Below are 54,067 nucleotides of genomic sequence, written 5' to 3' on the forward strand. Positions count from 1 at the left end.
TCGAGGCGCTGTCCGGCTAACCCCCAGGGGGCGTTTGCGGCTATCCTTGGCGCCTTTTACGCCAATCCGCGGGGCCCCCCCAATGAAAGACCAGTTGCTCGAATTCATCAGCCTCATCGGCGCAGGTTGCATGCCCGATGACGTCATCGAGCGCATCGCCGACGAGGCCGCCCAGGCCTACGCCGACCCCGCCGCCTTCCTCGCCGCCAACCCGGACATCAACTACGACGACAGCTTCCCGATCCCGCTGGGCGAGTGGGTGGTGCTCGGCAGCCTGCCCGACACCGTGGTGTTCCAGGCCGACACCTACCAGGACCTGTTCCAGCAGATCAGCGACTCGTTCGACAAAAGCGTGCCGTTCACCCTCAAGCCCAAGCAGCTGGCACGCACCGAGCCGCTGACCGCGCTCAACCGCATCCAGGTGCAGATGGGCGCGCTGAACAAGGAAGCTGGCGGCTATGTGCTGCTGAACTTCAGCCAGTTGCTCGATGACGAGTTGCAGATGGTGATGGTGGGTCAGAACGACCTGGCGCGGGTGCTGGAACTGGGCGCGGCGCTGGGGATCAAGGTGGAGCCGGCGCTGGAGGCGTTGCGCGTGGCTGTGCACGTGTAGGAGTGGCTTTAGCCGCGATGCAGGCATCGCGGTGTCTGTGCCTGGCACCCGCGGCGCGGGTGATCGCGGCTGAAGCCGCTCCTACAGAGGTCGTGCCAGGGGCGTCCTACCCCAACGCGGTATCGAGGAACATCATTACCGCGAACCCGCCCATCAAGCCCAGGGTCGCCGCTGTCTGGTGCCCGTTGCGGTGGGTTTCCGGGATTACCTCGTGGGACACCACGAAGATCATCGCCCCTGCCGCCAGCCCCATGCTGATTGGGTAGGCCAAGGCGAAGCCGGTGGAAATCCCCAGGCCGATGACCGCCCCCAGGGGTTCCATCAGCCCGGAGCCGATCGCCACCAGCGCCGCCTTGAAGTTCGACAGCCCCGTGGCGCGCAGGGCCAGGGCCACGGCCAGCCCTTCGGGAATGTCCTGGATGGCAATGGCGCTGGTCAACGGCAGGCCGATGTTCAGGTCGCCGTTGGCGAAACTCACGCCGATGGCCATGCCTTCAGGCAGGTTGTGCAGGGTGATGGCCAGCACGAACAACCAGACCCGGCTGATCCGTTCGGCTTCCGGTCCGCAGGGCCCGGTGCTCTCGTGCTCGTGCGGGGTGAAACGGTCGAGCCCGAGCATCAACAGCACGCCCAGCCCCATCCCCAGCACTACGGTAAAGGCCGCGGCCGGGCCATTGCCGGTGATTTCCCGGGCGGCATCCAGGCCCGGCAGGATCAGCGAGAACGAGCTGGCCGCGAGCATCATCCCGGCGGCGAAGCCCAGCATCACATCCTGGCTGCGCGCGCTGACATCACGCAGGACCACTGCCAGCACCGCGCCGAGGGCCGTGGCGCCGAAGCCGGACAGGCCACCGAGCAAAGCCAGGTGCAGGTTGGCGGCGTGATCGCCGTTGATGGCGTTCCAGACGCTCGCCATCAGCAAGGCGAGCATGGCGAGCAGGCTCAGCACCAGGCCGGCGCTGAGCCAGGGGGTGTCGATCACCTGTTGCCGCCAGGCGCCGATCATCGAGAGTTGGGTATTGGCTGGGGGCATGCGGACCTCGGGACGGTGAATGATGGCAGTTTATCCAGCGACCGGCGTGGTCGGCCAAGGATTCCCTTCTATCGGCGTCATAGCCAGCTATGCTCTGCAACACAGTCATCTCGGGGGAGCGACGGCATGGGTTCGACCTTCAATGGCCTGGTTGGCCTGATCATCCTGGCTCTGGACATCTGGGCGATTCTCAATGTCATCAAGAGCAGCGCCGAAGTGGGGATAAAGGTGCTGTGGATCCTTTTGATCGTGCTGCTGCCGGTGGTGGGGCTGATCATCTGGGCGATCGCCGGGCCGCGGGGCAACATTCGGATATAGATGCGCTGGCGGCCATGGCCGGCGCTTCGACAAAATTTTCACACTCGATTTTTGAGAATTCGCGCCGCACAATGCGGCCTTGGTCCGTGGCCACGGTAATGGTCGGACCGCCTGGCTGTCGGCGATTGTCGCCTTCCCGCAAACCGCAATCCTAGGACCTCTCCATTCATGGCTAACACGGACGCCTTGAAGCAACAGGGCGTGCGAGGCTCGTTCTCGCCAACCCTGAAATCCCACCTGGCCTACACGCTGCTCAGCGGTCTGGTGATCATGCTGATGCTCAGCCTGGTGCGCCTGGCGCTGCTGGTCTACAACAGCGACATGATCGGCGACACCCCTTACTCGACCGTCGCTGAAGGCTTCTTCAACGGCCTGCGGTTCGACCTGCGGGTGGTGGTGTACATCAGCATCCCGCTGCTGCTGGCCTTGCTCAGCCCCTGGCTGATGGCCCGGCGTGGGCTGTTCCGCTTCTGGCTGACCATCGCCTCGAGCGTGGTGATGTTCCTCGGCCTGATGGAGATGGACTTCTACCGCGAATTCCACCAGCGCCTCAACGGTCTGGTGTTCCAGTACATCCAGGAAGACCCCAAGACCGTCATGAGCATGCTCTGGTACGGCTTCCCGGTGGTCCGCTACCTGCTAGCGTGGCTGTTCGGCACTTGGCTGCTGAGCTTGCTGTTCAAGGGCATCGACCGGCTGACCCGTGGCGCCGGTGACAGCGCCCAGGTTGTTGGCCGCCGTTCGGTCGCACCGTGGTATGGCCGCCTGGCGGTGTTCATGGTAATCCTCCTGGTGGCCGTGATCGCCGCCCGCGGCACCCTGCGCCAGGGCCCGCCGATGCGCTGGGGCGATGCCTTCACCACTGACTCGAACTTCGTCAACCAGCTGGGCCTGAACGGCACGCTGACGCTGATCGACGCCGCCAAGAGCCGCTATGGCGAGGACCGCGCCAATATCTGGAAGCCGGTGCTCAAGCAGGACGAGGCCACCCAGAGCGTGCGTGAGCAACTGCTGACCGCCCACGACACCCTGGTCGATGCCGACGAGGCCGCCATCCGCCGCGACTTCGTGCCGCCGCAGGACCGCACCCTGCCGATCAAGAACGTCGTGGTGATCCTCATGGAGAGCTTTGCCGGCCACTCGGTGGGCGCCCTGGGCAGCCCGAACAACATCACCCCGTACTTCGACAAGCTGGCCAAGGAGGGGCTGCTGTTCGACCGCTTCTTCTCCAACGGCACCCACACCCACCAGGGCATGTTCGCCACCATGGCCTGCTTCCCCAACCTGCCGGGCTTCGAGTATCTGATGCAGACCCCGGAAGGCGGCCACAAGCTGTCCGGCCTGCCGGCCCTGCTCAGCGCCCGCGACTACGACGATGTCTACGTCTACAACGGCGACTTCGCCTGGGACAACCAGTCCGGGTTCTTCGGCAACCAGGGCATGACCACCTTCATCGGCCGCAACGACTTCGTCAACCCGGTGTTCTCCGACCCGACCTGGGGCGTGTCCGACCAGGACATGTTCGACCGCGGCAACGAAGAGCTGGCCAAGCATGACGGCAAGAAACCGATCTACGCCTTGCTGCAGACACTGTCCAACCACACGCCGTACGCGCTGCCGAGCAACCTGCCGGTCGAGAAGGTCACCGGCCAAGGGCGCCTGGACGAGCACCTGACTGCCATGCGTTACTCCGACTGGGCCCTGGGCCAGTTCTTCGAGAAGGCGCGTAAGGAGCCTTACTTCAAGGAAACCCTGTTCGTCATCGTCGGCGACCATGGCTTCGGCAACCATCAGCAAGTCACCGAGCTGGACCTGGGCCGCTTCAACGTACCGCTGCTGCTGATCGCCCCGGGCATCCAGGAGAAGTTCGGCGCGGTGAACCACACCGTGGGCACCCAGGTCGACATCGTGCCGACCATCATGGGCCGCCTGGGTGGCCAGGCCCGTCACCAGTGCTGGGGCCGCGACCTGCTCAACCTGCCTGAGGGCGACGAGGGCGTGGGCATGATCAAGCCGTCGGGCAGCGAGCAGATCGTCGGCCTGGTGCAGGGTGACCGCATCCTGATCGAGTCCAAGGACATGTCCCCGCGCATGTACCGTTACCAGTTGGGCCGCGAGTTCAAGGCCGAGCTGATCGAAAGCCCCGACCAGCCGCAGATGCTCAAGCGTCTGGAGGCGTATATCCAGACGGCAACCAAGAGCCTGCTGGACAACACCGCCGGCGTGGTGCACGGCACGCCGAAGTAAGTGATACGCACCAGGGAAGCCCGCCGTCATCGGCGGGCTTTTTTTGCGTTGCCGGTCAGAACCCCTGAACGACAAGCGTGCATGGCGGTCAGCTATTACGGGTATCACTCACCGTTGCGCGTTCTAGCGAGGGCCGATCGATGAAAGAGTGGGAAGTCATCTTTGCCGACCAGAAAGGCGAGCCGACGTCGCTGCTGCTCAGTGCCGAGCAGTGCCCCAGCGAGGAAGACGCCGCGCGCGCGATACGTTCGCATCTGTTTCCGGTCATGGACGAGCTGGACCTCAACGACTTCCAGGGCCGCACCCATTCACCCACGGCGCGTTGGCTCAAGGAGCAGAACGGCGTCGTCATCACCGATATCCGCGAAGTCCCCTGAAAGCAGGCTTCTGGCGTGGTGCCTGCACAGGCACTACGCTGGAGTGAGGCACCGGCCTAATCTGCGGGCCTGTGTCGATTCGATTCGCGTCTTGCATCAGCTCTAATTGCCAGGCATGGCACCGTTGCCAGGCAGGTGCGTCGTGCACTGAAAGTCTATCCATTGCTTTGCAGGAGGACGTTTCATGAGCAGCCAGAACGAAGACATCAGCAGCAGTGTGCTGCGCCAGATGAAAGCAGGCGGTTTCGATTTCACCCGCATCCACCCCATCGAGTTCTATGCCGTCTTCCCTGACGAGGCGGGCGCGCGCCGCGCCGCTGGGGCGTTTCGCGGCGAATCCCTGAATGCGCAGGTCAGCGAGCGGGACGACGGTGCCTGGCACTTGGAACTGAGCAAGGTCATGTACGCCACCCATGGCGGCATCGGGGCGTTCGAGCAGTCCTTCGAGCGGGCCATCTCGCCGTTCGGCGGCGAGGTTGAAGGCTGGGGTGTCAAGCAGGAGCGGCCGATCGCCTGACCTGCTTGCATACGTACCTGTAGGAGCCGGCCTTGCCGGCGAACAAGGCCGTGCGCTAGCCGCCGGCCTTGCGCCCGGCCATATGCTTCAGATAAGCCAGCACCGCATCAAGCTCCTGCTCGCTGAGCACCTGGGGCGAGAAGCCTGGCATCTTCGCCTGTGGCCAGCGCCGAAGGCTCTGGGGATCACGAATGTACTGGCGCAGGAACGCCGGCTGGAAATACTCGGTGGGATTGTGCGGCAGATTCAGGTCCGGCCCCAGTTGCGCGTCGCCCGCGCCATTGAAGCGATGACAGGCCAGGCAGTTCTGCTGGAACAAGGCAAAGCCCTGGCGCACGGGGTCGTCCAGTGCCAGGGCCGGATCGGGCAGCAAGGCGGGAAAACGTGCCTCGACCGCTGCCAGGCGGCGAATCGTGGAGATCTGGAACGGCCACTGCTCCGGGCGTATGCCGCTGGCCTGGGGTTGGGTCCAGACCAGATAGAAAGGCCCCGCGCTCGGTTTCCCCGTGCCGATCGCAGGCCAGGGGTGGTCCGGATCCTCGATGGCCAGCCAGGCCTGCGCCGGGCCTGGCTGCAGCAGTGTGGCGGCCGGCATCTCGGCGGCGAAACCGTCCAGCGCGATGGCCTGGAGGTGATCACCCGGTTCTACCCCCTCAAGCAGCACGGCCAGCGGCACGGCGCGGTACCGCTGGGTGCGCTTGTAGGTGACGTCCTGCTCGATGGTGATATCGCGGGCCTGGGGGTGGCCGAGCAACTGTTCGCTTTGCCAGTGGCGGCTGGCGCTTCCCAGTTCCAGGGTCAGCTGCGCCGCCCATGAAGGCAGGGCAAGCAGCAGGCAGATCAGGGTGAGGCACGCGCGCATGGGCAATCTCCAACCATCAAGGTCGGCAGGTTACCTGCGCATTGCCATTAATGGCCACAGCGCTGTTCAACCGAACAGCCGGGTGAGGTTCGGCAGTATCAGCAGCAGCGTGGTGGCGAAGAGAATGAGCCCTGCTTGGCGTACTTTCGATTGTCTGAACATGGCGGACCGCCTTCTTGTTGTTATTCCTGAATAACCCTTGGCTTCCCTGTCGCGCGTCGGGTCGATCGCAGTGGCACGATGTAGCGCCGTCTCTGCTTGCCTCTTGTGTCTGGGTATACAACCAACAGTAGGGCCCGCGTCATCCCTGTTTCAGAACCCTTTGTTCTAACCGGTATTTCAGTGAGTTCAACTGGTTTTAAGGCCACTGGCCACATCGCTGCCACGCTGGGGCTAGACGAGTGCGCGGGCAGGGTTACCAAGGGTGACAGGGCCTACCGTTCGTCTGGACATCCTACTTGCTTGTGCGGGCCTTTCGCGTCAGTCTTTACAGCACTTCCCACACACATGTCGTTCAGGACTATCCCTATGTCGTTACGCATCTGCATCCTTGAAACCGATGTCCTGCGACCGGAGCTGGTTGCGCAGTACCAGGGCTATGGAAGGATGTTCGAGCAGCTGTTCTCGCGTCAGCCGGTCGCCGCCGAGTTCGACGTGTACAACGTAATGAACGGCGACTACCCCGCGGACGACGCAGTTTTCGACGCCTACCTGGTGACTGGCAGCAAGGCTGATTCGTTCGGCAGCGACCCGTGGATCCAGACCCTCAAGGCCTACCTGCTCAAGCTCTACGAGCGTGGTGAGAAACTGCTGGGCGTGTGTTTTGGTCACCAACTGCTGGCGCTGACCCTCGGTGGCAAGGCCGAGCGTGCCGACAAGGGCTGGGGGGTGGGGATCCATCGCTACAGCCTGGCGGCCCATGCGCCGTGGATGGACCCTGAAGTGACCGAGCTGACGCTGCTGATCAGCCACCAGGACCAGGTCACCGAAGTGCCTGAGGGCGCCACGGTGATTGCTTCCAGTGACTTCTGCCCGAACGCCGCCTATCACATCCGTGATCAGGTGCTGTGCTTCCAGGGGCATCCAGAGTTCGTCCACGACTATTCGCGCGCGCTGCTTGATGCGCGCCAGGACTTCCTGGGCGAGGAGGTTTACCAGAAAGCAGTGGCCAGCCTGGCGAGCGAGCACCAGGGCGATCTCGTGGGTGAATGGATGTTGCGCTTCATTCAGCAGCCGGCCAAGACGGGCGATAGCGCGGTGTGATCGTCGGGCCAGCGGTGTGTCCTGGCCCGGCTATGCCGGGCATCGCCAGCAAGGCTGGCTCCTACGGGTTGCGCAAGATCGCCGCGGTACCTGTAGGAGCCAGCCTTGCTGGCGAATGGGCTAAAGCCAACCAGATCGTTTGAAGCTGTAGTACAACCCCGAACACCCAAACCCGATGACCCCAAGCACGGCGAAATAGCCGTAATGCCAGCCCAGCTCCGGCATGTTCTGGAAGTTCATCCCGTAAATCCCGGCAATCGCCGTGGGGAACGCCAGGATCGCCGCCCAGGCCGCGAACTTGCGCTGGGTGATGCTCTGGCGCGACGACTCCAGCAGCATGCCGATCTCGATGGTCTGGCTGGCGATGTCGCGGATGCCGGCCAAGTCTTCCATCTGCCGTGTGACGTGGATCTGCACGTCGCGAAAATACGGGCGCATGTTCTTGTCGATGAACGGGAAGCTCAGGCGCTGCAACTCCTCGCTGACCTCCACCATCGGCGCCACGTACCGGCGCAGGCGCAGGATATCCCTGCGCAGGCTGTGCAAGCGCTGGATGTCCTCTTCCTTCAACGAATTGCTGAGCACGCTCTGCTCCAGCTCCTCGATCTCGCCATGGATCGCCTCGCTGACCGGTTGGTAGTTCTCGGTGACGAAGTCGAGCAGGGCATAGAGCACGAAGTCTTCACCATGTTCGAGCAGTAATGGGCGCGCCTCGCAGCGCTGGCGCACCAGGGCGTAGGACTTCGAGTGGCCGTTGCGGCAGGTGATGATGTAGCCGTTGCCGGCGAAGATGTGGGTTTCGATGAACTCGAGCTTGCCTTCGTGGCGTACCGGCGAGTAGGTGACGATGAACAGCGCGTCGCCGAAGGTCTCGAGCTTGGGCCGGCTGTGTTTTTCCAGGGCATCCTCGATGGCCAGCTCGTGCAGGCCGAACTGGCGTTGCAGGTTGGCCAGCTCCTCGGCGTTGGGCTCTTCCAGGCCGATCCAGACGAAGTGCCCGGGCTTGCGGGCCCACTCGGCGCCTTCGTCGAGGCTGATGTTGGTGACCTTCCTGCCGGCGCTGTACACCGCCGACGCGACGACTCGACCCATGGTTGTCCGCTTATTCGGTTGAACACCGTGACAGCTTGGGCTGTAAGGCGGCCCGGGGCAACCTGTGGGGTGTGAAGAATTGCCCGTCTACACGGCGAGTTCGTTTTCCATGTGGTCGATGCAGTGCTGCATTTGCGTGCGGCACTGCTCGATCAGCGCGGGGATGTCCTGCGTGCTGAGGCCAGTGGTGGCGATGGGGGCCAGGGAGCGGATGATCACCGTGCGCCGGCGCCAGCTGTTCAGGCCCAGGCGCCCGGTGTAGCGGCTGACGCACACCGGCACGATCGGCACGCCGGCCTCGATTGCCATGTGGAAGGCGCCTTTCTTGAAGGGCAGCAATTGCTCGCCCGGGTTGCGGGTACCTTCCGGGAAAATCCAGATCGAGGTGTCGTCGCGCAGGGTACGGGTGGTCGCTTGCATCGCCTTGCGTGCCTGGTAGGCGTTCTTGCGATCGACCAGTACATTGCCACCCAGCCAGAACAACTGGCCGAACAACGGGATCCAGCCCAGGCTCTTCTTGCCAATGGCGACGGTACGCCGAGGCACCACCTGGCCGAGGATGAACAGGTCGTAGTTGGATTGGTGGTTGGCGATGATCACGCAACCGGGTGGCTGGTCCCACAACGGACCGACTTCGGCCTTTACCCGAATACGCATGAACCAGGCGGCCGGCACACTGTAAAGGCGGGCGAACACGCGGCTGTTATCGGGGTTGAAGGGGCGTAGCAGGCCGATCAGCAGGCCCAGCACGCCAACCAGCAGGAAATGCAGCGCCAGCAGGAGCATGCGCAAGATATAAAGCATGGAACGGCTCACACCAGACAGTCGCGGCGCAGTGTACGGGTGTGCACTGTCCGGGGCAAATACTCGGTGAGCGTCAGGCGGGTCTTTGTAGGAGCGGCTTCAGCCGCGATGCGGTCATCGCGGTGCCTGGCACCCGCGGCGCGGGCGATCGCGGCTGAAGCCGCTCCTACAGAGGAGGAGGCTGGCGATCAGCCCATGTGGTTCTGGTCCTGCAGGATCGCCTCGTCCAGCGCTTCCAGCAGGGCTTTGCGCACCTTCAGCTTGGTGTTCTTGTGCGCCAGCATGTTCAGCTTCTTCAGCTCGCGGGCCGCCGCCAGGGCGGCTTCATGCAACTGTTCGGCCGGCACTACCTTGTCAAGGAAGCCGGCTTCGCGCGCGCCCTGCGGGTCGAAGATCTCGGCATTGTTCACCGCGCGCTGGAAGGCGGCGCGGGTGAGGCGGTCGCGGGCCAGCTCAATGCCGGCGTGGTGCATGGTCATGCCGATCTGCACTTCGTTCAGGCAGATCTTGTAGGGGCCTTCGACACCGATGCGGTAATCGCCCGACAGCAGCAGGAAGGCGCCTTTGGCCACGGCATTGCCGGGGCTTGCGACAATCACCGGGAACGGGTGCGACAGCAGGCGGCGGGCCAGGGTGGACCCAGCAGTGACCAGGCCGACGGCCTCCTTGGGGCCGGCGGTCATCACCTTGAGGTCGTAGCCGCCGGAGAGAATGCCCGGCTGGCCGGTGATGATCACAATGGCACGCTCTTCCACGGCGCGGTCGAGTGCGGCATTGAAGGCGACGATGAGATCCGGCGAGATGGCGTTGACCTTGCCGTTGTTCAGGGTCAGGGTGGCGATGCCGTCTTCGGCGTGGTAGGTAATCAGCTCGCTCATGGCAGAGTCCTTTGGATGGCGTGGCGACGACGTTACCCAGCGGCGCCTGCCAGGTAAAGCGTCAAGACTGACCGGCCAGTCAGCGCCAGGCCGGCATCCCTTGGCTAGCCGGGGTGGGGCTTTGGCGGTGGGGAAAAGCGCTGGGCACAATGGCAGCATTGCCTTGATAAGCCAGCGTTTTCGGGGAATTGGCTTAAGCGCATGAAAATTCTGAAAAAAATGCTTGCCAAAGAAAAGCTCTTCTACTAAATTAGCGCGCCTCGACAGGCTGAATAGCTTGAAGAGAAACGGTGAAGTGTCCGAGTGGTCGAAGGAGCACGCCTGGAAAGTGTGTATACGAGAAATCGTATCAAGGGTTCAAATCCCTTCTTCACCGCCACATTCTACGAGAAGCCCCCGAGTCGAAAGGTTCGGGGGCTTTTTGTTTTCTGGCCCTTTCGCCGGCAAGCCGGCTCCTACAGGTTTGGCGTCGCTCTTGAGGCCGGCGCCGTACTTGTAGGAGCCGGCTTGCCGGCGAAAGGGCCAGTGCAGTCAGTACATTACTGTCAGAAACTGACGGAAGCCGATAGCCGAGCGGTACGCGGCGCGCCCTGGAACAGGTAGTTGTCACCCAGGTAATCCCCCACGTCGCGCCAGTAGCGCTTGTCGAAGACGTTGTCCACGGTCAGCCGCAACACCGTGTCGTAACCGCCGATGCGGGTACGGTAGCGGCTGCCGATATCGAACACGGTGTAGCCGCCGACTTCGACATTACCTGCCTGGCTGGCGTACTTGCTGGCGCTGTAGCGCGCACCACCGAGCAGGGCCAGGCCGGGCACGGGCAGGGCATAGTCGGCGTGCACGGCGGCGCGCAGGCGAGGAACGTTGATCGCCTGGTGGCCTTCGTAGGCGTCGGTACCGCTGTTCTGCACGCGCGCGCGGATCGCCGCGGCGCTGGCCTGGATCTGCAGGTTGGAGGTCACCTGGCCGCTGGCGCCCAGTTCCAGGCCGGTATTCTTCTGTTGGCCCTGTTGCACGAATGTTGGGTCGGCGTTTTCTTCCAGGCGGGAATATTGGTAGGCCTGGCGAATCTGGAACAGCGCCGCACTGAAGCTCATGCCCTGCCAGTCACGCTTGATGCCGACTTCCAGTTGCCGAGACAGCGTGGGTGCCAGGATCTCGAACTTGTTGCTGGCGAACCAGGGCGCGGTGCCGCCTGCGGACAGACCTTTCGAATAGCTGGCATAGAGGGTGGTGTCCGGTTGTGGCTTGTAGATCAACGCGGCATTGGGCAGCAGTTGGTACTGCTGGGTGTGGCGGGTGACAGCGCCGGTCTGGTCCCAGGTCTTTTCGTCCAGGCGCACTTCGCGGGCGCCGAGCACGGCTTGCCAGTTTTCGTTGAAGGTGATGCGGTCACTGAGGAACAGGCCATACTGGCGGCTGTCCAGGCGCCGTTCGCTATGGCCCAGCGGCTTGTCGGACGGTGCCAGCGCAGGCGCACCGGTGTAGATGTTGCCGGGATGGTCGGCGTCGAGCAGCTCGTTGAAGGTCGGGCGCTGATCGAGCGTGCGCCGCTGGGCGCTGGTGCCCACGGTCAATTCGTGACCGACGCCGAGCGCGTCGAAGCGTCCATCGAGCATGGCCTGGGCCTCGTCGATGCGGCGGGTGTCATCAGGGCTGCGGAAATCGTAGATATCGTAATCGCCGTTCGGGCTGAAGTGCGAGGCCCATCCGCCGTTGCTGCCCCAGGCAAACGCACTGTAATCATCGATCACCACCTTGCTGCGCGAAGCGCTGAGGGTGCCGTTCCAGGTGTCGTTGAACCGGTACTTGAAGCGACCACCCAGATTCAGCGAATCGTTCTGCACCGGCTTTGCCCATGATTGCCAGGCCAGGTGGTCCTTGGGGTCGACGCCATGGGGCAGCTGGGTGCCGCCGAGCAACTGGTAGCCTGGCACCGAATACTGCTCGCGGTGCTGGTACTCGGCGTCCAGCTCAAGCACGGCATCCGGATTGATCTGCCAGTCGAAAGCCAAAGAGGCGAAGTCGCGCTTGCCGTCGGCGTGGTCGACGTACGAACGGATATCTTCATGGGCCAGGTTGGCGCGCAAGCCGAACTGGCGCTCGGCGCCGAACCAGCCGCCCAGGTCGGTGGCCAGGTAGCGTTCGCCTTGCTCGTTGCTCGAGACGCTGACGCTGCGCACGTCTTCCGGGCGCTTGGTCACGTAGTTGACCAGGCCGCCGGGCTCCGACATGCCGCTCTGCAGCCCGGAGAGCCCCTTGAGCAGCTCGACCTGCTGCTTGTTCTCCAGCGCCACATTCTGTTCGCCGGCGATGGTCTGGCCGTTGATCCTGTAGCTACTGGCGGCGTTGAGCTCGAAGCCGCGCACGTTGAAGTTCTCGTAATAGCCGACCGGGGCGTAGCTTTCGCCCACCGAGGCGTCGCTTTGCAGCACTTCGCTCAACTTGCGCACCTGGCGGTCGTCGAGCAGTTGGCGGTTGAACACGCTGACCGCGGCGGGGGTGTCCAGCAGCGGCGCGCTGTGCAGGCCGCCGACCTGGGCTTCGCGCGCCTGGTAGCCCTCATTGCCGTAGACCTCCGAGACACGCACGGGGGCCAGGGTCACGCTGTCGGCGGACAGGCCCTGGCCACTGTGCAGGGCAAGGCCGAGGCTGAGCAGCCCGAGGGGCAGGCGAGGGCGAAGCGGGGTCATGCAAGGCTCCTTGGAAGGCGGGCGCGCCGTTAGCGGGCGGCGGCTGTCAGGCAGGCAAAAGGGCGCCATGGTAGCAGGCTGCCAAGCATGGGATTCGATGTTTCAGGGGAATGACCATACGACTGAGACGAATTCTGTAGGAGCGGCTTTAGCCGCGATGCAGGCAACGCGGTGCCCAGCACCCGCTTTGCGGGTGATCGCGGCTGAAGCCGCTCCTACAGATGTGTCTGCCGTACCTGTGGGCGTTACGTTCAGAACGAACGAAGCGGGGGCTGATTCAGGCCGCAGCCGGACGCTGATGCTTGCGCCAGTTGTCGTCGATCTTCGACCAGGTCTTGCCATCGGTGATGGCCATCAGCTTGCGCCCATCCTTGAACGTGGCGACGAAGGTGACTTCGTCTTCCTTGCCGCCGAGCAGGAGCCCGGCGAGCAGGCCGACCGGGCCGGCCACCAGCGCCCCGGCCACGCCCCAACCCAGGGCGCTGCCCAGGCTGCGGGTCGATTCGAGGTTGGCCAACCTCAGGTCCTTGATGCGGGTGAGTGAAATGCGCTCGCCCGGCGAGGGGCTGCGTGGGGTCTTGAGTGTGAGCGCTCCATTGCGATACTCGCCTTCACCTTGCAAGAAATCGCCGGATTGCACCGTGAGTCTTGTCATTGTGTCGTCCTGTCAGGGAGGGGCTGTGACCAACGCCTACTGAGCGCCAGGGTCACTGACAAGTCAACGGTCAGGCGACGGAGGGTCATGTGGCGAGTTGTCTCGTAGTCAAGCGCCTAGAACGAAGCGACGTGGGCAATGTTCACCCGAAAGTCGCGTTTTCGAAAGTAAACTTCGATTCGGTGACTAAATAGTCACCCATTCATTAACAGGACTAATGGTTGTATCAGTGCGGCCCCGTAGAGCGCAGGTCTGGAAAAAAAGTGCGGATCAGTGACCGTGTTCGAAAACGAAAAAATGACGCCAAAAAGGGCTGGACAGGAAGTTTCCATATGTGTCAGTTTTTTTGCGCCGCATAAAGGCGAGTGACAGGACGCTCTCGCCAAGTTGAGAAACTCCTGTCTGACATCAACTGCTTTTTTGTAAACAAGGAAGTAATCTGCATGTCGAAAGTCAAAGAAAGCGCTATTGTTTCGGCTACGTCCGCACTGCAACCGCAGGGGCCGAGCTCTTCCTATGGTCTGATCAATAGCTTTGCCCACCAGTACGATCGCGGTGGCGCGAACGTCAATGGCAAACCTTCGTACACGGTCGACCAGGCTGCCAACTATCTGCTGCGTGACGGCGCCGCCTGGAAAGACCTGAACAAGGACGGCACCATCAGCCTCTCCTACACCTTCCTGACCAAGGCACCTTCTGACTTCTACAGCCGTGGACTGGGCACGTTCAGCCAGTTCAGCGACCTGCAGAAAGGCCAGGCCAAACTCGCCATGCAGTCCTGGGCGGACGTGGCCAAGGTGACCTTTACGGAAGCTGCGTCGGGCGGCGACGGTCACATGACCTTCGGCAACTTCAGCGCCAGCAACGGTGGGGCGGCGTTCGCCTACCTGCCGTTCGACATGCCGGGTTCGCACAAGGGTGAATCCTGGTACCTGATCAACAGCAGCTACCAGGTCAACACCACCCCAGGCACCGGCAACTACGGGCGCCAGACCCTGACCCACGAGATCGGCCATGTACTCGGTCTGTCCCACCCCGGCGACTACAACGCCGGCGAGGGCAACCCGACCTACAGGGACGCCACGTACGCTCAGGACACCCGTGGCTACAGCGTGATGAGCTACTGGAGCGAGAGCAATACCGGCCAGAACTTCGTCAAGGCCGGTGGCCAGTACTACGCTTCGGCGCCGCTCATGGACGATATCGCGGCCATCCAGAAGCTGTACGGTGCCAACTACGCGACGCGCTCCGGCGACACCGTGTATGGCTTCAACTCCAACGCGGATCGTGACTTCTACTCGGCCACTTCGTCTTCGTCGAAGCTGGTCTTCTCGGTGTGGGATGGTGGCGGCAACGACACCTTCGACTTCTCTGGGTTCACCCAGAACCAGAAGATCAACCTCAATGAGACCTCGTTCTCCGATGTTGGTGGCATGATCGGTAACGTGTCCATCGCCAAGGGCGTGACCATCGAAAACGCCTTTGGTGGTTCGGGCAACGACCTGCTGATCGGCAACGCGCTGGCTAACGTGCTCAAGGGTGGTGCCGGCAACGACATCATCTACGGCGGTGGCGGTGCCGACCAACTGTGGGGCGGCACTGGCGCGGACACCTTCGTGTTTGGCGCTATCAGCGATTCCACCAAGGCCGCGCCGGACCGGATCATGGACTTCACCTCGGGTCAGGACAAGATCGACCTGTCGGCGATTTCCGCGTTCGCCGTGAACAAGCTGCCGCTGCAGTTCGTCAACGCCTTCACCGGCCATGCCGGCGAGGCGGTGCTGAGCTACGACCAGGGTACCAACCTGGGCAGCCTGTCCATCGACTTCACCGGAAACAGCTCGGCTGACTTCCTGGTGACCACCGTTGGCCAGGCCGCTGTCACCGACATCGTGGTCTGATGTACGTGGGGCGGCGCGCAAGCGTCGCCCCTTCTGCCGACGAGGTCGACGGATGCGAACGTTGCAACGAATCATCGCGCTGGCCGCGATCCCATTGATGTTGATGACCGAGGTAGGTATGGCGAGCAGCCTGCTACTCCCCAACGCCGCGCAACTGGCCGGGCGTTGGCAGCTTTACCCCGAACAACAAAAAGCACAGGCCTGCGACCTGCGCCTGGGCGCCAGCGAAGGCAAGCTGGACGGCGACCTGGAATGTGCCGAGCGCCTGCTGGGCCTGCGCCCCGGCAGCTGGCTGGTGACCCCCGACACCCTGGCCCTGGTGGGCGGTGACGGCAGCACCGTGGTGCACTTCAGCCGCGAAGGCGCCCAGCGTTATGGCTGGACCACGCCAAGCGGTACCCAACTGGTGCTCGAGCGCCTGGACAATTAAACCCGGCCCGGCACTTTCAGGTGGCCGGGTCAAAAGGGCGAAACATGAAACTACCGAGCAGGAAGCCCGGGGCGCCTTTGTGGGCAGCGCTCGGCGAACATAAGTCGACGTTGATCAGCGTTGGCTGTTTCACGGCCTTGATCAATATCCTGATGCTGGTGCCGTCCATTTATATGCTTCAAGTGTACGACCGTGTACTGAGTTCGCAGAACACCACAACTTTGTGGGTACTCACTTTGATGGTCGTCGGCTTCTTTGTATATATCGGCGCACTCGAAGCCGTGCGCAGTTTCATTGTTATCCGGGTGGGCAACCAGCTGGAAAAAAGTTTCAACCTGAATGTCTACCGCGCCGCCTTCGAGCGCAACTTGCGCCATCGCGATGGCGCGGCCGGGCAGGCCTTGGGCGACCTCACGCAACTGCGCCAGTTCGTCACCGGCCCTGCGTTGTTCGCCTTCTTCGATGCCCCGTGGTTCCCCATCTACCTGGCCGTTATCTTCGCTTTCAACGTCTGGCTTGGGGTCATGGCCACGGTCGGCGCGCTGCTGCTGATCGCCCTGGCAGTGCTCAACGAGCGCCTCACCCACAAGACCCTGGTCGAAGCCAGTGGCATCCAGCAGCAATCGACGCTGTTGGCCGGCAGCCAGTTGCAGAGCGCCGAGAGCATCCAGGCCATGGGCATGCTCGCTGCCTTGCGCCGGCGTTGGTTCGACCTGCACGGGCGCTTCCTCGACCTGCAGAACAAGGCCAGCGACACCTCGGCGGTGATCACCGCCACCAGCAAGGGCCTGCGCCTGTGCCTGCAATCGCTGGTGCTGGGCCTGGGTGCCCTGCTGGTGATCGAGGGGCAGATGACCCCGGGCATGATGATCGCTGGTTCCATCTTGATGGGCAGGGTGCTTGCTCCGATTGACCAACTGATCGCCGTATGGAAGCAGTGGAGTGGCGCCCAGCTGGCCTACCAGCGCCTGGACAGCCTGCTGCGCGAGCACCCCGAAGCGCCTGTGCCGATGCCGCTGCCGACGCCGACCGGGCAGTTGACCGTGGAGCAGATGAGCGCCGCGCCCCCCGGACGAACCCAGGCCACCTTGCAGCAAGTGCATTTCCAGCTTGAGCCCGGCGAATTGCTGGGTGTGCTCGGTGCCTCGGGCTCCGGCAAGTCGACCTTGGCCAAAGTTCTGGTGGGCGTCTGGCCTACCTTGGGTGGGCATGTGCGCCTGGATGGCGCCGAGCTTGATCAATGGGACCGTGAGGCCCTGGGCCCGCACATCGGCTACCTGCCGCAGAACATCGAACTGCTGCGGGGCAGCATCGCCGAGAACATCGCCCGCTTTGGCGAGCTGGACGGTCACAAGGTGGTCGAGGCGGCGCGTCTGGCGGGGGTGCATGAGTTGATCCTGCGCCTGCCCAAGGGCTACGACACGCGCCTGGGCGAAGACGGCGGCGACCTCTCCGGTGGCCAGAAGCAGCGTATCGCCCTGGCCCGGGCGTTGTACGGCAACCCGTGCCTGATCGTGCTCGACGAACCCAACTCCAACCTCGACAGCCCCGGTGAGGCGGCCCTGGCCAACGCCATCCTCCAGCTCAAGGCCCTGGGCCGCACCGTGGTGCTGGTGACCCACCGTAGCTCGGCGCTGAGCCAGGCCGACAAGCTGCTGGTGATGAACGAAGGGCGCATGCAGGGCTTCGGCCCGGCGCGCGACATTCTCCACGCGCTCGGCCAGGCGCCGGCGCAACGACCGCTGCAGGCCGGAGGTGGCGCATGAGCCGGCATGAACGTGATGCGCGCTTCCATGTGCGCCTGGGCTGGGTGCTGACACTGGTCGGTTTCGGTGGCTTCATGGCCTGGGCCAGCCTGGCCCCGCTCGACCAGGGGGTGCCGGTACAGGGCACCGTGGTGGTCTCGGGCAAGCGCAAGGCGGTGCAGTCCATGGCCGGTGGCGTGGTCAGCCGGATCCTGGTGAGCGAAGGGCAGCAGGTGCGCCAGGGCGAGCCGCTGTTCCGCCTCGACCGTACCCAGGTGCAGGCCGATGTCGACGCGTTGCAGGCCCAGTACCGCATGACCCGCGCCAGCCTGGCGCGCTGGCAGAGCGAGCGCGACAACCTCGCGCAGGTGCAGTTTCCCACCGACCTGGTCGAGGATGCCGATGCCAAGCTCGGCCTGATCCTCGAAGGCCAGCGCCAGCTGTTCGACAGCCGCCGCCAGGCCCAGGCCCGGGAGCAGGGCGCCTTGTCTGCCAGCATCGACGGCTCCCAGGCCCAGCTGGCCGGCATGCGCCGTGCCCGCAGCGACCTGCAGGCCCAGGCCGACTCGTTGCGCGAACAGCTGGACAACCTGCGCCCGCTGGCCGGCGACGGCTACATCCCGCGCAACCGCGTGCTGGAGTACCAGCGCCAGCTGTCCCAGGTGCAGCGCGACCTGGCGCAGAACGCCGGCGAGAGCGCGCGGCTGGAACAGGTGATCGTCGAGTCGCGGCTGAACCTTCAGCAGCGCCGTGAGGAATACCAGAAAGAAGTGCGCACGCAGCTGGCCGAGGCCCAGGTCAAGGCCGCCACCCTGGAGCAGCAGCTCAACTCGGCGCGCTTCGAGTTGCAGCACAGCGAGATCCAGGCGCCGGCCGATGGCATCGCGGTCAACCTTGGCGTGCACACCGAAGGCGCCGTCGTGCGTCCCGGCGACACGTTGCTGGAGATCGTGCCCCAGGGTACCGCGCTGGAGGTGGAAGGGCGCCTGCCGGTCAACCTGGTGGACAAGGTCGCACCGCAACTGCCGGTGGACATCCTGTTCACCGCTTTCAACCAGAACCGCACACCGCGGGTCACGGGGGAGGTGGCGCTGGTATCTGCCGACCAGTTGATCGACGAGCGCAGTGGCCAGCCGTACTACGTGTTGCGCAGCACCGTCAGCGAAGAAGCGCTGGCGCGCCTGCAAGGGCTGGCGATCCGCCCTGGCATGCCGGCGGAGCTGTTCGTGCGCACCGGCGAGCGTTCGCTGCTCAACTACCTGTTCAAACCCCTGCTCGACCGTGCAGGCACTGCTTTGACCGAACAATAAGGACCGCCCAGTGAAGAAGTTCCCACTGATCGGGCTGCTGGCCGCCTGTGCCTGGCTGCCGGTGGCTGCCCAGGCGGCCATGGGGCCGTTCCAGATCTACGAGCAGGCGCTGCGCCGCGACCCGACCTACCTGGCCGCGTTCAAGGCCCAGCAGGCCGGCCAGGAATACCGCGCCATCGGCCGCGCCGGCCTGTTGCCGACCCTGAACTACAACTACAACAAGGGCCGCAACGACTCCAAGGTGAAGTACCTGGGGGATTCGCGTCGCCAGGAAGAGGACCGCAACTACAACAGCATGGGCTCCAGTTTCATCCTCCAGCAGCCGCTGTTCGACTACGAAGCCTATTCGGCCTACCGCAAGGGCGTGGCCCAGGCGCTGTTCGCCGACGAAACCTTCCGCGACCAGAGCCAGCAGTTGTTGGTGCGGGTGATGACCAGCTACACCCAGGCATTGTTCGCCGAGGACCAGATCGGCATCAGCGTGGCCAGCAAGCAGGCCTACCGCCAGCAGTTCCAGCAGAACCAGCGGCTGTTCGACGCAGGCGAGGGGACCCGCACCGACATCCTCGAAGCCCAGGCTCGCTACGAGCTGGCCGATGCCGAGGAGATCCAGGCGCGCAACAACCAGGATGCCGCCCTGCGCGAACTGGGCGCGCTGATCGGCGAACCGGCCGTGCGGGTCGAGGACCTGGCGCCGCTGCGTGTCGGTTTTGCCCTGCCGATGGTCGATCCGACCGGTTACGGTGCCTGGCAGGAACGTGCCCTGGCCAACAACCCGCAACTGGCCTCGTCACGCCAGGCCCTGGATGTGGCGCGCTACGAAGTGGAGCGCAACCGTGCCGGGCACTTGCCCAGGGTCACGGCCTTCGCCACCTCGCGGCGCCAGGAGTCGGACAGTGGCAACACCTACAACCAGCGCTACGACACCAACACCGTGGGGATCGAGGTCAGCGTGCCGATCTTCGCTGGCGGCGGGGTGTCGGCCTCGACGCGCCAGGCCAGCCGGCATCTGGAACAGGCCGAGTACGAGCTGGACGGGCAGACCCGCAGCACCCTGATCGAGCTGCGCAAGCAGTACAACGCCTGCGAGTCCGGCGCCAGCCGCCTGCGCGCCTATGAGCGGGCGCTGGTAGCGGCCGAGGCGCTGGTGGTGTCGACCCGCAAGAGCGTGCAGGGCGGCGAGCGGGTCAACCTGGACGTGCTCAATGCCGAGCAGCAGCTGGCCACCACCCGGCGCGACCTGGCCCAGGCGCGGTATGACTACCTGCTGGCGTGGATCAAGCTGCACTACGAGGCGGGGGTGTTGAGCGAGACGCAGTTGGCGCGGGTGGATGAGGCGTTTCTAGGCGGCAAGTCCTGAAAGGGAGCCTGTGGGAGCGGTTTTACCCGCGAATGCAAAGGTGAGTTTGCTGCCGCTTTCGCCGGCAAGCCGGCTCCTACAGGTTATGCGGCGGCCTGTAGGAGCCGGCTTGCCGGCGAACCTGTCATCAGGCCGCCGCCAGGCTGACCCGCCTGCGCTCCGCCAGCCCCCACACCACCAGCGCCAGGGCACCGATCACCAGCCCGGCGACGACGATCCCCATCCAGCCATGCACTTCGAACAGCTGCGTCCCCAGCAACGAACCCAGCGCGCCGCCGATGAAGTAGCAGGTGATGTACCCGGCATTGAGCCGCGTCCGTGCCTCCGGCCGCAGCGCGATCACCGCATTCTGGTTGCTCACGTGGATCAACTGCACCGCCAGGTCCAGCACCAGCACGCCCAGCAGCAGCGCCACCAGCGAGCTTTGCGCAAAGCCCAGCGGCACCCACGCCAGCAACAACGCAACCAGGCCCACCGTGGTCCCCATCGCGCCCTGGCCACGGTCGGCCAGGCGCCCGGCCCAGTTGGCCGCCAGCGCGCCCACCGCGCCGGCCAGGCCGAACAGGCCGATCACAGCGTCCGAGTAATGATAGGGCGCGCTGCTCAGCAGGAACGCCAGCGGCGTCCAGAACAGGGCGAACAGGCTGAACGCCAGCAGCCCCAGCAGTGAGCGCAGGCGCAGCACCGGCTCTTCGACGAACAGCCGAAACACCGAACCGATCAGCGCCGGGTACTTCAGGCCGGCATGGCTGTGGTGCTGTGGCAGGCTGCGGTACAGCGCCAGTGCGGTGATTGCCATCAACACCGCGGCCAACACGTAGATGCTGCGCCAGCCGCCTAGTTCGGCCATGAACCCGGCGGCGGTGCGCGCCAGCAGGATGCCCAGCAGCAGGCCGCTCATCAGCGTACCCACCGCGCGACCGCGTTGTTCCGGGGCGCTCAGGGCTGCGGCCAGCGGCACCAGCACCTGCGCCACCACGGAGAACAGCCCGGTCAGCGCCGTGCCAAGGATCAGCCATGGCAGGCTCGGCGCGCAGGCACTGATCACCAGGCCCACGGTAGCGATCAGCACCATGGTCACGATCAGCCGGCGCTGTTCGAACAGGTCGCCCAGCGGTGCCAGCAACAGCAGGCCGGCGCCGTAGCTCAGTTGCGCGGCGATGACGATGGTGCCGGCGCTGGCGGTGCTCAGGCCGAACTGCTCGGCAATGCTGTGCAGCAAGGGTTGGGCGTAGTAGTTGCTGGCCACGGCCAGGCCGGTGGCAGTGGCCATCAGCAGGATCAGGGCACGACTCAATGTCGGGGTGTTCATGGGCAGTCTCGTTGCAGGCAAGGTGGAATGTGGCCAAGTATCAGGAAGTGTCAGGCATGACACCAATGTATAGTTTTCACGTTATCCATCTCGAAAGCAGATAGAACGATGAATCTCAAGCAGCTCGAGTACGCCCTGGCCGTGGCCGACACCGGCAGCTTCACCCGCGCCGCCGAGCGCTGCCATGTGGTGCAGTCGGCCCTCAGCCATCAGGTGGCGCGGCTGGAGGCGCAGTTGAATGTCAGTTTGTTCGAGCGCAGTTCGCGTCGGGTTCGGCTGACACCCGCTGGCGAAGCCTTCGTGCTCAGTGCCCGGCCGGCGGTCGAGGCTGCCCGGCGCATCGCCGATGATGTGGCCGCGGCGTGCGGGCAGGTGCGGGGGCGCCTGTCGATCGGCGAGATCAGTTCGCTGACCGCGCTTGACCTGGTCGACCTGCTGGCGGTGTTTCATCGTCGCTATCCGGATGTGGACGTGCGCTGGCTCACGGCCAAGAGCGAACTGCTGATGGCCGACGTCTGCGAACGGCGGTTGGATGTGGGCTTCGTTGGCCTGTGGCAAGGCGAGGTGTTGCACGGCGTGCAGCATCGCCTGCTGGCGCGGGAGGAACTGGTGGCGGTATTGCCGACGGCGCACCGGCTGGCTGGCGCTGCGCAACTGACCCTGGCCGATTTGGTCGATGAGGTGCTGGTGGACTTTCCCGAAGGCACCGGCGCGCGGCGGCAGACCGACGAAGCGTTCCAGGCGGTGGGGGTGACGCGTCGGGTGCAGTTCGAAATCGGCCATATTCGCCTGGTGGAAAAGTTCGTCCAGCGCGGCATGGCCGTGGGGCTGGTGCCGGAGCGGATCGCCCGGGGGTTCGAAGGGGTGGCCAGGGTGCGCTTGCTGGATGCGCCGGTGCGGCACTTGTATGCGGTGTGGTCGCCCAGCCCTACACCGGCGGCGCGGGCGTTTCTTGAGGTGATGGAGCAGAGTCTCGTGGCAAGTCATTGAGTGGGTTCGCCGGCAAGCCGGCTCCTACGGGGTTGCTGTAGGAGCCGGCTTGCCGGCGAACAGGCACTGTCAGGCAGCGAAACCGCCATCCGCTGTCAGGCTGGCGCCAGTGATGTACCCCGCCTCAGGCCCGGCCAGATACGCCACGAAACTGGCAATCTCCTCGACCTTGCCATAACGCCCGATGGCCATCAGCGGGATCAGGCTGTCGGCGAATTCGCCCTTGGCCGGGTTCATGTCGGTGTCGACCGGCCCAGGCTGGACGTTGTTCACGGTGATGCCCTGCGGCCCCAGGTCGCGCGCCAGGCCCCGGGTCAGGCCAACCAGCGCCGACTTGCTCATGGCGTACGGCGCGCCTCCGGCAAAGGGCATGCGCTCGGCGTTGGTGCTGCCGATGTTGATGATCCGCCCGCCCTGGCCCATGTGTTTTACCGCCGCCTGGGTGGCGACGAACACGCTGCGCACATTGACCGCCAGCAGGCGATCGAAGTCGTCCAGGTCGAACTCGGCCACCGGCGCCACGGCCAGGACGCCTGCGTTGTTGACCAGGATGTCGAGGCTGCCGAAGGCCTTGACGGTATCGGCCACCGCTTGTTGCACCGCAGCGGTATCGGCGCTGTCGGCGCGCAGGGCCAAGGCTTGGCCGCCTGCGTTGATGATCTCGCCGGCCAGGGCCTCGGCGATCTGGGCGGAGCTTACGTAGGTGAAGGCGACTTTGGCGCCGTCCTGGGCCAGGCGGCGGACGATGGCCGCGCCGATACCACGGGAACCGCCCTGGACGAGGGCCACTTTGCCGCTGAGGGGAAGTTGTTGGGACATGCTGATCTCCTGCGTTCAAGCAAGGCCGGATGCCTTGGATGGGCGCAGTATCCGCCCAGGATTACCTGCTGATAAGATCGCAATCACTATCATCAGAGTAAACCTTTGGTTGTGAATGAGTGCCATGGAATCCTTCAGCAGCCTTGAATGCTTCATCCGCAGCGCCGAAGTCGGCAGTTTTGCCGAGGCCGCCCGGCGCCTGTCGCTGACCCCGGCCGCAGTGGGCAAGAACGTCGCGCAACTGGAGGCGCGCCTGGGGGTGCGTCTGTTCCAGCGCAGCACCCGCAAGCTCACCCTGACCGAAGCCGGGCAACGCTTCCTGGGGGAGGTGAGCGACAGTTTCCGCACCATCCAGTACGCCGTCGCCAACCTGGCCAGCGCCGAAGGCCAGCCGGCCGGGTTGCTGCGGGTGAGCATGGGCACGGTGTTCGGGCGGCTGTATGTGTTGCCGCTGCTGGGCGAGTTCCTGCGTCGTTACCCGGCGATCACCCCGGACTGGCACTTCGACAACCGTCAGGTCGACCTGATCGGCCAGGGCTTCGATGCCGCCATTGGCGGTGGTTTCGAGTTACCGCTGGGGGTGGTGGCGCGCAAGCTGACCCCGGCGCACCGGGTGTTGGTGGCGGCGCCGGGCTATTTGCAGCGGCACGCCCAGATCGACCATCCACAGGCATTGCAGGCTCACCAAGGCATCCTCATCCGCTCGCCGCAGACCGGGCGAGTGCGTTCCTGGCCGCTGACCAGCCGCTGGCAGGAGCAGTGCCCGCTGCAATTGCCGCAGACCATGACCATGAGCGACTCCGATGCTGCCTGCGCGGTGGCAGAGCAGGGCTTGGGCATTGCCTTGGTGAGCCTGCCGTTTGCCGTCCCTTACCTTACCGCCGGGCGGTTGAGCCGGGTGTTGCCCGACTGGTACGTGGATGATGGCAACATCAGCCTGTATTACGCCGAGCACAAGCTGCTGCCGGGCAAGACCCGGGCGTTCATCGATTTCGTGGCGGAGCGGTTCGCCGAGCAGGGGCTGGCGGAGCGGTTCAACGCCCTGTGCCCCCTGTAGGAGCCAGCCTTGCTGGCGATGCAAGGCGCAGCCTTGCCAATGGGCATCGGCCGGTTCGCCAGCAAGGCTGGCTCCTACAGAGGGGCGCGGTGTTCAGGTGACTTCGATGATGACCTGGACCTGGGTGATGCCGTTCACCAACAGGCTTACCTCGTCATCTATCCGCTTGCCAACCAACTGCTGGCCAAGCGGCGCCCGTGGCGTGATCACCGTCACCAGCGCGTCGCCCTCGCCGATCTTCAGCCCCGCACCTTCCGGCCCGAGGAACAGCAGGCGTTGTTGCCCATCCTCGTCTTCGAGCGTCACCAGGCAGCCGACCTGGATCCCCCGCGCCGGGTCGTAATCGCGCAAGACCATTTGCTGGTAGGTCAGCAGCGCCTGGCGGATCTCGGCGGTGCGCCGGGCTTGGCCGGTAGCCAAGTAAGAGGCCTCAAGTCCCAGGGTGTCGTACTTGTTCTCGGCGATGTTCTCTTCGGCGGTGGCCGCCTCGTAGGCGGTCTGGGCGGCGCGGCGCAACACCTCCATGTCGAGTTCGAGGGTGGCGATGATGCGCGGGAGCAGGCTGGCCTTGTCCATGGTCAGTAGCAGAACTCCAGCACGTTGGCCTGGCTCTTGTCGGTCGGCGCGGTGCGGTTCTGTTGCAGCCAGAACTGGCACTTGGGGTTGTTCAGGTTGCGCGGGCTGCCCTGGGCTGCATCGGCGGCCTGTTGCAGCTCCTGCTTGTGCAGGATGTCCTTGTAGCGTTCGAACATTTCGGCCTGGGCGTCCGCTGGCTGTTGCGGCGTCACGGCGGGGGTGGGCTGGACGACGCTCGGCGCGACAACCTGGGCCACGGGCTGCACCTGCTCCGGCCACAGGCGCAGTGCCAGCCACAGGCTCAGGACGATGGCCACGGCCCCCAGCCACAGGCCGAAGGCGACGCACAGGATCAGTTGCACGGGTTTCAGGGTGATCTTCAATTCGCGGGGGCGGGGCATGGCAGCTTCCTGGCAGGCGGATCGGTGGCGGCATTGTCGCATGGGTGGGAGGATATTCTGCTTTCGTCCGAGCCTATTTATCCGCAGAATCCACGGTCATTTTTTCGCAGGTAACGGACGTGGCGATGAAAACCACCTGGGACATCTTCTGCACGGTCGTCGACAACTATGGCGACATCGGCGTCACCTGGCGCCTGGCCCGGCAGTTGGTGGCCGAGCATGACCTGGCCGTGCGCCTGTGGGTGGACGACCTGGCGGCCTTCGCGCGGCTGTGCCCCGAGGCCGACACGGCAGCCGACCCGCAATGGCGAGAGGGTGTCGAAGTGCGCCGTTGGTCAACCGAATGGCAGGCCGCCACACCTGCCCAGGTGGTCGTGGGCGCATTTGCCTGCCAGCTGCCCGAGGGCTACGTGGAGGCTATGGTCAAGCAGCCCAAGCCGCCGTTGTGGTTGAACCTGGACTATCTCAGCGCTGAAGACTGGGTCGAGGGCTGCCACGGGTTGCCGTCGCCCCAGGCCAATGGGCTGCGCAAGATCTTCTTCTTCCCTGGCTTCACCACGCAGACCGGCGGATTGCTGCGCGAGGCTTCATTGCTGCCACGTTGCGAGGCATTCCGCCAGGGGCCGGGCGAACGGGAGCGATTCCTGTCAGGGTTGGGTGTCCAGCCCCAGGAGGGTAGCCGGCTGATATCGCTGTTCGCCTACGAAAACCCGCAATTGGGCAACTGGCTCGAAGTACTGGCGGCCGATACGCATCCCACTCATCTGCTGGTACCCCAGGGGCGTATCCTGGGTGATCTCGGCCAATGGCTGGGCGAGCCGGAGCTGCCCGTCGGCGCGGTACATCGGCGTGGCGCGTTGACCGTGCAGGTGTTGCCGTTCGTCAGCCAGGACGATTACGACCGGCTGCTCTGGAGCTGCGACTTCAACGCCGTGCGGGGCGAGGATTCGTTCGTGCGCGCGCAATGGGCCGGCGTGCCGATGCTGTGGCACATCTATATCCAGGAAGAGAACGCCCATTGGGAAAAACTCGAGGCGTTCATGGCCCTGTATTGCGCCGGGTTGTCGGCGGCCGCGGGCCTGGCGCTGGCCGACCTGTGGCGGGCCTGGAACATGGATCGGCCCATGGGGCAGGCCTGGCAAGCCTTGCAGCCGCACTGGCAAGAGCTGCGCCAGCATGCCCGGCAGTGGTGCGCGGCGCAGGCCGCTCAGCCGGACCTTGCCACGAAGCTGGTGCAGTTTTACCGAAATTCGCTATGATACGCGGCCTCGATTTTTATAAATCCATCCAGATTCGGATACTTCGTAATGAAAACTGGTAAAGAACTGAAACCCGGTACCGTTCTGCGCATCGATAACGATCCGTGGCTGGTTCAGAAAGCTGAATTCACCAAGTCGGGCCGTAACAGCGCGATCATGAAGACCAAGCTGAAGAACCTGCTGACCGGCTACAAGACTGAAACCGTATACGGTGCGGACGACAAGCTGGACGACGTGATCCTGGATCGCAAAGAAGCGACCCTGTCGTTCATCAGCGGTGACTCGTACACCTTCATGGACACCACCGACTACACCATGTACGAACTGAACGCCGAAGACATCGACGCCGTTCTGCCGTACATCGAAGAAGGCATGGAAGACATCTGCGAAGCCGTCTTCTTCGAAGGCCGCCTGGTATCGGTTGAACTGCCGACCACCATCAGCCGCCAGGTCACCTACACCGAGAACGCCGCCCGTGGCGACACCTCCGGCAAGGTCATGAAGCCTGCCAAGCTGAAGAACGGCACCGAGATCCAGGTTGCCGACTTCATCCAGATCGACGAGTGGATCGACATCGACACTCGCGACAACAGCTTCAAGGGCCGTTCCAAGAAGTAATTGCTTCTTGCGATGAGCACGAAAAACCCGGCCTTGGCCGGGTTTTTTTGTGCCTGTGAAACCGCGTTGGCTGATTCGCGGGTAAACCCGCTCCTACAGGGATGATAGCGACCACAAGACCCGCGCCGCACCTGTAGGAGCCGGCTTTGCCGGCGAACAGCCGTTACACGGTCACATGCAAGCGCACGTCCACATTGCCGCGGGTGGCATTGGAGTAAGGGCAGACTTTGTGCGCCTTCTCCACCAGCCCTTCGGCGTCGGCCTGGGCCAGCCCCGGCAGGTTGATGTGCAGGTCGATGTCCAGCCCGAAGCCGCCCGGGATCTGCCCGATACCCACCTTGGCGGTGATCGAGGCATCGGCCGGCAGTGCCTTCTTCTCCTGGCCCGCCACGAACTTCAGCGCGCCGATGAAGCAGGCCGAGTAACCGGCGGCGAACATCTGCTCGGGATTGGTGCCTTCACCGCCCGCGCCACCGAGCTCCTTGGGGGTGCTCAGCTTGACTTCCAGCTTGCCGTCGCTGGAGCGGGATTTGCCGTCGCGACCGCCAGTGGAGGTGGCTTCTGCGATGTACAGCGGAGTGACCTTTTGCATCTTGAGCCTCGCTTATGTGCTGTGCGCCTGGGCGCTGAGTGGGTACGGAAATTAAATTAGCGCGCAATTGTTTAGTGCGCAAGATAATTCTTCGGCCATTCGTCGAGATAGCCAGTTCACAGCATAGCCGTCAGAGGTTTTCTTGCAGGTGCGCGCGCAGGGCCAGCAGGTCGGCCTGGAGTTTTCGCAGCTGTTCAGCGCTGTGGCCGCTGGCCTGCAGGATGCAGTGGGGCACGCGACGGGCTTCGGCCTGCAAGGCCCGGCCTTTGTCGCTCAGTTGCACCAGCACCACGCGTTCGTCCTCGCGGCTGCGGCTGCGCTTGAGCAGGCCTTCGCCTTCCAGGCGCTTGAGCAGCGGCGTCAGTGAGCCCGGGTCGGTGAGCAGGCGCTGGCTGATCTCGCCCACGGTCAGCCCGTCCTGTTCCCACAGCACGAGCATGGCCAGGTATTGCGGGTAAGTGAGGCCCAGGGCCTGCAGCAGGGGCTTGTAGACCTTGGTCATCAGCAGCGACGTGGAGTGCAGGGCAAAGCAGACCTGGTTGTCCAGCAGCAGCTCGGCGCAGGGGGCTTGGGTGTCGGCGTTCATGCAGGTCCTTGAGTCGTCTGAGTTGTAAAATCTAGCACGCGAATGTCTTGCGCGCTCATTGCCAGCGCAGCTCGCTGCGCAGGGCCAGGTCCCAGGGGGGCACCGGGCTGAATCGGCTCTTGAGGAATTCGAGCAGCAAGCGGCTGCGAGAGTTCGTTTCATGTTCCAGGCGCAGTGCGTAGATGCCGCTGGTTTCTGGCTCGGGCAAGCCGTTGTCGCAGAACAGCGGGATCAGCTCGCCACGCAGCAGGTAGTCGCTGATCAGCCAGGTGGGCAGGTGGGCGATGCCCAGCCCGGCCAGGGCGCCGAACAGCAGGGTCTCGGCATTGTTGGCGGCCATGCGCATGCGCGCCGGGCGGTACAGGCGTACCTGGCCGTCGACAGAGAAGCGCCAGGCGAAGGGCGGGGCCAGCCCGTCCCAGTCGAGGCCGTCATGCTCGGGCAGTTCGCTGGGGCAGGCCGGTACCCCACGGCTGGCCAGGTAGGCGGGGCTGGCGCAGGCGATGCGCACCATGTAGGCCAGCGGTGTGGCAACCAGGCGGGTGTCGGCCAGGGGGCCGGCGCGCAGCACCAGGTCGACTTCGCCCAGGTGGCTGCCATGCAGGTCGACGAAGCTGTCGATCAGGCGTAGTTGCACGTCGAGCCCGGGGTAGGCCACCAGGAAGTCGGCGATCGCCGGGGCCAGGTGACGGCGACCGAAGGCAGCGGGGGCGTCGATGCGGATCAGCCCCTCGGGGGCGTTGCTCAGCGACACCGCCTCGGCGCGGGCCAGGCGCAGTTCCTCGATGATGCGCCGGGCCCGTTCGGCGAAGGCATTGCCCGCCGGGGTGGCGCGTACGGCATGGGTGCTGCGCGAGAACAGCCGGCTGCCCACGGCGCTTTCCAGGTTATCGATGCGCCGGGCAACGGCGGAGGGGGTCAGCGGATGACGCCGGGCTGCGGCGGAGAAACTGCCGGTCTCCAGTACGTCGAGAAACAGGCTCAATTGTTCGGTGAGGATATCGGGACTCATGGATTCGCCTATGCGTAATGCGCAAAGCCATTGTGCGCTGCTATGCGTTTCCCCGCCAGCCGTCGCTGGTTAGCATGCCTGCATCTTTGAACGCGGGTGATCGAGGCACTGATGATCGAGTGGTTGATGTATATCGTGTTGGGCGCTGCGCTGGGCACCTTGGGTGGCCTGTTCGGTATCGGCGGCGGGCTGATCGCCATTCCGGCGCTGGGGGTGTTGTTCGGCCTCGACCAGCAACTGGCCCAGGGCACCGCGCTGGTGATGGTGGTGCCCAACGTGTTGCTGGCCCTGTGGCGCTACCACCAGCGCAACCGAATCGAATTGCGCCATGCGCTGCCGTTGTCGCTGTGCAGTTTCCTGTTCGCCTGGCTGGGCTCGATCTGGGCGGTGGGCATCGATGCGCAATCGATGCGAGTGTACTTCGTCGGTTTCCTGGTGGCGTTGGCCGTGTGGAATGTGGCGCGGATGTTCCTGCCGGTGAAGCCGCCGAGCAATGAGCTGCGTTACCCATGGCCCTGGCTGGGCGTGCTGGGCAGCTTCGCCGGGACCATGGGCGGGCTGTTTGGCGTGGGCGGGGCGGTGGTGGCCACGCCGATCCTGACCAGCGTGTTCGGCACCACCCAGGTGGTGGCCCAGGGGCTGTCGCTGGCGCTGGCGGCGCCGAGTACCCTGGTCACGCTGCTGACCTATGGTTTGCATCAAAGCGTTGACTGGAGCGTCGGGGTTCCGCTGGCGGTGGGTGGTTTGCTCAGCATCAGTTGGGGGGTGAAGTTGGCCCATGCGTTGCCGGAGAAAGTGTTGCGCACGCTGTTCTGCGTGTTCCTGGTGGTGTGTGCGGTGATGCTCGGGTTCGAGCTTTAGATCGTCGGGGCCGCTTTGCGGCCCTTCGCCGGCAAGCCGGCTCCTACAGGGGGCAGCGCTACGGTCTACTTGAACCCTTCGACGATGTACTCGGCCATGCAGTCGGTGATTGGCGACTGGTTCTGCGTGTTGCGCAGCAGCATCACATTGGCCATGTGCAGCTGTGGCAAGCCTTCCTCCTCACCGAGCATGCGCAGGTCTTCACCCACCAGGCTGCGCAACTGTGCGGTCACCGCCAGCCCGGCGCTGACAATGGCGAAGATCGCCGCCAGGCTCGGGCTGGTATAGGCGATGCGGTACTCGATGCCGCGCTGCTCCAGCGCGTTGCAGGTCCAGGCGCGGCAGAAGCAGTCGGTGTTGAACAGCGCCAGGGGCATCGGCCGTTGCTCCTCTGGGCAAAAACCGTGTGCCGCGGCCCACACCAGGCGTTCCTGGCGCAGCATCTGGCCCACTTCGTTGCCCGGCTCGCGGGTGACGATGGTCAGGTCCAGGTCCTGGCGCAGCATCAGTTGCTTGGAGGAGTCGCAGTGCACCTCGACATGGATCAGCGGGTAGTCCTGGGCAAAGCTGGCGAGGATGGTCGGCAGGTAGCGCATGGCGTAGTCGTCCGGCGTACCGATGCGCACCACCCCGACCATGTGCGGCATGCGCAAGGTGTTGAACACCTCGCCATGCAGCTTGAGGATGCGCCGGGCATAGCCCAGCAGCACTTGGCCCTCGGCGGTCAGGCGCACCTGGCGGCCCTCGCGCTCGAACAGCTGGCGCTGCAGGATGTCCTCCTCCAGGCGCTTCATCTGCATGCTGACTGCCGACTGCGTGCGGTTGACCACTTCGCCGGCGCGGGTGAAGCCACCTTGCTCGGCGATCGCGACAAAGGTGCGCAGCACGTCGGCGTCGAGACTCTGATACTGGGACATTGCATCAATCTCCGAGATGCATGGCATCAGAAACATTCGTTGGATTGATCTTAGGCCTGGGACGAGACTGGAGCCATCCACAAGGAGGGCGTCATGATGAAAGGTCATTTCAACGTTGCTCACCAGCCTGTGTCCACCTTGAACCACTGGCTGCACGGGGCCGGCGGGTTGCTGGTGCGCTGGTACGAGCTGCATCGCCAGCGTGATGAGCTGGCGCGCCTGAGCGATGCCACGCTGCACGACCTGGGGCTGTCGCGGGCCGATATCCAGCAGGAGGCCGAGCGGCATTTCTGGGAGGATCCGTTGCGTAAATGAGAGAGGGCGGCCTCTTCGCGGCTGAAGCCGCTCCTACAGGTTCACCGTTGCTTGCGGGCCATCGGTGAACCTGTAGGAGCGGCTTCAGCCGCGAATGCTATGGTGCATACACCAGAAGGGTCGCAGATCAACCGGAGGTTCATCCATTGCCCCTCGAACTGTCCATCCAGCAGGCCCGCCGCCTGGCCTTGTCCGCCCAAGGCTTTGGCAAATCGCCCGACACCCCGGCCACCTTGGTTACCTTGAAACGCATGCTCCAGCGCCTTGGCGTGGTGCAGATCGACTCGGTCAATGCCTTGGTGCGTTCCCATTACCTGCCGCTGTTCTCCCGCCTGGGCGACTATTCGCCCGCTTTGCTCGATCAGCTCGCCTGGGGCAAACGGCGACAACGCCGGCTGTTTGAATACTGGGGGCACGAAGCCTCGCTATTACCGCTGGAGCTTTACCCAGCCATGCGCTGGCGCATGGCCCATGCCCGCGAAGGCAAGGGCATCTATCGGCAACTGGCGACCTTCGGCCATGAGCGTCGTGATGTGATCGAGCGGGTAATGGCCGCCGTGCGCGACCAGGGCGCGCTGGGCGCGGGCAGCCTTTCGACCCGTGAGGAGCGGGCCGGCCCCTGGTGGGACTGGAGCGAAGAGAAGCATGCACTGGAATGGCTGTTCGCTGCAGGCGAGGTCACCGTGGCCGGGCGCCGTGGCTTCGAGCGCCTCTACGACCTGCCGGAACGGGTTCTGCCCCCAGCCATTCTCGACCAGTCCCCCCCGGATGAGCGCGAGGCGCACCGGAGCCTGTTGTTGCACGCGGCCACTGCGCTGGGCGTGGCCACCGAACAGGACCTGCGCGATTACTTCCGCCTGTCACCGCAACAGAGCAAGGCCGCCGTCGCCGACCTGCTGGAAGAGGGGCATCTGCAGGCCTGCACGGTACAAGGCTGGAAACAGCCCGGCTACCTGGCGGGCACACCCCGAATACCCAGGCGCATCGCGGCCAGCGCCTTGCTCTCGCCGTTCGACTCGCTGGTCTGGGAGCGCAGCCGCACAGAACGCCTGTTCGACTTCCGCTACCGCCTCGAAATCTACACCCCGGCGCACAAGCGGGTGTATGGCTACTACGTGTTGCCATTTCTCTACGACGAGCGCATCGCCGCACGCCTGGACCTGCGCGCCGAACGCGCCCAGGGACGCTTGGCGGTGCATGCGGTGCACGAGGAACACGTGGGGCTGAACGAGGAGGGCTACCAGGCACTGGCCACGGAATTGTGGCGCCTGGCGGGTTGGCTGGGCCTGGAGCAGGTGCAACTGAACTGCCCCCGCACGGAGGGCAGTCGGCTGCGTCAGGTGTTGCTCAGCGGCGCACCTGCTTGAGGGTTTCGGCGATCAGGAAGGCCAGTTCCAGCGACTGGTCGGCGTTCATGCGCGGGTCGCAGTGGGTGTGGTAGCGGTCGGACAGGGCATCCTCGGTGATCGGGCGGGCACCGCCGATGCACTCGGTGACGTTCTGCCCGGTCATCTCGATATGGATGCCACCGGCATGGCTGCCCTCGGCCTGGTGCACCTGGAAGAACTGCTTCACTTCGTCGAGAATCTGCGCGAAGTCACGGGTCTTGTAGCCGCTGCTGGCCTTGATGGTGTTGCCGTGCATCGGGTCGGAACTCCACAGCACCTGGCGCCCCTCGCGCTGGACGGTGCGGATCAGCCCCGGCAGGTGGTCGCCGACCTTGCCGGCGCCCATGCGCACGATCAGGTTGAGACGGCCCGGGTCGTTGTCCGGGTTGAGCACGTCGATCAGGCGGATCAACTCCTCAGTATTCATGCTCGGGCCGACCTTTACCCCGATCGGGTTGTGCACGCCGCGCAGGAACTCGACATGGGCGCCGTCGAGCTGGCGGGTGCGGTCGCCGATCCACAGCATGTGCGCCGAGCAGTCGTAGTAGTCGCCGGTCAGGCTGTCGCGGCGCACGAAGGCTTCTTCATAGTTGAGCAGCAGCGCTTCGTGGGCGGTGAAGAAACTGGTCTCGCGCAGTTGCGGCGCGGTGTCCAAACCGCAGGCGCGCATGAACGCCAGGGTTTCGTCGATGCGGTTGGCCAACTGGTGGTACTTGTCGGCCAGCGCCGAATTGGCGATGAAGTCCAGGTTCCACTTGTGCACCTGGTGCAGGTCGGCGAAACCGCCCTGGGCGAAGGCGCGCAGCAGGTTGAGGCTGGCGGTGGCCTGGTGGTAGGCCTGCAGCAGGCGTTCGGGGTCGGGGATGCGGCTGGCGGCGTCGAAGCCGATGCCGTTGACGATGTCGCCACGGTAGGCGGGCAGGGTGACGTCGCCGATGGTCTCATCGCCCGCGGAGCGCGGCTTGGCGAACTGGCCCGCCATGCGCCCGACCTTGACCACCGGGCAGCCGGCGGCGAAGGTCATGACAATGGCCATCTGCAGCAGCACCTTGAAGGTGTCGCGGATCTTCGCCGCCGAGAACTCGGCGAAGCTTTCGGCGCAGTCGCCGCCCTGCAGGAGGAAGGCCCGGCCCTGGGTGACCTCGGCGAACTGCCGGCGCAGCTCACGGGCCTCGCCGGCGAACACCAGCGGCGGATAGCTGGCCAGCGTCTGCTCCACCTTCAGCAGGTGGGCGGCGTCGGGGTAGGTCGGTTGCTGCTGGATCGGCAAGGCGCGCCAGCTGTCGGGGGTCCAGGGTTGGGTCATCGAATGCTCTATCCATAAGTGTCGTTTCGGGCGTACCTGCCATGGTACCGCTGGCGGTGCGCTTGTTGCACCACCGGCATTGGCGGACAATACGCGTTTTGCGCGGGCAGGTGGTAGGGATGGCGATGGAGCGAGAAGAGCGGTTGCTGGCCCGGGTCGAAGATGCCTTTGGCGTGATCAGCGTGTACGAGGTGGAGGATTACCGTTTCCTCGAGTTCGGTGACGCCATCGAGCAGAGCTGCACCTTCGTCGCCGACCCGAGCTGGCTGGAGTACGACTACACCCGCGCAATGCTGGTCGGCGCGCTGTGCCATGAGCAGCCCGAGAGCGCGCTGTTCCTGGGGCTGGGTGCCGGCACACTGACGCAAGCCTGCCTGAAGTTCCTGCCGCTGGAGGACGTCGAGGCCATTGAACTGCGCCCGGACGTGCCACGCCTGGCCATGGAGTACATGGGGCTGGACGACGACCCGCGCCTTTACGTGCGGGTGGGCGATGCCATCGAGCTGTTGCCCACGGCAGAGAAGACCGACCTGCTGTTCGTCGACCTGTATACCGACACCGGGCCTGGGGTCGGGCACCTGGCCTGGGGCTTCCTGGAGAACTGCCAGAAGCAGCTCAACCCCGGTGGCTGGCTGGTGATCAACCAGTGGGCAGGGGATGATGGCCGGCCATTGGGGGCGGCGTTGTTGCGTGGCCTGTATCACCGGCACTACTGGGAGCTGCCGGTGAAGGAGGGTAACGTGATCCTGCTGGTGCCGGCCGATCTCGATCAAACGCTGGATGTCGACGGGCTGCGGGCCCGGGCCGAAGCGTTGGCACCGCGGTTGGGGTATTCGCTGGAGTACCTGATCAAAGAGGTTCGCCCGGCGACCTGAGTCGCGCGTTCCCCTTGTAGGAGCCGGCTTGCCGGCGAACAGCGGTGGAACGATTCAGCGCCTCAGAAAGGGTGGCCACCTAATGGCCCTTTTGCTCGAAATATTTCTCACGGTTTTCACCAGATTCGGGTATAGTACGCGCCGGTCTTTTAGCGGACCTCAAAATCAGGTGGTGCAAATCCTCCGAATCCAGCTTCGGCTGCGCGTCCGCTAGGCGGACCTTCCCAAGACGTTCCTATTTCAATCGTTTTCGCAAATCCCCGCCGCCAAAGCTGCCTGGGTGACCGTTTGGTCTTTCAAGGCATGTGCAGCTTTGGAGCATGGGTCTTTGCGGATGCACCTAGAGGCAGACCCATGACCCAGGAAACCGGCGGATTCGCCGCTCTCGAACTCAATCCGAACATCGTTGCTGCCGTCCTGGCCACCGGCTATGAAGAGCCGTCGGCCATTCAGCAACAGTCGATCCCGATCATCCTCGCCGGTCATGACATGATCGGCCAGGCGCAGACTGGCACCGGCAAGACCGCTGCCTTCGCCCTGCCGATCCTCAACAAGATCGACGTGAGCAAGCGCGAACCGCAAGCCCTGATCCTGGCGCCAACCCGTGAGTTGGCGCTGCAAGTAGCCACCGCTTTCGAAACCTACGCCAAGCAGATGCCGGGCGTTAACGTGGTGGCCGTGTACGGTGGTGCCCCGATGGGCCCACAACTGCGTGCCATTCGCAATGGCGCGCAGATCGTCGTCGCCACCCCGGGCCGCCTGTGCGACCACCTGCGTCGTGACGAGAAAGTCCTGTCCACCGTGCAGTACCTGGTACTGGACGAAGCCGACGAAATGCTCAAGCTGGGCTTCATGGACGACCTCGAAGTGATCTTCGACGCCATCCCCGCCTCGCGCCAGACCGTGCTGTTCTCCGCCACCCTGCCGTCGTCGATCCGTTCGATCGCCGAACGTCACCTGCGCGAGCCCAAGCACGTCAAGATCCAGAGCAAGACGCAAACCGTCACCGCGATCGACCAGGCCCACCTGATGGTCCACGCCGACCAGAAGATCCCGGCCGTGCTGCGCCTGCTGGAAGTGGAAGAGTTCGACGCGCTGATCGCCTTCGTGCGTACCAAGCAAGCCACCCTGGACCTGGCCGCCGCGCTGGAAGCCAAGGGCTACAAGGCTGCCGCGCTGAACGGCGACATCGCCCAGAACCAGCGTGAGCGCGTGATCGACTCGCTCAAGGATGGCCGCCTGGACATCGTCGTCGCCACCGACGTCGCCGCCCGTGGCCTGGACGTACCGCGCATCACCCACGTGTTCAACGTCGACATGCCGTACGACCCGGAGTCCTACGTGCACCGTATCGGCCGTACCGGCCGTGCCGGTCGCGAAGGCCGTGCGCTGCTGCTGGTCACCCCGCGTGAGCGCCGCATGCTGCAGGTCATCGAGCGCGTCACCGGGCAGAAGGTCGCCGAAGCGCGCCTGCCGAACGCCCAGGCCGTGCTGGATGCCCGCATCAAGAAGCTGACCAACAGCCTGGCGCCGCTGGTAGCCGAAGCGGAAGCCACCCATGGCGAGCTGTTCGACCGCCTGACCGCTGCCCTGGGTTGCAGCCCGCGCGCACTGTCCGCCGCCCTGCTGCGCAAGGCCACCAATGGCCAGGCGCTGGACCTCGCTACCGTCGAGCGCGAGCAGCCGCTGGTACCGACCTACACCCCGCGCGAGCGCAGCGGTGAGCGTACTGAGCGTGGTGAGCGCAGCGACCGTGGCGACCGTGGTGACCGCGAGCGTCGCGCGCCGATGCCGCTGGCCGAAGGCCGCGTGCGTTGCCGTACCGCCCTGGGTGCCCGTGACGGCATCGCCGCCAAGAACCTGCTGGGCGCGATCCTCAACGAGGGTGGCCTGGCCCGCGACGCCATCGGCCGCATCCAGGTGCGTGACAGCTTCAGCCTGATCGAGCTGCCGGAAGATGGCCTGGAGCGTCTGCTGACCAAGCTCAAGGACACCCGCGTGGCCGGCAAGCAGCTGAAGCTGCGTCGCTACCGCGAGGATTGATCCTGGCGCTGCAATGAAAAAATCCCCGGCCTTGGTCGGGGATTTTTTTTGGCTTGGCGGGTGATCGTCTTGGGGTTTGAGGTGGTGCGCAGATCGAGCGCCGCCGGCGCGGCGCTCGATCTCGAACGCGCTGTAAATCTTGTGACAAGCCCATGCCTACCAAAAAATCCACGCCCCTGCAGCTTCACGAAGCGCCATCTTTCAGATGAGGTCCAGAGGGTCGTCCAGGCTGGCGAGGATCTGTTCGTAAGTCACCACTTCGATGTCCGGCAGCTTTGGCTTGATCTCGGTCGGGGCCTGGGCCAGCAGTTCCAGGCGCTGGTTCCTCGGGTGCGCCTGCCAGCGGGCCAGGGCCTCTGCGAGTTGCGGCTGGCCAGCCAGGGAGCCGTACACGTCCTTTTCGCTGATGGGCCTGTGGCGCAAGGTGGCCATGCGCTGGCGGGTGGCCTGGATCTGCTCCATCTCGTGGCTGAGCATGCCGAGTTCGAGGGCCCGGCGCGCCGGCTGGGTGCGCAGGAGGGTGGCGTGGCGTTTGGCGAACTGTGCCCTGATCGCCTCCAGGGTTTCGTCGATCAACGTGAGTTCGCGCAGGGTCACCGCCGGGGTCTGGCTGCCCAGGGCCTGCTGGTAGCGGCGCAAGGTCGCCCAGCAGCCGGGGACATAGCTGGCGACCATGGTGTGGTCGCCAGCCCCAAGCATCTGGCCAAGCAAGGCCCGCTCCGGAAGCCCGTTCTCGGTGTTCAGCACGCGGTTGCACAAGCCGCGCTCGGTGATGGCCTGGCAACCGGGCGACCAGAGGATCGCCGAGCGCTCGCCACCGACGAAATGCACCGGCATGAAATGCCAAAGCTTGCCGTGGTGCTCGTATTGCTCGCCATCACGGTTCACCAGCCCTGCCTGCAGCATGTCGAGGCCGAACGGTGCGCGGGCCAGGGTGGCGAGCAGGCCGGCCTTGAGCACGTCCCAGCGGGTGTTCAGCCAGGGCGGTGGAAGGCTGGGCACCGGGTCGTTGGCGAAGACGACCCGGTGGTGGACCAGGTCGGCGGCGCCATTCATGAAGGAGGTGTCGCCGGCGCGTGGGGCGCCGTAGGTGTAGAGCTGGAGGGTGAGGCCGGGGGTAGAGCGGCGTAGCATTTCGGCGAGCAGCAATGCTACGGCGCCGCCGAGGCTATGGCCGCAGATGAACAGTTGTTGGGATTGGTGAAACCTGCGGAGGTAGAGGGTGGCGAATTGGTAGGCCTTCTGGGCCGATTCGTAGAAGCCCCGATGCACTTGCCCATTGCCCTCTTTGAAAGGCACTTGCATTGCATCGACATCGCGTATGACGTCTTCGGGAATTTCGCTGGTGCCGCGAATGGCGATCACCATCACTTCGGCATTGTGGGTGATGAACGCCTGGGTATCGGTGGCGTCGCTGTCGCCTCTGTCGTCAAGGAAATGGATGTTGGCGGGGTTCTCCTGATCTTTTCCCAATGCCGGGTCGTTGGCAGCGTATAGCCCGGGATCGAAAGGCACGATCTCCCAACGTTCGGAATAAGGGACCTCTTCGTACAGTGGGAAGCACTCCTGCTGCTGGGAGGCATCCACGCGCCAGATTTCCTTGGAACTGGCCAGGGCTTCGCCAAACCAGTTACCCATGGTTGGCACATGGGGGAAGCTGACTGTGGGCGCTAGCACGGGATGCTCGGCCGGTTCCTGGCCGAAGGGGTTGTAGCTGAGTGTTGCCATCAAGGCCAACTGGTACAGGTTCAGTGCACAGAATGCAGGGTCGAACGACAGCATCGGTCTGAGTGCCCGCAGCGGGCGCACCTCCAGTACGGTGTGCTTGCCTGGCATCAGCCCGACGCCGTATCGGCCATGTTCCTCCATGAGCACATTGATGGCTTTTTGGGGGGGGGAAGGCGCGTGCGGACAGGGGCGGGAGATGACTGTTATGGCGGACGAGCTCTCGGACTTCCACTTGATAGAAGTGGTCAGCGTGGGCTTGGGCTGGATTGCTGGTGGTTCTGGAGGCATCACGATTCAGGTGGCGGGTGTTCTCGGCGCGTACCTGAAGCTCGGTTATTTTCAAAGGATAGTCTTCACGCGTCCTTAAGGTTGTATGAATTTTGCTCTTTTCAGAAAATTCGTTTGTAAAAAGCAACGAGACTGGACCGATAAAGTGGTTATGTGCTTCGCCTTTGCCATTGGCATCTAAATAGCCACTATATTGCTCGCCTTCAATGTCGAATATTTCAAAAAATATGCCGGCATAAGGCGTGCCATCCCCATTCTCGTCAACCAGCTGAAAGCTTGTCTGCTCTCCCCGGGTAGGGCAGGTCAGCATTATGCTATTTAAGGGTGAAAGTAATTCCTCACTCAACTTGTTGCCTGTACTCATTGGTTACTCCTTGCAACCTGGGTAGATAGTGCAAAGCCTTCCATCGGGCATGATGAATTCGCTGAAGTCTGTGTGGTTGCCCCAACAGTAAGCATGTAGATCTGCCATTCCCTCGCCTAGACATCGCTTCCAACCATTGGGGAACTCTATCCAAGTATCTTTGAAGTAGGGGCGTTCGGTGTCCGCTAGACGTAAATTCATTCTGATTATTTTGCCGGGTAATTGATCCAGCGTGTAAGCGGCAAAAGGCTTGCCGCGGCCTTTCTCTCCGCGTTCATTATCTTTTTTGCAAGAAAGAATTTTTTGAATTATTCGGTCTGCACTGGCTGTGCGAAATAACCATTGGCATACCCCGTAAAAGGTATCCTCATTGTCGGATTGAAGTGTGCGTCGGTATTTGTCTTCCAGGGTTACATACGTGCCAATGTTGGCTGAATCGCCGTCTTGTTGGTAAAATTTATCGCCATAGTTGGCGATAATATTGATTTTGATCCTGTCCAGTATCATCTCGCAGCCTTTGATTACTTTGCGGATTTCAACAATGGCTACCGGGTTGTACGGTACGTCTCGCTTCCGATTGAACGACGGCATGCTCCGGCGCCAATCGGTCACGGCGCAGTCTTTTCCCGGCTCGGGTACATACACCGTCGAGGCGGTATAGGAAAAATTTGGGGGGAGTTCGCCGATCAATGTGAAGGTATTGGACGGCTTGTCGGTGCATCCGGCCATTAGTGTGATGCCTGCACACATGAAACTTTTGATTGCAGTGTTTTTCATCATTACCCCTGTGCTGAAGTCAAGATTTGCCTAAGCAAACGATGCATATGGGTCTGGCTGTGCTCATTGATTACTCCTTGCAGCCTGGATAAATAGTGCAATGCCTTCCGTCGGGCATAATGAATTCACTGAAATCTGTGTGATTTCCTCGACAGTAACCACTCAAGTCATGCATACCTTTCCCTAGGCATCGCTTCCAGCCGTTGGGGAACTCCACCCAGGTGTCTTTGAAATAGGGGCGCTCGGTGTCCGCTAGTCGTAAATTCATTCTTATTGTTTTGCCGGGTAGTTGATCCAGCGTGTAGGCTGCAAAAGGCTTGCCGCGGCCTTTCTCTCCGCGCTCATTATCTTTCTTGCAATCAAGAACTTTTACAATATGTCGCTCCGCACTGGTTGTGCGGAACCGCCATTGGCATACCCCATAAAAGATATCTTCGGTGTCGGATTGCAGTGTGCGTCGGTATTTGTCTTCCAGTGTTACATACGTACCGATGTTGGCCGAGTCGCCGTCTTGTTGGTAGGATTTATCGCCATATTTGGCGATAATATCGATCTTTATCCTGTCCAGTATCATCTGGCAGCCTTTGATGACTTTGCGGATTTCAACAATGGCTACCGGGTTGTATGGTACGTCGCGCTTCCGATTGAACGATGGCATGCTCCGACGCCAATCGGTCACGGCGCAGTCTTTTCCCGGCTCGGGCACATACACCGTCGAGGCGGTATAGGAAAAGTTGGGGGGAAGTTCGCCAATCAATGTGAAGGTGTTGGGTACCTTGTCGGTGTCTCCGGCCATTAGCGTGATGCCCACCCACATGAAACCTTTGATTGCAGCGCTGTTCATCTTTGCCTCTGTCCTCAAATCAACGTATGCCGACGCAAACGGTCCACGTGGGCCTGGGGCGATTCGCCGAAGAGCGGCGCGCATTCCCGGGGCAGTTCGAAGCCGGGCGAACGAAGGCTGAGCACCAGCAGGAACTCGATCTGCGCCGGCGCGTGCCACCCCCAGTCCTGCGCACGCTGCAACTGCCGGTGCAGCCAGGCACGGGGCGGTTGCCGCTCGGTCAGGGCCAGGTACGCCGGCAAGTGGTGGCTGTAGAGGTAGCGATGGGCATTGGCCCGGGCCACCGGGCCCGTGACATTTGGCGCGGGCAGTTGCAGCCAGGCGGGCTCGCTTGGCAGTGGATGGGCGCCCGGCGCGGGGTTGTCCAGCGTCGCCCAGGCCTGCCCTTGCCAGTAACACACACTGATGGCCTGCCCGAGGTAGGCCGGCAACGTCGCCCGGGCCGCGGCCAGGCCACGGGCCAGCACGCGGTTGTCGTGGAAGCGGTACAGCGCCCGCTGTGGCGGCTCGCCGACCAGCAAGCGTGCGCGCCAGTGCTCGACCCAGGCGGGCAGGTCGCCCGGCGCCAGGCTGGCCAGCCAGCCCCAGTGATCGTCCGGCAGCTCCAGCAGCGGCTGGATCAGCCGGACCTCGGCCTCGCCGACCAGGAAGCAGGCTGGCCCATGGAGCGCGAGGTAGGCGGCGTCGGTCTGCTGGTACAGCACCTGGCGACGGTCGGGGGGCAAGCTGCCCATCAGCGTCTGGCGCGCCTCGACATGGGCATCCAGCACCAGGGCGATATCGCGGCCCTGGGCGCGCTGGCGGGTTATCCACTGCCAGGGGGAGATCGCGCTCATCGGCCACCTCCCGCCGGCAGGCACAGGCCGTCGCGGCAGCTTTCGCACAGCGGGCAGTAGTCGCTGGCGGTGGCCTGGCTGGTGCTCAATAGTGTCCGTTGCCAGGCGGATACGGGGGCCGACAGTGCCACCGGCGCAGTTTGCCCGGCCTGCTGCCCCGGCAGTGCCGGCGCAGTCGGCAGGCCGGTGACAGGCGCCCCGCCGATCTGCAGCGGGCTGCTGGCGAAGATCCCGTTGGCGTTGATCAGCAGGTGCTGGCCCGCGACTTTCAAGCTGATGCTGTTGCCGCCCTCCACCAGCACCTCGCCATCGGCGCTCACCTGTACCCGCTGGCCGGCGTGCTGCAGCAGCACCGTGCCGACGCGGGTCTGGCTGGCCTGCTCGACGGTCAGGTGGTCATCGCTGCGCAGCAGTACCTTGCGTGCCCCGCTGACCGTGCGTTGGTCCTCGTCTTCCAGCGTGACCTGGCTGGTGCCCTTGATCAGCGCATGGCGCTGGCGGCCGATGTACAGGTAGCTGTCCTGCTCGATGCGTTCCTCCAGGTCGCGCTGGGCGCGCAGGTAGACCAGTTCCTGGCCGGCGCGGTCGTCCATGGACAGCTCGTTGTAGCCGCCGCCACCGCCCAGGCTGCGGCTGCGCAGCACGGTGCGGCTGTTGTAGTCGGGCAGGGGATAGGGCGGCAGGTGCAGGCTGTCGGGCAGGCAGCCGCTGATCACCGGCTGGTCGGGGTCGTCGTCGAGGAAACTGACCAGCACGGCCATGCCGACCCGCGGCACGGTCAGCGCGCCGTGGCGGTCGCCCGCCCAGCCCGAGGCGACCCGCAACCAGCAACTGCTGTGCTCGTCGCCACGGCCTTCGCGGTCCCAGTGGAACTGCACCTTGACCCGGCCGAAGGCGTCGCAGTACACCTCCTCGCCCTGGGGGCCGGTCACCCGGGCTTCCTGGCTGGCCGGCACGCGGGGCTTGGCGTGGCTCAGGGGCGGGCGGTAGATCGTGTCCCATGGCATGGCGGTGAAGGTGTTGCCGTAGTGCGCGGTGGCGTCGGCGCTGGCGTTCTCTTCCAGTACCTGCGATTGCTGCCCTTGGTGCGCCACGCTGGTCAGCAGCCACAGCTGGTTGCACGCCGCCTGCGGGTGGCCGGTCAGGTTCACCAGGTGCCCGCTGACCAGGCCCGGCTCGTCGCTGGCCCCCTCGGCCGTGCACTGCCGGGCGCGGCAGCGTTCCAGGGTGCGCTGGGCCAGGGCGCGGCCACGACCCTGGTCGACCGTTTGCAGCAGGCCGCCGGGGTAGGTGTAGTGTTCCCGGGCGGGTGTGTCGCCGGCCCGGCTGGTGTAGGCCAGGGCGGTGGCGCTCTTGCGAAAGTCGTGGTCGCGCAGCTCGACCCGCTCGACGCTGGATTCGAACGCCAGGGAGAAGGCGCTGGCCACGGCGGTATCGGCGTTGAGGCCGTTTTCCGGGACGAAGGCCAGTGGCCGCGGCAGGTGGGGGAAGTGCATCTGGTGATCGCTGAACACCACCCGATGGCCATCGGGGGCGTGTTCGAAGCGATAGTGGATGCCGTCTTCCTGGCATAGCCGTTCGATGAAGGCCAGGTCGCTCTCACCGTACTGCACGCAATAGTCGCGGGGCGGGAAGGGCGCCTCGAGGCGGAACTGGCAGGCATCGGCGAGGATGCCGTGTTCCTTGAACACCAGGGCGACGATCTGCGCCACCGTGCGCTGCTGGAAGATCCGGTGGTTGTGGCGCAGTTCCAGGCGCGCCATGCGCGGCACCAGCCTGAGGTGGTAGTGGGTCAGGCGCTGGCCGACCTTGCCCAGGCGTGCACGCGCCAGCATACCGTGCACACCTCGGCCCTGATCGTCGAAGGCGAGGAATGCCGGCTGGTCGAGCAGCGTCTGCAGCGCCAGGCTGGTGCTCTCGCTGACCAGCTCGATATCGAACCCGTACAGGGTGCTGATGCCTTCGGCGCCGCTGAAGGCGAGCACCTGCGCGTCACGGGGCAGGGCGTCGGCGAACAGGCGCAGACGCTCCGCAGGGGGGAGGGTGAACATTCGATGTCCTTGTCGAGGCGGCAAAGGCCGAACGCTAACAGTGACAATCGAGGAGGTGTTGTAGGACCCGTCTGATGCGGTGGAAGGCTAGATCTCTGTTGTGCGTGGGGCGTGCCTAGGTGCCCTGCATGGCTCAGTCGAACCGGTAGATATCCATGCCCAACGCCCCCAGGGTGAAGCCTTGGTGAACGATGCCGAACCGTGCGCCGGCGCCCATGGCGAAGTACAGCGGCAGCAGGTGCTCGTCACTGGGGTGATTGCGCACGGCGGATGGCGCCTGTCGGCGATAGTCCACCAGCGCATCCTCGTCCCCTGCTTGCAGCCGCGCCACCACCCAGTCGCGAAACGCCAGCGCCCAGGGCTCGACCGCATCCGGCCCGGCATGCCAGTCCAGCTCGCCCAGGTTGTGGGTGATGCTGCCCGAACCGATCAACAGGATGCCTTCCTCGCGCAGCGCCGACAGCGCCCGGCCGACCTTCAGCTGCAGGGCGGGGCCGGCCTGGCTGGGCAGTGACACCTGGATGACCGGGATGTCGGCCTGTGGATACATCAGCGACAGCGGCACCCAGGCGCCGTGGTCGAATGGCCGCTGCGCATCCAGCCGCGCACCCAGGCGCTCGGCGACCTGCCGGGCCAGTTCCGGCGCGCCGGGCGCCGGGTACTGCACGGCGTACAGGGCCGGCGGGAAACCATGGAAGTCGTGCCAGGTTTGTGGCTGTGGGTTGCTCATTACCAGCAGCTCGCGGCTCTCCCAATGCGCCGACACCACCACGATCGCCTTCGGGCGCGGCAGGTCGCGGGCCAGGCCAGCCAGGGCCGGGCCGCTGGCGCCGGGTTGCAGGGCGAGCATGGGGGATCCGTGGGAGATGAACAGGCTGGGCAGCATGGCGGAGTCCTGGCAGGTAAGATGGCCCATCTTCGGTCAGCCAACGATCGAGATCCAATATAAGTTTTTACGGTTACCTATCGAAAAACCGGGAGGAATCATGGAGCCAGCGTTCTGGCACAAGCGGTGGGCGGACAACCAGATCGGCTTTCACCAACTCCAGGTGAACCCGTACCTGCAGGCGCACTGGCCGGCGTTGGGGCTGGCCCCCGGCGCGCGGGTGCTGGTGCCGTTGTGCGGCAAGAGCCTGGACATGCTCTGGCTGGCCGCGCAGGGGTATCGGGTGTTGGGCGTGGAGTTGTCGCGGCGCGCCGTGGAGGATTTCTTCACCGAGCATGGGCTGCCGGCGCAGGTGACGCAGCACGGCGCGTTCGAGGCCTGGCGCAGCGATGAGGTGGAGATCTGGTGTGGGGATGTGTTTGCCTTGCGTGCCGAGGATCTTGCCGATTGCGCGGGGGTGTATGACCGGGCGGCCTTGATTGCGCTGCCGCCTGAGATGCGCGAGCGCTACATGGCGTTGCTGGGCGCGAAGTTGCCGACGGCGTGTCGCGGGGTGCTGGTGACCCTGGATTACGACCAGGCGTTGATTGACGGGCCGCCGTTCTCGGTGCCGGATGCCGAAGTGCGTGCAGGGTTTTCCGGGTGGCAGGTCGACGAGGTCGAGGGCCTGGAGATTCTCGAGGATAGCCCGAAGTTCATCAAGGCTGGGGTGTCGAGCCTGGTCGAGCGGGCCTACCGCCTGACTCGGTAGGAGCCGGCCTTGCCGGCGAACACCGGCAAGGCCGGTGCCAGGCACCGCGTCGCCTGCTTCGCCGGCAAAGCCGGCCCCTACAGGGGGATCGCAAACAAGAAAGGGCGACCGAAGTCGCCCTTTCTTGTTGCTGCCGGGATCAACCGCGACGGCGCAGGGCGTCGATGCGGTCTTCCAGCGGCGGGTGGCTCATCAGCAGGCCGGCCAGGCCGTGCTTGAGGCCGCCGTTGATGCCGAAGGCCTTCATGGTGTCGGGCATGTGCACCGGCAGGCCCTGTTCGGAGCGCAGGCGCTGCAGGGCGCCGATCATCGCGCCGGTGCCGGCCAGGTGGGCGCCGGCTTCGTCGGCGCGGAACTCGCGGCGGCGCGAGTACCACATGACGATGATGCTGGCGAGGATGCCCAGCACCAGCTCGGCGACGATGGTCGCGACGAAGTAGGCGATGCCGTGGCCTTCTTCGTTCTTGAAGATCACCCGGTCGACGAAGTTGCCGATGATGCGGGCGAAGAACATCACGAAGGTGTTCACCACGCCCTGCACCAGCGCCATGGTGACCATGTCGCCATTGGCCACGTGGCCGATCTCGTGGGCCAGCACCGCGCGCACCTCGTCGGGCGAGAAGCGCTCGAGCAGGCCTTGCGATACCGCTACCAGGGCGTCGTTGCGGTTCCAGCCGGTGGCGAAGGCGTTGGCCTCATAAGCCGGGAAGATACCCACCTCGGGCATCTTGATGCCGGCTTCGCGGGACAGCTCCTCGACGGTCTGCAGCAGCCACTGCTCGTGGCGGGTGCGAGGCTGGGTGATGATCTGGGTGCCGGTGGTCATCTTCGCCATCCACTTGGAGATGAACAGCGAGACCAGCGAGCCAGCGAAACCGAACACGGCGCAGAAGACCAGCAGCTGGCCGAGGTTGAGGTCAACCCCGTTGGCTGCCATGAACCCGTTGAAGCCGAACAGGCTCAGGGTAATGCTTGCAACCAGCACCACCGCGAGGTTGGTGGCTACAAACAACAGAATGCGCATCATGGTTGTCACGTTCTCCTGACGGATGAGTTTGTTGCGTACTGCGGGGTATATAAGGGGGAGGGCGCGGCGATTCAACCGGGCGACTATTTCAAACTGTGTACGGCGGAGTATGGCAGAGGATGCTGGGGGTGCCGTGGGATAGAGCGTTGCAGGATGTAAGGAAGTTTGCCGTGGGTGTGGCAGCGCGTGTGAGATTGAGCGCCGCTTGTGCGGCGCATCGCGGATGAATCCGCTCCTACAGGCCAGGTGGCGTTGCCATCAACGCGGACACGGCACGTTGCAACCGATGTAGGAGCGGATTCATCCGCGACGCGCCGCGTGGGCGGCGCTCGATTGCCGCGCCACCCCAACTATCAAGCCGAACCTACTGCGAATAGGTGCGCAGGAAATTGCCGATACGCCCGATCGCCTGCTCCAGGTCATCCACCCGCGGCAGCGTCACCACGCGGAAGTGGTCCGGCCACGGCCAGTTGAACGCGGTGCCCTGGACGATCAGCAGTTTCTCCGACAGCAGCAGGTCGAGGACGAACTTCTCGTCGTTGTGGATCGGGCAGACCTTCGGGTCGATCTTCGGGAACGCGTACAGCGCGCCCATGGGCTTGACGCAGCTCACGCCCGGGATCGAGTTGAGCAGCTCGTAGGTGCGGTTGCGCTGCTCGAGCAGGCGCCCCGGCGGCAGCACCAGGTCGTTGATGCTCTGGTAACCCCCCAGCGCGGTCTGGATCGCGTGCTGGGCCGGCACGTTGGCGCACAGGCGCATGTTGGCCAGCATGTCGATGCCTTCGATGTAGCTCTGGGCGTGGTGCTTGGGCCCGGAGATGATCAGCCAGCCGGAGCGGAAACCGGCCACGCGGTACGACTTGGACAGGCCGTTGAAGGTCAGGCACAGCAGGTCCGGGGCCAGCGACGCGGTGCTGATGTGCACGGCCTCGTCGTAGAGGATCTTGTCGTAGATCTCGTCGGAGAACACCACCAGGTTGTGCTGGCGCGCCAGCTCCAGCATGCCCAGCAGCAGCTCCTTCGAGTACACGGCGCCGGTCGGGTTGTTCGGGTTGATGATCACCAGGGCCTTGGTGTTCGGGGTGATCTTGGCCTTGATGTCGTCAAGGTCAGGGAACCAGTCGGCCTGCTCGTCGCACAGGTAGTGCACCGGCTTGCCGCCGGCCAGGCTCACCGCGGCGGTCCACAGCGGGTAGTCGGGGGCCGGGATCAGCACTTCGTCGCCGTTGTTGAGCAGGGCCTGCATGGACATGACGATCAGCTCGGACACGCCGTTGCCCAGGTAGATATCCTCGATGCCGACGCCTTCGATCTGCTTCTGCTGGCAGTACTGCATCACCGCCTTGCGCGCGCTGAACAGGCCTTTCGAATCGCTGTAGCCCTGGGCGGTGGGCAGGTTGCGGATCACGTCCTGCAGGATCTCGTCCGGCGCCTCGAAGCCAAACGGCGCCGGGTTGCCGATGTTCAGCTTGAGGATGCGGTGGCCTTCCTCTTCCAGGCGCTTGGCGTGCTTGAGCACTGGGCCGCGAATGTCGTAGCAGACATTGGCGAGCTTGTTCGATTTGCTGAACTGCATGATGTGATCCTGGTTGGACAAGGCGCGGCGCGCCGCCGGCAATGGTTTGAAAAGGGCGAGGCGCATGCCAGACTGGCTGGCTGGGAAAGCCAACTAATATACGTTCCACCCGCGCCATAAATAAAGACGGTGCGAGGTGAAATTCAGCCTGCCGAGGTCCATTCATGCAAAAGATCGACAAGACACTGGAAGAGTGGCGCGCCATGCTCGACCCCGCCCAGTACCAGGTGTGCCGCCTGAAGGGCACCGAGCGGCCGTTCAGCGGCAAGTACAACAGTGAACGCCGCGATGGCGTCTACCATTGCATCTGCTGCGACCTGCCGCTGTTCGACTCGAAGGCCAAGTTCGACTCCGGTTGCGGTTGGCCGAGCTTCTACGAACCCATCGAGGAGGCCGCGATGATCGAGATCCGCGACACCTCCCACGGCATGATCCGCACCGAAGTCACCTGCGCGCAATGCGATGCCCACCTGGGCCACGTATTCCCCGACGGCCCGCCACCGACCGGCCTGCGCTACTGCATCAACTCGGTATGCCTGGACCTCAAACCCCGCGATTGAAGGAGCAAACGCATGGCCGATGCACTGCTGGACATTCCCTGCGTCACCCTTTCCGGTGAGCAGAAAGTACTGGGCGACTACGCCGGCAAGGCGTTGCTGGTGGTCAACACCGCCAGCCAGTGCGGCTTCACCCCGCAGTACAAGGGGCTGGAGCGCCTGTGGCAGGACTACGGCCAGCGTGGCCTGGTGGTGCTGGGCTTCCCTTGCAACCAGTTCGGCAAGCAGGAGCCGGGCGATGCGAAGGAGATCGCGCAGTTCTGCGAGCTCAATTTCGGCGTGAGCTTCCCGCTGTTTCGCAAGATCGAGGTCAACGGCCCCGGCGCCCACCCGCTGTTCGTCGAGCTCAAGCGGCGCGCGCCGGGCGTGCTGGGTACGCAGAAGATCAAGTGGAATTTCACCAAGTTCCTGGTCGATCCTGCTAGCGGCAAGGTCACCCGTTTCGGCTCGACCACCAAGCCCGAGGCGCTGAAGTCGTCCATCGAGGCACTGCTCAACCGCTGACTGGCGCCCAGTGATCGATCAGCGCCAGTAACTCCTCGCGGCGGAACGGCTTGGCCAGGTAGTCGTTCATGCCCGCGGCGCGGCAGCGCTCGCGTTCCTCGGGCATGGCGTTGGCGGTCAGCGCAACGATCGGCAATTCCGGCCAACGCCCGCTCTGGCGGATGCGCCGGCTGGCTTCGTAGCCATCCATCACCGGCATGTTGCAGTCCATCAGCACCAGGTCGAAGGTTTCCTGCTCCAGCAATTCCAAGGCTTCGGCCCCGTGGGCGGCGACCTGCACCTGGCAGCCGAGCTTGGCGAGCATGCCCTTGGCCACCAGCTGGTTCACCGGGTTGTCCTCTACCAGCAGGATGCGCGCCCGGCGCTCCCTGGACGCGGGCACTTCGTGCGGCAGCGGCGCGTTGGGTTCGCCTTGCAAGGTGCGGCGCAGTGTCTGGTACAGCGCATTGCGCGCCAGCGGCCGGGCCAGCTGGTGCAGCGGCGCCAGCTGGGTGGCCTGTTCGCTGGGCAGGAAGTTGCCGTAGGCCGTTATCAGCAGGATCGGCGCCTGGATCGCCGGGCGCAGGTCGAGCATATGGTCGAGGTCGTCGGTGATCAGCAGGTCCACGGGTTGGCCCGCCAGCTGCGCGGCGCCGTCGAAGCGCGCATAGTCCAGGCCCCAGCGCGGCAGCAGTTCCTGCAGCAGTTCGGCCAGGCCGCTGCCAGGCTTGCCCAGGGCGACGATGCGCCCGGCCAGCGGTGCCGGCGGGATGGCCTCGGTATGGGCGGGCAGGGGTAGCTCGGCGCTGAAACGGCTGCCAAAGCCGGTTTCGGACTGGATGTTCAGGTGCCCCTGCATGGCTTTGCACAGGTTGCGGGTAAGGGCCAATCCGAGGCCGGTGCCGCCGTACTGGCGGGTGATGCCGGCGCCGGCCTGGGTGAAGGGTTGGAAGATCCGCGCCTGGGCCTCTTCGGGGATGCCGATGCCGGTGTCGCTGACTTCCAGGCGCACGCCGCCGACGATGCTGGTCAGGCGCACATCGACGCGGCCGAAGCGGGTGAACTTGAGCGCGTTGGACAGCAGGTTGCTGACGATCTGCCGCACCCGGGTCGGGTCGCCCAGCACCGTGCTGGGGAAGTCCGGGGCGATCAGGCAGGTCAGCTCGACGCTGGGCGCGGCGTTCTGCGACAGCAGGTTGGCGGTGTCCTCGACCATCGCCCCGAGGTCGAACGGAATGCGCTCGAGCTCCAGCTGGCCGGCGTCGAACTTCGACAGGTCGAGGATATCGTTGAGCAGTTCCACCAGCACCTTGCCCGAGTCGTGGGCGATCGACAGCTGCTGGCGTTGCTCGGCGGCCAAGCCGCTGTCCAGGGTCAGGGCGATCATGCCCAGCATGCCGTTGAGCGGGGTGCGGATCTCGTGGCTCATGTTGGCCAGGAAGGCAGCGCGCGCCTGGGCCATGTCCAGGGCGCGGCGGCGGGCTTCCTCCAGCTCCTGGTTGGACTGGCTCAGGCGGCTGTTGCTGGCCTTGAGCTCATTGGTGCGGGCCGAGACGATGTCTTCCAGTTCGTTGAGGTACTGCGTGAGGCGGTTTTCCGCGGTGCGCCGTTGCTGGATCTCGGTGGCCATGCTGACGAACTGCTGGTTGGCGACCCGCACCAGCACGCCGATCTCATCGTTCTCGTGGCCGTTGGGGCAATCGACGCGGGTTTGCCGGGGCGTGCGCGAATCATTGCCGCTCAAGGCGCCGATCACCGTGACCAGGGGTTTGGTCAGCATCAGGTAGAACAGCGCGAGCAGGATGCCAGTGAGCACCAGGCTGCGGGCGAAGCCGTTGACCAGGGTGACACCGGCACGGTCGAGGAAGCGCCCGCCAAACGCGTAGGTGTCGACATCGAGGTAGAGCGTGCCGAGGTACTCATCGGGCATATGGGTGAGAAACAGGCGGTCCTGGAACTGGCGCTGGTCACCGAACAGGAAGTCCGACAGCGGCCGGTAGCGGCTCTCCAGGCGCGGGCGCTGCGCGTCGGCCAGCACGGTCTCGTTGTTGTCGATCAGCCGCGCGCGGATCAGCGCAGGCGACTTGATCAAGCCGCCGGTGAGCTCCTGGGCCAGTTCGCTGTCGATGTTGTAGGCGATGCGCGAGGCCGTGTCGTGGCTGATCTTCAGCAGCGCCTGAATTTCACGGTTGATGGACGCGTCTTCGCTGGCATAATCGATGCCGATCTGGATGAGACTGAGCAATGTTCCCAGGATGAAGCCGACCAGGACTGTCAACCGGGCTTGCTTGTATGACAGGCGATTGGTGAACTTGATATCCATGGGTCCCAAGCCGGTTACTTGCTCCGTGCGCTGCGCAAGCATAGCCGATCAGCCCTGGCTGCTGGCGGGTCTGTCTGTTCATTTCAGTTGATTGCCGTTGTGGGCGGTTCGCCGGCAAGCCGGCTCCTACGCATTCTTGTAGGAGCCGGCTTGCCGGCGAACCAAGCGCACAGCGGCCCTTCAGAGAAACTGAAATCCTTGCTAGGAGCCTCCATGGACGCCCGCCTCAACGCTTTTCTTGACCGCGCCGAGTCCGTTCTCGCGCGCCTCGAACCCCTGCTGCCGGCCCCCCGCCCGGACATCGACTGGTCCCGCACCCTCGCCGCCCGCTGGCAGCGTGACGGCCGCAGCGGCTACCTGCTGCCGCTGGAGGTCAGCCTCGACATCCGCCTGTCCGACCTGATCGGCGTCGACAAGCAGCGCGACCAGCTGGGCCGCAACACCCACCAGTTCATCAACGGCATGCCCGCCAATCACGCCCTGCTGTGGGGCTCGCGCGGCACCGGTAAATCGTCGCTGGTGCGCGCGCTGCTTGCCGAGCATGCCGGTGAGGGCCTGCGCCTGATCGAGATCGAGCGCGACCACCTGGCCGACCTGCCGCGGGTGGTCGAGCAACTGCAAAAGCTCGAGCAGCGCTTCATCCTGTTCTGCGACGACCTGTCGTTCGAGGCCGGGGAGGGTGACTATCGCGTGCTCAAGAGCGTGCTCGACGGCTCGCTCGAACAGGCCCCCGACAATGTGCTGCTGTACGCCACCTCCAACCGCCGCCACCTGGTGCCGGAGAAGCAGAGCGACAACGAGAACTGGAAGATGGTCGACGGCGAGCTGCACCCCAATGAAGCGGTGGAGGACAAGATCGCGTTGTCCGACCGTTTCGGCCTGTGGCTGTCGTTCTATCCGTTCTCCCAGGAGCACTTCCTTGATGTGGTCGAGCACTGGATCGGCCAGTTGGCGCGCCCGGCCGGGTTGCGCTGGCAGCGCACCGAAGAACTCGACATCCTCGCCGTGCGCTGGGCCACCGGCCGCGGCAACCGTAATGGCCGTTGTGCCTATCAGTTCGCCCGCTACTGGGTCGGGCTGCAATTGCTGGAGCAGAAATAAATGATCGACCTCAACGCCAGTGGCCAGGGCCTCGATGGCTACGACCTGCTGGCCGCGCAAGTACAGGCGCTGTTTGCCGACGAGCGCGACTTCATCGCCAATGCCGCACAGTTCTCGGCCTTTCTGTACAACCAGGTGGACGACCTGAACTGGGCGGGCTTCTATATCAACCGCAGCGAAGAGCTGGTACTTGGCCCGTTCCAGGGCCAGGTGGCGTGCGTACGCATTCCCTTCAGCCGGGGCGTGTGCGGCGCCGCGGCGGCCACTCGCACAACCCAGCGGGTCGAGGATGTGCACGCGTTTCCCGGGCATATCGCCTGTGACAGCGCGTCCAACAGCGAGCTGGTGATTCCGTTGGTAAAGGCGGGCAGGCTGATCGGCGTGCTCGACCTGGACAGCCCGAAGCTGGCGCGCTTCAGCGAAGCCGACCAGGCCGGGCTGGAGCGGTTGGCGGCGATCTTCCTGGAGTTGACCGACTGCTGAAATGAAGAAGGGGCCTGCGAAGGCCCCTTTCTTTTTTTGTATGGCCCTGTTCGCCGGCAAGCCGGCTCCTACAGATATCGTGTAGGAGCCGGCTTGCCGGCGAACAGGGCTTAACTCCGATCAATCAATCGTAGATGACCTTCTTCTTCCAGGTCTCGTCCTCGTCGGTCTTGAGCCCCTGGGTCAGCGCGTTCTGTTCATCCGCCGCCGGCTCCATCTTGTCCAGCACCTGGGCGTTGGCCCGGGCCAGCAGTTTCTCCAGATAAGTGAGCTGCTCTTCATATTGCTTCGGCTCAGGCTGCTTGCGCAGATACTGCACGCCACGCTCGAACGCCAGGCGCGCCTGGCCCGGCTGGTTCTGTTGCAGCGCCTGTTGCCCGAGGTTGTTGAAGAACTCGATGTGCAACATCACCAGGATGTGGCGGATCTCCTTCACCCAGTACTTGCCTTCGTTACTGGCCAGGAAGCCCTCTTGAGTAGCCCGCACGATCTGGTTGTGCATCAGTTCCAGCAGAAAGCGCACATCTTTGGCCTTGACCTCGGTCTGGATAGGCGAGGGCGGGTTGCGCACCGGGATCTTGTCGCCCAGGGCGATCAATCCCTCGATCTCGGCAATGCGCGCCTTCAGCTCGCTGCTGTGCTTGTCCAGGGCCAGCTGGCGCTGGTTGAGGTTCAGCTCCAGGCGGGTGAGCAGCAGTTTCAGCGCCGGGGTCATGAACTGGCCGGGGAAGGTTTCGGTGATCTCGCCACAGCGGCGCAGGCGGTCGGCCAGCTCGACCTTCAGGCGCGCCCGCTCGAGCTTGCCGTTTTCGACCACATTGTTGAGGTAGCCGATCACGATCAGCAGCGCGATACCCGCAACGATAAGCAGGGTGATCAGAAGTGGTGTCACCGTTAACGCCTCATGAAGAAGTTTTGCATCATTGAGTGTAGTAAGTTCGCCGGGGAGCGAACAGTGCAGCCTGGC

The 54,067-nt window shown here is 64.3% G+C and carries 54 protein-coding genes and 1 tRNA gene (1 of these 55 cut by a window edge); 28 read left to right on the forward strand and 27 right to left on the reverse strand.

Going from position 1 to position 54,067, the window contains the following annotated elements:
- Together PSEEN_RS07110 and PSEEN_RS07115 are read left to right on the forward strand one after the other, a co-directional pair.
- Window positions 1-20 carry the final stretch of an ankyrin repeat domain-containing protein gene (locus PSEEN_RS07110; protein WP_011532813.1) on the forward strand. Its footprint begins 502 nt before the window's first position, so only the last 20 of its 522 coding nucleotides appear in the window; its start codon lies beyond the left edge, outside the window; its stop codon occupies window positions 18-20.
- A gap of 62 nt (window positions 21-82) precedes the next feature.
- Entirely contained in the window at window positions 83-613 is a 531-nt protein-coding gene (locus PSEEN_RS07115) for a hypothetical protein (protein WP_011532814.1), read from the forward strand.
- Window positions 614-719: 106 nt separating this feature from the next.
- Here the strand turns inward: PSEEN_RS07115 and PSEEN_RS07120 are convergent, their stop codons facing one another.
- Entirely contained in the window at window positions 720-1,646 is a 927-nt protein-coding gene (locus PSEEN_RS07120) for a ZIP family metal transporter (protein WP_011532815.1), read from the reverse strand.
- 126 nt (window positions 1,647-1,772) lie between these two features.
- On the opposite strand from PSEEN_RS07120, the gene PSEEN_RS07125 reads away from it, so the two are divergent.
- From PSEEN_RS07125 to PSEEN_RS07140, 4 genes are all read left to right on the forward strand, one after another.
- Complete coding sequence (locus tag PSEEN_RS07125; RefSeq protein WP_011532816.1) at window positions 1,773-1,964, forward strand: PLDc N-terminal domain-containing protein; 192 nt, start codon at window positions 1,773-1,775, stop codon at window positions 1,962-1,964.
- Window positions 1,965-2,132: 168 nt separating this feature from the next.
- Window positions 2,133-4,211, forward strand: coding sequence for an LTA synthase family protein (locus tag PSEEN_RS07130; RefSeq protein ID WP_011532817.1), 2,079 nt, complete (start codon window positions 2,133-2,135; stop codon window positions 4,209-4,211).
- A 140-nt stretch (window positions 4,212-4,351) separates the two neighbouring features.
- Complete coding sequence (locus tag PSEEN_RS07135; protein ID WP_011532818.1) at window positions 4,352-4,588, forward strand: hypothetical protein; 237 nt, start codon at window positions 4,352-4,354, stop codon at window positions 4,586-4,588.
- Between the two features lie 184 nt (window positions 4,589-4,772).
- Complete coding sequence (locus PSEEN_RS07140; RefSeq protein WP_011532819.1) at window positions 4,773-5,105, forward strand: ribonuclease E inhibitor RraB; 333 nt, start codon at window positions 4,773-4,775, stop codon at window positions 5,103-5,105.
- Between the two features lie 55 nt (window positions 5,106-5,160).
- On the opposite strand, the gene PSEEN_RS07145 is transcribed toward PSEEN_RS07140, so the two are convergent.
- Window positions 5,161-5,967: a c-type cytochrome gene (locus tag PSEEN_RS07145; protein WP_011532820.1), complete on the reverse strand. Its 807-nt coding sequence runs from the start codon at window positions 5,965-5,967 to the stop codon at window positions 5,161-5,163.
- Between the two features lie 528 nt (window positions 5,968-6,495).
- Between PSEEN_RS07145 and PSEEN_RS07150 the strand changes: the two genes are divergently transcribed.
- A complete protein-coding gene (locus PSEEN_RS07150; RefSeq protein ID WP_011532821.1) occupies window positions 6,496-7,230 on the forward strand; it encodes an amidotransferase in 735 nt (244 codons plus the stop codon).
- A 120-nt stretch (window positions 7,231-7,350) separates the two neighbouring features.
- On the opposite strand, the gene PSEEN_RS07155 is transcribed toward PSEEN_RS07150, so the two are convergent.
- The 3 genes from PSEEN_RS07155 to PSEEN_RS07165 all read right to left on the reverse strand — a co-directional run bounded on the left by PSEEN_RS07155 (window position 7,351) and on the right by PSEEN_RS07165 (window position 10,004).
- Window positions 7,351-8,322 carry a magnesium and cobalt transport protein CorA gene (locus PSEEN_RS07155; RefSeq protein WP_011532822.1) on the reverse strand — a complete coding sequence of 324 codons (972 nt, stop codon included), beginning with the start codon at window positions 8,320-8,322 and terminating at the stop codon, window positions 7,351-7,353.
- 87 nt (window positions 8,323-8,409) lie between these two features.
- Entirely contained in the window at window positions 8,410-9,126 is a 717-nt protein-coding gene (locus tag PSEEN_RS07160) for a lysophospholipid acyltransferase family protein (RefSeq protein WP_011532823.1), read from the reverse strand.
- A 188-nt stretch (window positions 9,127-9,314) separates the two neighbouring features.
- Window positions 9,315-10,004 (reverse strand): crotonase/enoyl-CoA hydratase family protein, encoded by a 690-nt coding sequence (locus PSEEN_RS07165; protein WP_011532824.1) that lies wholly within the window; start codon window positions 10,002-10,004, stop codon window positions 9,315-9,317.
- A gap of 289 nt (window positions 10,005-10,293) precedes the next feature.
- On the opposite strand from PSEEN_RS07165, the gene PSEEN_RS07170 reads away from it, so the two are divergent.
- A tRNA-Ser gene (locus PSEEN_RS07170) sits at window positions 10,294-10,383 on the forward strand.
- A 166-nt stretch (window positions 10,384-10,549) separates the two neighbouring features.
- Here PSEEN_RS07170 and PSEEN_RS07175 read toward each other — a convergent pair.
- Together PSEEN_RS07175 and PSEEN_RS07180 are read right to left on the reverse strand one after the other, a co-directional pair.
- Complete coding sequence (locus tag PSEEN_RS07175; protein WP_011532825.1) at window positions 10,550-12,697, reverse strand: TonB-dependent siderophore receptor; 2,148 nt, start codon at window positions 12,695-12,697, stop codon at window positions 10,550-10,552.
- Between the two features lie 277 nt (window positions 12,698-12,974).
- Complete coding sequence (locus tag PSEEN_RS07180) at window positions 12,975-13,352, reverse strand: hypothetical protein (protein ID WP_011532826.1); 378 nt, start codon at window positions 13,350-13,352, stop codon at window positions 12,975-12,977.
- Between the two features lie 443 nt (window positions 13,353-13,795).
- Here PSEEN_RS07180 and PSEEN_RS07185 point away from each other — a divergent pair, with 443 nt between their 5' ends.
- Complete coding sequence (locus tag PSEEN_RS07185; protein ID WP_011532827.1) at window positions 13,796-15,253, forward strand: serralysin family metalloprotease; 1,458 nt, start codon at window positions 13,796-13,798, stop codon at window positions 15,251-15,253.
- 52 nt (window positions 15,254-15,305) lie between these two features.
- On the forward strand, window positions 15,306-15,683 hold the full coding sequence (locus tag PSEEN_RS07190) for an AprI/Inh family metalloprotease inhibitor (protein WP_011532828.1): 378 nt from the start codon (window positions 15,306-15,308) through the stop codon (window positions 15,681-15,683).
- 16 nt (window positions 15,684-15,699) lie between these two features.
- Here the strand turns inward: PSEEN_RS07190 and PSEEN_RS26985 are convergent, their stop codons facing one another.
- Window positions 15,700-15,852 (reverse strand): hypothetical protein, encoded by a 153-nt coding sequence (locus PSEEN_RS26985; RefSeq protein WP_231845330.1) that lies wholly within the window; start codon window positions 15,850-15,852, stop codon window positions 15,700-15,702.
- Between PSEEN_RS26985 and PSEEN_RS07195 the strand changes: the two genes are divergently transcribed.
- Genes PSEEN_RS07195 through PSEEN_RS07205 form a run of 3 tightly spaced genes read left to right on the forward strand, consistent with a single transcriptional unit; the run spans window position 15,794 to window position 20,098 of the window.
- On the forward strand, window positions 15,794-17,449 hold the full coding sequence (locus PSEEN_RS07195) for a type I secretion system permease/ATPase (protein WP_231845313.1): 1,656 nt from the start codon (window positions 15,794-15,796) through the stop codon (window positions 17,447-17,449). The two genes, PSEEN_RS26985 and PSEEN_RS07195, sit on opposite strands and share 59 nt — an antisense overlap.
- On the forward strand, window positions 17,446-18,738 hold the full coding sequence (locus PSEEN_RS07200) for an HlyD family type I secretion periplasmic adaptor subunit (RefSeq protein WP_011532830.1): 1,293 nt from the start codon (window positions 17,446-17,448) through the stop codon (window positions 18,736-18,738). Before PSEEN_RS07195 ends, PSEEN_RS07200 begins: the two co-directional genes overlap by 4 nt.
- Window positions 18,739-18,748: 10 nt before the next feature.
- The gene (locus tag PSEEN_RS07205; RefSeq protein WP_011532831.1) at window positions 18,749-20,098 is read left to right on the forward strand and encodes a TolC family outer membrane protein; all 1,350 of its coding nucleotides are present in this window, start codon (window positions 18,749-18,751) and stop codon (window positions 20,096-20,098) included.
- A 127-nt stretch (window positions 20,099-20,225) separates the two neighbouring features.
- Here PSEEN_RS07205 and PSEEN_RS07210 read toward each other — a convergent pair whose 3' ends face one another.
- Window positions 20,226-21,410, reverse strand: a complete 1,185-nt coding sequence (locus PSEEN_RS07210; RefSeq protein ID WP_011532832.1) for an MFS transporter — start codon at window positions 21,408-21,410, stop codon at window positions 20,226-20,228.
- Window positions 21,411-21,518: 108 nt separating this feature from the next.
- On the opposite strand from PSEEN_RS07210, the gene PSEEN_RS07215 reads away from it, so the two are divergent.
- Entirely contained in the window at window positions 21,519-22,400 is an 882-nt protein-coding gene (locus PSEEN_RS07215; RefSeq protein ID WP_011532833.1) for a LysR family transcriptional regulator, read from the forward strand.
- 69 nt (window positions 22,401-22,469) lie between these two features.
- Here PSEEN_RS07215 and PSEEN_RS07220 read toward each other — a convergent pair whose 3' ends face one another.
- A complete protein-coding gene (locus tag PSEEN_RS07220) occupies window positions 22,470-23,219 on the reverse strand; it encodes a 3-oxoacyl-ACP reductase family protein (protein WP_011532834.1) in 750 nt (249 codons plus the stop codon).
- A gap of 124 nt (window positions 23,220-23,343) precedes the next feature.
- Here PSEEN_RS07220 and PSEEN_RS07225 point away from each other — a divergent pair, with 124 nt between their 5' ends.
- Window positions 23,344-24,276 carry a LysR family transcriptional regulator gene (locus PSEEN_RS07225; RefSeq protein ID WP_011532835.1) on the forward strand — a complete coding sequence of 311 codons (933 nt, stop codon included), beginning with the start codon at window positions 23,344-23,346 and terminating at the stop codon, window positions 24,274-24,276.
- A gap of 93 nt (window positions 24,277-24,369) precedes the next feature.
- Here PSEEN_RS07225 and PSEEN_RS07230 read toward each other — a convergent pair whose 3' ends face one another.
- The gene (locus PSEEN_RS07230) at window positions 24,370-24,852 is read right to left on the reverse strand and encodes a GreA/GreB family elongation factor (protein ID WP_011532836.1); all 483 of its coding nucleotides are present in this window, start codon (window positions 24,850-24,852) and stop codon (window positions 24,370-24,372) included.
- 2 nt (window positions 24,853-24,854) lie between these two features.
- A complete protein-coding gene (locus PSEEN_RS07235) occupies window positions 24,855-25,253 on the reverse strand; it encodes a hypothetical protein (RefSeq protein ID WP_011532837.1) in 399 nt (132 codons plus the stop codon).
- A gap of 125 nt (window positions 25,254-25,378) precedes the next feature.
- Here PSEEN_RS07235 and earP point away from each other — a divergent pair, with 125 nt between their 5' ends.
- Both earP and efp read left to right on the forward strand, forming a co-directional pair.
- A complete protein-coding gene (earP, locus tag PSEEN_RS07240) occupies window positions 25,379-26,512 on the forward strand; it encodes an elongation factor P maturation arginine rhamnosyltransferase EarP (protein ID WP_011532838.1) in 1,134 nt (377 codons plus the stop codon).
- A gap of 48 nt (window positions 26,513-26,560) precedes the next feature.
- Window positions 26,561-27,130: an elongation factor P gene (gene efp, locus PSEEN_RS07245; protein ID WP_011532839.1), complete on the forward strand. Its 570-nt coding sequence runs from the start codon at window positions 26,561-26,563 to the stop codon at window positions 27,128-27,130.
- A 163-nt stretch (window positions 27,131-27,293) separates the two neighbouring features.
- Here the strand turns inward: efp and PSEEN_RS07250 are convergent, their stop codons facing one another.
- The 3 genes from PSEEN_RS07250 to PSEEN_RS07260 all read right to left on the reverse strand — a co-directional run bounded on the left by PSEEN_RS07250 (window position 27,294) and on the right by PSEEN_RS07260 (window position 29,320).
- A complete protein-coding gene (locus PSEEN_RS07250; RefSeq protein ID WP_011532840.1) occupies window positions 27,294-27,722 on the reverse strand; it encodes an organic hydroperoxide resistance protein in 429 nt (142 codons plus the stop codon).
- A gap of 130 nt (window positions 27,723-27,852) precedes the next feature.
- On the reverse strand, window positions 27,853-28,308 hold the full coding sequence (locus PSEEN_RS07255; RefSeq protein ID WP_011532841.1) for a MarR family winged helix-turn-helix transcriptional regulator: 456 nt from the start codon (window positions 28,306-28,308) through the stop codon (window positions 27,853-27,855).
- 55 nt (window positions 28,309-28,363) lie between these two features.
- The gene (locus tag PSEEN_RS07260) at window positions 28,364-29,320 is read right to left on the reverse strand and encodes a LysR family transcriptional regulator (protein ID WP_011532842.1); all 957 of its coding nucleotides are present in this window, start codon (window positions 29,318-29,320) and stop codon (window positions 28,364-28,366) included.
- A 111-nt stretch (window positions 29,321-29,431) separates the two neighbouring features.
- Here PSEEN_RS07260 and PSEEN_RS07265 point away from each other — a divergent pair, with 111 nt between their 5' ends.
- Window positions 29,432-30,181 (forward strand): sulfite exporter TauE/SafE family protein, encoded by a 750-nt coding sequence (locus tag PSEEN_RS07265; protein WP_011532843.1) that lies wholly within the window; start codon window positions 29,432-29,434, stop codon window positions 30,179-30,181.
- 65 nt (window positions 30,182-30,246) lie between these two features.
- Here the strand turns inward: PSEEN_RS07265 and PSEEN_RS07270 are convergent, their stop codons facing one another.
- On the reverse strand, window positions 30,247-31,098 hold the full coding sequence (locus PSEEN_RS07270) for a LysR substrate-binding domain-containing protein (RefSeq protein ID WP_011532844.1): 852 nt from the start codon (window positions 31,096-31,098) through the stop codon (window positions 30,247-30,249).
- Between the two features lie 96 nt (window positions 31,099-31,194).
- Between PSEEN_RS07270 and PSEEN_RS07275 the strand changes: the two genes are divergently transcribed.
- Both PSEEN_RS07275 and PSEEN_RS07280 read left to right on the forward strand, forming a co-directional pair.
- The gene (locus PSEEN_RS07275; protein ID WP_044488695.1) at window positions 31,195-31,413 is read left to right on the forward strand and encodes a DUF1127 domain-containing protein; all 219 of its coding nucleotides are present in this window, start codon (window positions 31,195-31,197) and stop codon (window positions 31,411-31,413) included.
- A 146-nt stretch (window positions 31,414-31,559) separates the two neighbouring features.
- Window positions 31,560-32,780: a winged helix-turn-helix domain-containing protein gene (locus PSEEN_RS07280; protein ID WP_011532846.1), complete on the forward strand. Its 1,221-nt coding sequence runs from the start codon at window positions 31,560-31,562 to the stop codon at window positions 32,778-32,780.
- Here the strand turns inward: PSEEN_RS07280 and PSEEN_RS07285 are convergent.
- Window positions 32,761-34,107, reverse strand: coding sequence for a class II 3-deoxy-7-phosphoheptulonate synthase (locus PSEEN_RS07285; RefSeq protein ID WP_011532847.1), 1,347 nt, complete (start codon window positions 34,105-34,107; stop codon window positions 32,761-32,763). The two genes, PSEEN_RS07280 and PSEEN_RS07285, sit on opposite strands and share 20 nt — an antisense overlap.
- 119 nt (window positions 34,108-34,226) lie before the next feature.
- Here PSEEN_RS07285 and PSEEN_RS07290 point away from each other — a divergent pair, with 119 nt between their 5' ends.
- Window positions 34,227-34,982 carry a spermidine synthase gene (locus PSEEN_RS07290; RefSeq protein ID WP_011532848.1) on the forward strand — a complete coding sequence of 252 codons (756 nt, stop codon included), beginning with the start codon at window positions 34,227-34,229 and terminating at the stop codon, window positions 34,980-34,982.
- Window positions 34,983-35,336: 354 nt separating this feature from the next.
- Window positions 35,337-37,025, forward strand: a complete 1,689-nt coding sequence (locus PSEEN_RS07295; RefSeq protein WP_011532849.1) for a DEAD/DEAH box helicase — start codon at window positions 35,337-35,339, stop codon at window positions 37,023-37,025.
- A 201-nt stretch (window positions 37,026-37,226) separates the two neighbouring features.
- On the opposite strand, the gene PSEEN_RS25775 is transcribed toward PSEEN_RS07295, so the two are convergent.
- Window positions 37,227-38,861, reverse strand: coding sequence for a lipase family protein (locus PSEEN_RS25775; protein ID WP_231845297.1), 1,635 nt, complete (start codon window positions 38,859-38,861; stop codon window positions 37,227-37,229).
- Window positions 38,862-38,892: 31 nt separating this feature from the next.
- On the opposite strand from PSEEN_RS25775, the gene PSEEN_RS26990 reads away from it, so the two are divergent.
- Complete coding sequence (locus tag PSEEN_RS26990) at window positions 38,893-39,120, forward strand: hypothetical protein (RefSeq protein WP_231845298.1); 228 nt, start codon at window positions 38,893-38,895, stop codon at window positions 39,118-39,120.
- 288 nt (window positions 39,121-39,408) lie between these two features.
- Here PSEEN_RS26990 and PSEEN_RS07310 read toward each other — a convergent pair whose 3' ends face one another.
- From PSEEN_RS07310 to PSEEN_RS07330, 5 genes are all read right to left on the reverse strand, one after another.
- Window positions 39,409-40,182 carry a hypothetical protein gene (locus tag PSEEN_RS07310; RefSeq protein WP_011532850.1) on the reverse strand — a complete coding sequence of 258 codons (774 nt, stop codon included), beginning with the start codon at window positions 40,180-40,182 and terminating at the stop codon, window positions 39,409-39,411.
- Between the two features lie 70 nt (window positions 40,183-40,252).
- A complete protein-coding gene (locus tag PSEEN_RS07315; protein WP_011532851.1) occupies window positions 40,253-41,026 on the reverse strand; it encodes a hypothetical protein in 774 nt (257 codons plus the stop codon).
- 14 nt (window positions 41,027-41,040) lie between these two features.
- Window positions 41,041-41,862: a DUF4123 domain-containing protein gene (locus tag PSEEN_RS07320; protein ID WP_011532852.1), complete on the reverse strand. Its 822-nt coding sequence runs from the start codon at window positions 41,860-41,862 to the stop codon at window positions 41,041-41,043.
- Window positions 41,859-43,913, reverse strand: a complete 2,055-nt coding sequence (gene tssI / locus PSEEN_RS07325; protein WP_011532853.1) for a type VI secretion system tip protein TssI/VgrG — start codon at window positions 43,911-43,913, stop codon at window positions 41,859-41,861. Before tssI ends, PSEEN_RS07320 begins: the two co-directional genes overlap by 4 nt.
- 133 nt (window positions 43,914-44,046) lie before the next feature.
- On the reverse strand, window positions 44,047-44,799 hold the full coding sequence (locus PSEEN_RS07330; protein WP_011532854.1) for a DODA-type extradiol aromatic ring-opening family dioxygenase: 753 nt from the start codon (window positions 44,797-44,799) through the stop codon (window positions 44,047-44,049).
- A 100-nt stretch (window positions 44,800-44,899) separates the two neighbouring features.
- On the opposite strand from PSEEN_RS07330, the gene PSEEN_RS07335 reads away from it, so the two are divergent.
- Complete coding sequence (locus PSEEN_RS07335) at window positions 44,900-45,550, forward strand: thiopurine S-methyltransferase (protein WP_011532855.1); 651 nt, start codon at window positions 44,900-44,902, stop codon at window positions 45,548-45,550.
- Between the two features lie 139 nt (window positions 45,551-45,689).
- On the opposite strand, the gene htpX is transcribed toward PSEEN_RS07335, so the two are convergent.
- Together htpX and PSEEN_RS07345 are read right to left on the reverse strand one after the other, a co-directional pair.
- Entirely contained in the window at window positions 45,690-46,577 is an 888-nt protein-coding gene (gene htpX, locus PSEEN_RS07340) for a protease HtpX (RefSeq protein ID WP_011532856.1), read from the reverse strand.
- 364 nt (window positions 46,578-46,941) lie between these two features.
- Complete coding sequence (locus PSEEN_RS07345; RefSeq protein ID WP_011532857.1) at window positions 46,942-48,153, reverse strand: pyridoxal phosphate-dependent aminotransferase; 1,212 nt, start codon at window positions 48,151-48,153, stop codon at window positions 46,942-46,944.
- Window positions 48,154-48,317: 164 nt separating this feature from the next.
- Here PSEEN_RS07345 and msrB point away from each other — a divergent pair, with 164 nt between their 5' ends.
- Both msrB and PSEEN_RS07355 read left to right on the forward strand, forming a co-directional pair.
- A complete protein-coding gene (msrB, locus tag PSEEN_RS07350; RefSeq protein WP_011532858.1) occupies window positions 48,318-48,713 on the forward strand; it encodes a peptide-methionine (R)-S-oxide reductase MsrB in 396 nt (131 codons plus the stop codon).
- A 12-nt stretch (window positions 48,714-48,725) separates the two neighbouring features.
- Window positions 48,726-49,214 (forward strand): glutathione peroxidase, encoded by a 489-nt coding sequence (locus PSEEN_RS07355; RefSeq protein ID WP_011532859.1) that lies wholly within the window; start codon window positions 48,726-48,728, stop codon window positions 49,212-49,214.
- Here PSEEN_RS07355 and PSEEN_RS07360 read toward each other — a convergent pair.
- The gene (locus PSEEN_RS07360) at window positions 49,204-51,558 is read right to left on the reverse strand and encodes a hybrid sensor histidine kinase/response regulator (protein WP_011532860.1); all 2,355 of its coding nucleotides are present in this window, start codon (window positions 51,556-51,558) and stop codon (window positions 49,204-49,206) included. The two genes, PSEEN_RS07355 and PSEEN_RS07360, sit on opposite strands and share 11 nt — an antisense overlap.
- Before the next feature lie 171 nt (window positions 51,559-51,729).
- On the opposite strand from PSEEN_RS07360, the gene PSEEN_RS07365 reads away from it, so the two are divergent.
- Both PSEEN_RS07365 and PSEEN_RS07370 read left to right on the forward strand, forming a co-directional pair.
- Entirely contained in the window at window positions 51,730-52,617 is an 888-nt protein-coding gene (locus tag PSEEN_RS07365) for an ATP-binding protein (protein WP_011532861.1), read from the forward strand.
- Complete coding sequence (locus tag PSEEN_RS07370; protein WP_011532862.1) at window positions 52,618-53,100, forward strand: GAF domain-containing protein; 483 nt, start codon at window positions 52,618-52,620, stop codon at window positions 53,098-53,100.
- 124 nt (window positions 53,101-53,224) lie between these two features.
- Here the strand turns inward: PSEEN_RS07370 and PSEEN_RS07375 are convergent, their stop codons facing one another.
- Window positions 53,225-53,992: a hypothetical protein gene (locus PSEEN_RS07375; RefSeq protein ID WP_011532863.1), complete on the reverse strand. Its 768-nt coding sequence runs from the start codon at window positions 53,990-53,992 to the stop codon at window positions 53,225-53,227.
- Window positions 53,993-54,067: the final 75 nt, after the last annotated feature.

The sequence above is a fragment of the Pseudomonas entomophila L48 genome (assembly GCF_000026105.1).
Classification (GTDB): Bacteria; Pseudomonadota; Gammaproteobacteria; order Pseudomonadales; family Pseudomonadaceae; genus Aquipseudomonas; species Aquipseudomonas entomophila.

Excerpts from the sequence above, each read along its gene's own strand:
- PSEEN_RS07140 (WP_011532819.1), top strand. The coding sequence starts at position 4,773 with ATGAGCAGCCAGAACGAAGACATCAGCAGCAGTGTGCTGCGCCAGATG.
- PSEEN_RS07365 (WP_011532861.1), top strand. The coding sequence starts at position 51,730 with ATGGACGCCCGCCTCAACGCTTTTCTTGACCGCGCCGAGTCCGTTCTC.
- PSEEN_RS26985 (WP_231845330.1), bottom strand. The coding sequence starts at position 15,852 with ATGGACGGCACCAGCATCAGGATATTGATCAAGGCCGTGAAACAGCCA.
- efp (WP_011532839.1), top strand. The coding sequence starts at position 26,561 with ATGAAAACTGGTAAAGAACTGAAACCCGGTACCGTTCTGCGCATCGAT.
- PSEEN_RS07345 (WP_011532857.1), bottom strand. The coding sequence starts at position 48,153 with ATGCAGTTCAGCAAATCGAACAAGCTCGCCAATGTCTGCTACGACATT.
- PSEEN_RS07135 (WP_011532818.1), top strand. The coding sequence starts at position 4,352 with ATGAAAGAGTGGGAAGTCATCTTTGCCGACCAGAAAGGCGAGCCGACG.
- PSEEN_RS07255 (WP_011532841.1), bottom strand. The coding sequence starts at position 28,308 with ATGAACGCCGACACCCAAGCCCCCTGCGCCGAGCTGCTGCTGGACAAC.
- PSEEN_RS07190 (WP_011532828.1), top strand. The coding sequence starts at position 15,306 with ATGCGAACGTTGCAACGAATCATCGCGCTGGCCGCGATCCCATTGATG.
- PSEEN_RS07145 (WP_011532820.1), bottom strand. The coding sequence starts at position 5,967 with ATGCGCGCGTGCCTCACCCTGATCTGCCTGCTGCTTGCCCTGCCTTCA.
- PSEEN_RS07310 (WP_011532850.1), bottom strand. The coding sequence starts at position 40,182 with ATGAAAAACACTGCAATCAAAAGTTTCATGTGTGCAGGCATCACACTA.
- msrB (WP_011532858.1), top strand. The coding sequence starts at position 48,318 with ATGCAAAAGATCGACAAGACACTGGAAGAGTGGCGCGCCATGCTCGAC.
- PSEEN_RS07125 (WP_011532816.1), top strand. The coding sequence starts at position 1,773 with ATGGGTTCGACCTTCAATGGCCTGGTTGGCCTGATCATCCTGGCTCTG.
- PSEEN_RS07155 (WP_011532822.1), bottom strand. The coding sequence starts at position 8,322 with ATGGGTCGAGTCGTCGCGTCGGCGGTGTACAGCGCCGGCAGGAAGGTC.
- PSEEN_RS07235 (WP_011532837.1), bottom strand. The coding sequence starts at position 25,253 with ATGCCCCGCCCCCGCGAATTGAAGATCACCCTGAAACCCGTGCAACTG.
- PSEEN_RS07175 (WP_011532825.1), bottom strand. The coding sequence starts at position 12,697 with ATGACCCCGCTTCGCCCTCGCCTGCCCCTCGGGCTGCTCAGCCTCGGC.
- PSEEN_RS07320 (WP_011532852.1), bottom strand. The coding sequence starts at position 41,862 with ATGAGCGCGATCTCCCCCTGGCAGTGGATAACCCGCCAGCGCGCCCAG.
- htpX (WP_011532856.1), bottom strand. The coding sequence starts at position 46,577 with ATGATGCGCATTCTGTTGTTTGTAGCCACCAACCTCGCGGTGGTGCTG.
- earP (WP_011532838.1), top strand. The coding sequence starts at position 25,379 with ATGAAAACCACCTGGGACATCTTCTGCACGGTCGTCGACAACTATGGC.
- PSEEN_RS07315 (WP_011532851.1), bottom strand. The coding sequence starts at position 41,026 with ATGAACAGCGCTGCAATCAAAGGTTTCATGTGGGTGGGCATCACGCTA.
- PSEEN_RS07180 (WP_011532826.1), bottom strand. The coding sequence starts at position 13,352 with ATGACAAGACTCACGGTGCAATCCGGCGATTTCTTGCAAGGTGAAGGC.
- PSEEN_RS26990 (WP_231845298.1), top strand. The coding sequence starts at position 38,893 with ATGAGCACATTGATGGCTTTTTGGGGGGGGGAAGGCGCGTGCGGACAG.
- PSEEN_RS07150 (WP_011532821.1), top strand. The coding sequence starts at position 6,496 with ATGTCGTTACGCATCTGCATCCTTGAAACCGATGTCCTGCGACCGGAG.
- PSEEN_RS07225 (WP_011532835.1), top strand. The coding sequence starts at position 23,344 with ATGGAATCCTTCAGCAGCCTTGAATGCTTCATCCGCAGCGCCGAAGTC.
- PSEEN_RS07220 (WP_011532834.1), bottom strand. The coding sequence starts at position 23,219 with ATGTCCCAACAACTTCCCCTCAGCGGCAAAGTGGCCCTCGTCCAGGGC.
- PSEEN_RS07295 (WP_011532849.1), top strand. The coding sequence starts at position 35,337 with ATGACCCAGGAAACCGGCGGATTCGCCGCTCTCGAACTCAATCCGAAC.
- PSEEN_RS07335 (WP_011532855.1), top strand. The coding sequence starts at position 44,900 with ATGGAGCCAGCGTTCTGGCACAAGCGGTGGGCGGACAACCAGATCGGC.
- PSEEN_RS07215 (WP_011532833.1), top strand. The coding sequence starts at position 21,519 with ATGAATCTCAAGCAGCTCGAGTACGCCCTGGCCGTGGCCGACACCGGC.
- PSEEN_RS07250 (WP_011532840.1), bottom strand. The coding sequence starts at position 27,722 with ATGCAAAAGGTCACTCCGCTGTACATCGCAGAAGCCACCTCCACTGGC.
- PSEEN_RS07115 (WP_011532814.1), top strand. The coding sequence starts at position 83 with ATGAAAGACCAGTTGCTCGAATTCATCAGCCTCATCGGCGCAGGTTGC.
- PSEEN_RS07285 (WP_011532847.1), bottom strand. The coding sequence starts at position 34,107 with ATGACCCAACCCTGGACCCCCGACAGCTGGCGCGCCTTGCCGATCCAG.
- PSEEN_RS07230 (WP_011532836.1), bottom strand. The coding sequence starts at position 24,852 with ATGGACAAGGCCAGCCTGCTCCCGCGCATCATCGCCACCCTCGAACTC.
- PSEEN_RS07160 (WP_011532823.1), bottom strand. The coding sequence starts at position 9,126 with ATGCTTTATATCTTGCGCATGCTCCTGCTGGCGCTGCATTTCCTGCTG.
- PSEEN_RS25775 (WP_231845297.1), bottom strand. The coding sequence starts at position 38,861 with ATGCCAGGCAAGCACACCGTACTGGAGGTGCGCCCGCTGCGGGCACTC.
- PSEEN_RS07200 (WP_011532830.1), top strand. The coding sequence starts at position 17,446 with ATGAGCCGGCATGAACGTGATGCGCGCTTCCATGTGCGCCTGGGCTGG.
- PSEEN_RS07275 (WP_044488695.1), top strand. The coding sequence starts at position 31,195 with ATGAAAGGTCATTTCAACGTTGCTCACCAGCCTGTGTCCACCTTGAAC.
- PSEEN_RS07290 (WP_011532848.1), top strand. The coding sequence starts at position 34,227 with ATGGCGATGGAGCGAGAAGAGCGGTTGCTGGCCCGGGTCGAAGATGCC.
- tssI (WP_011532853.1), bottom strand. The coding sequence starts at position 43,913 with ATGTTCACCCTCCCCCCTGCGGAGCGTCTGCGCCTGTTCGCCGACGCC.
- PSEEN_RS07330 (WP_011532854.1), bottom strand. The coding sequence starts at position 44,799 with ATGCTGCCCAGCCTGTTCATCTCCCACGGATCCCCCATGCTCGCCCTG.
- PSEEN_RS07370 (WP_011532862.1), top strand. The coding sequence starts at position 52,618 with ATGATCGACCTCAACGCCAGTGGCCAGGGCCTCGATGGCTACGACCTG.
- PSEEN_RS07260 (WP_011532842.1), bottom strand. The coding sequence starts at position 29,320 with ATGAGTCCCGATATCCTCACCGAACAATTGAGCCTGTTTCTCGACGTA.
- PSEEN_RS07165 (WP_011532824.1), bottom strand. The coding sequence starts at position 10,004 with ATGAGCGAGCTGATTACCTACCACGCCGAAGACGGCATCGCCACCCTG.
- PSEEN_RS07130 (WP_011532817.1), top strand. The coding sequence starts at position 2,133 with ATGGCTAACACGGACGCCTTGAAGCAACAGGGCGTGCGAGGCTCGTTC.
- PSEEN_RS07185 (WP_011532827.1), top strand. The coding sequence starts at position 13,796 with ATGTCGAAAGTCAAAGAAAGCGCTATTGTTTCGGCTACGTCCGCACTG.
- PSEEN_RS07265 (WP_011532843.1), top strand. The coding sequence starts at position 29,432 with ATGATCGAGTGGTTGATGTATATCGTGTTGGGCGCTGCGCTGGGCACC.
- PSEEN_RS07120 (WP_011532815.1), bottom strand. The coding sequence starts at position 1,646 with ATGCCCCCAGCCAATACCCAACTCTCGATGATCGGCGCCTGGCGGCAA.
- PSEEN_RS07355 (WP_011532859.1), top strand. The coding sequence starts at position 48,726 with ATGGCCGATGCACTGCTGGACATTCCCTGCGTCACCCTTTCCGGTGAG.
- PSEEN_RS07210 (WP_011532832.1), bottom strand. The coding sequence starts at position 21,410 with ATGAACACCCCGACATTGAGTCGTGCCCTGATCCTGCTGATGGCCACT.
- PSEEN_RS07360 (WP_011532860.1), bottom strand. The coding sequence starts at position 51,558 with ATGCTTGCGCAGCGCACGGAGCAAGTAACCGGCTTGGGACCCATGGAT.
- PSEEN_RS07270 (WP_011532844.1), bottom strand. The coding sequence starts at position 31,098 with ATGTCCCAGTATCAGAGTCTCGACGCCGACGTGCTGCGCACCTTTGTC.